Origin of the sequence: Paraeggerthella sp., from assembly GCF_048427265.1 — a bacterium.
Taxonomy (GTDB): domain Bacteria; phylum Actinomycetota; class Coriobacteriia; order Coriobacteriales; family Eggerthellaceae; genus Paraeggerthella; species Paraeggerthella hominis.
Window position 1 is genome coordinate 1 of the sequence record NZ_DBFOSR010000018.1, and the last position, 46,730, is coordinate 46,730.

Sequence of the window (46,730 nt, forward strand, 5' to 3'; positions counted from 1 at the left end):
GAACGCAGAGGGCGAGGGCGCGGTGAGCATGCGTGATTTGGTGACGCTTGCTTTGCGACGCCGTCCCGATCGCATCGTCATCGGCGAATGCCGCGGGGCCGAGGCGTACGACATGCTGCAGGCCATGCAGACGGACCATCCCGGGTCCATGACCACCGTGCATGCGAACGACCCGGCGAACGCTATCAGCCGCTTGCGAACCATGGTCGGGTACGCCGACGGGGATTTGAGCCGCGAGGTCATCGTTCAGCAGATCGCCGAATCTTTGCAAGGCGGCTTGATCGTGCATGTCGAGCGCTTGCGCGACGGCAGGAGGAAGGTGACAAGCATCGTCGCAGTGGATTCTTTGCCCGAGGGAAGCTCGGTGATACCGCGTTCCGAGCTGTTCTCGTTCGAGGTGGAAGGCGTTGATGCGGCGGGCGCGATTGCGGGGGCATGGCGTGCGCGGGGCGTGCAGCCGCAGCGCATCAAGGAGCGTATGCGAACGGCGGGGGCGTGGTACGACCCTGCGTGGTTCTTCTCGGCGTGACAGGGGGCTTTCATGATTGGTCTCGCACTACCGGCGGTTTTGCTATGCGCTTGCTCTGCATTGTCGTTGATCGCGTTCTCTTCGTATCGACGGGAACGCGCCGAGCTGCGATCGCGCAGCTTGGGCGAAACCGAGCTGTACGCAGCCGGGAAGGCTGCTGCGGCTGCACGCGCAAAGGTTTCGCGCAGCCCGCTTGCGACGATGCTGCACGAGGCGGGTATCGAAACCGTTCCCTCGATGTGGGTTGCGCAGGCTCTGTGCGCGGTGTTCCTTGCAGGGTGCTTGGCGGCGGCGCTTTCGGGAAGCTGTCCCGTTGGCTTTTTCGCGGGCGGTGCGGCGGCCGCCGCGGTTTGGCTGCGGGTGGGCGTGCTGCGAGCACGCAGGAGCGCGCTTCTGGACAGGCAATTCTGTCGGGCCTTGCCTCAGATTGCGGGCGGTGTTCGCAGCTCGCTAACGCTTGAGCGCGCGATACGTGCGGTTGCGGCGCATGTGGACGACCCGCTTCGCGAGGAACTTGCCCGCGTGCTTGCCGACGCTGCATACGGGACGTCGTTGAGCGTGTCGCTTGAGGAGATGGCTCGCAGGACGGCCAGCCCTGACGTGCAGGCGTTGGCCGCTGCCGTTCGCGTGCAGCAGCGTTTCGGAGGGGCGATCGCTCCTGTACTCGACATGATCGCTGCGCACGCGAACGTGCGCTTGAAGATGAGCCGCGAACTGCGTACGGAGCTCGCGGGCACGCGGTTGGCGAAGTGGTTCGTTGCGGCGGCCATGCCGGCCATCTTTCTGCTCATGTTCGTCGCTAATCCTGATTTCGCGCGCTTTTACGCAGAGGAGCCGCTCGGGTGGGCGGTGGCGGGGGTGGCTGCGTTGTGCGAGGTCGGCGGCTTGCTGGCGTGCCAGCGCATAACGAGCGTATCGAATAGTGGTCGGTGATGGGTCCGAGGGCGAATTTTGGGATTCTCATTCGTTTGAAAGGGGGCGATCGTGTTGGACGTTGTGGTTATGGGATCGCTGCTTATGTTGGGGGCGTTGCTCGGGCTTGCATCGTACGAGATCTTGGTTCGTTCATGCGCGCCGCAACCGCGCGGCTTCGCCGTGCCGGCGCGACGCGTGCGCGCGGTTGAACCTGCCCGCGCCGAAGGAGCTTTACGTCGCTGCGCGCGCGAGGCGCTGTCCGCTTTGTCCTGCGGCCTTGACCGCTTGGCTCCGGTTGCCCGCACGGATGTCGACGCGCGTCGCGATCGTTTGGCGCGGGCGGGCGTTCGCCTTGAACCGGAAACCTGGCGTAGCCTGCGCGTTGTCTGTGCTGTTGCGGCGGGTCTTTTGGCGACGCTTGCGGCAGCGTTTGCACCCGGTGCGCACGCTGCCGTGCGGATGCTTGCCTTTTGCATAGGGGTTGTTGCGGGATGGATGCTCCCCGCTCTGATCGTTTCAAGCAAGGAAAAAAGTCGGCGTCGTGACATCGAGGCCGCCCTGCCCGAAGCCATGGAGCTTTTGAGCGTGGCGCTTGCCGCCGGATCCCCGGTCGAGCAGTGCTTCAGGGAGGTTGCGGAAAGCCTGAGCGGGCCTATTTCCGAGGAACTTTTCATTGTTGACCAGGAGGTGAACTTTCTGGGTCACTCGCGCGAGGCTGCACTTGAGCATCTTGCAGCGCGTTGCCGCAGCCAAGACGTATCCGCGTTCGCGGCGCACGTGACGCAGGCCATCACCCAAGGGTCGTCCATTGCCGAAGGGCTTGCGTCCCAGGCGGCCGTGGCGCGTGAAACGGCGCAGGCTGACGTGCTCGAGCGCATTCGCACGATGCCGACGAAGCTCGACATCGTGCTGTCGATGTGCTTTCTGCCGCCGACGGTTGCGTTGGTGGTGGTGCCAACCGTGGTCAGCTTGCTGGAGTTCTTGAACGACACGATGGCGTAGGGAGGACGGGTATGCAGTATGGGAAATGCGGGTCGCGTTCGTTTGCGAGCAGGGTTCGACGTGCGATCAAGTCGGCTTCGCGAAGGCCCGTCCCGATTGCCACCGCCGTGCTCGGGGCTGCGGTTGCGGCCTGGGCCGCCTTTGCGCTCGGTGGGTTTGCGGCCGGCTTCGAACGCGAGGGGCAAGCCGAAGCGCCCGCTCCTCTTCGGTGTCTCGAGGCGACGGTTTCCTGCGAAGGATGGTCGATCGGCAACGTTGCTTTAGGGGCTTTCGTCTCGGGGTTCTCGGTCGACGGCGAAAAAATCGACAAGCAGATGCTGTTCGAAGGGCCGGGCACGTGCGTCGTCGACGTTCCCGAAGGATTTTACGAGCTGTCGCTGCAACTGCCCGTGATTATGGTGGAGGACGGGTCGATGCGCGCTGCGGGGGATCCGGTCCCGATCCGATTCGGTGAGTCGGGTTCGCCTGCTCGGGCGGCCGTTGCTTACCGGGATATCGAATCAGCCGCGTTGCCCGATCAAGATCTGTCCGAAATCGCAAGGTCGAGCTTTCGCGATCAAAACGATGCCGAAAAAGCGCTTGCGCAGGCAAGAGCGAAGCGCGACGAAGGAAGGGGGTAGGGTATGCGCAGAGTTTACGCGAAAGCCGTTTCGCTGCTGCTCTCGGTGCTTTTGCTGGCGGTTGGGTTCGCAGCGTGCCTCCCGCGCGAGGCGTTCGGATACGAGTACCTGCATTCCGACACGACCAGCATCTACAATCGTGCTTGGATATCCGCGAGCCCTTCGGGCTATCTTGAGCTGATCGGCTCGGATCCGAACGGCCCCAGACCGGGCATGCCGAACTGGGAGCTTCCGGGCGGGACGAACGCTTACGTGGTGGCCTACCAGTTCGCGATTTGGGGAGACGCCGGCGGGCAGGACGACCTTGTCTGGTACACGGCGGGCAACGGAAGCTGGTCTAGGGGCGGCGCGAACATGGGCACCGGGGATTTGACCGGCAGCAAGAACGGCACGGGGTTCGGCTGCATCGCTACGTACGGGTACGGATGGGGCGGCACCGTCCTTTCGAGCCACGGCGGCCTGGACGAGCTCATGCACAACCATATCTACATTCACAGCACGATTGCCGGGGTGGGCGATACCGAGGGGACGGGCCTGCGCAATTACGGCAGCGTCGACTTCTGGCCGCGCGTCAGCATCCGCTACGATGCGAACGGCGGCTCGGGCGCGCCCGGCTCCCAGTACAAGTACATCGGCAGCGTTGGCGCGGTGTCTTCGAAGCTGCCCGTTCGCGTGGGGTATACGTTCGAGGGATGGTCGACCGAAAGACAGGGCCCTGTGAACGTTCGTCCTGGTCAGAAGATTGGCTATCAGGATTGGAACCTTCAGGTGGAAAGCCTTGTGCCGCACGGATGGAACAACGGGCCCTCTGACTTCTGGCGCGATCCGAGCGCGGGGCGTCCTTCGCCGAGCGGTTCGAACACCATCACGCTGTATGCCCAGTGGAAGCCTGTATCCTACGTTGTCTCGTACGAAGGAAACGGCGCGACCGGGGGATCGACGAGCGATTCCGTGCACGTGTACGACGCTCCCAAAGCCTTGACGATGAACGGGTACGAGCGCTCGTACCGGTTGACGTGCGACGCGCAAGGCGGGTCGATGGGCGTCGCCTCGCTGGCATGCGTTTGGCCGTGGGCGTCGTGGAACGCGCGTCCTGACGGCTCGGGCGAGTCCTACGGCGACGGCTCCCTGGTCAAGAACATGCGATCCACGAAGGGAAAGGCAACGCTGTACGCCCAATGGCGTCCCGGCGCCGTTGTTCTTCCTGATCCCGGGGAAAAGCCCGGGCACGTGTTCGAAGGCTGGTACTCGGCTGCGTCGGGAGGCGACTTCGTGGGCAGTGCCGGCGCGTCGATTTCGATAGCGGCCGATACGACGTGCTACGCGCGTTGGCAAGTGCTCGCCGAGGTGACGTACTATGCGGATGGACAGGTTCTTTCGGGGTTCGGGGACCTGCTGCCCGCGGGAGTGGCGTACCGAACGAGCACAGAGGCTGCCGCAGCGGCCGTCAAGCAGGATTGCGCGGGGTTCGAGGGGTGGTTCGTGGACGCTTCGTGCACGAAGCGCTACGCGGAAGGATCCCCGCTGCCAAGCGAAGGCCTTCGCTTGTACGGCCGCAACAAGGTTTCCGTGAGCTATGCGCAAACCGATCGCAGTACGGCGCTGTTCGCCGACCGCACGCTCTACGCCGATAAAGATGCAGGCTCGCTGCTTGATCGGGACGCGCTTCTGCCGCCGGGCGAAACGCTTTTCTACGGCGATCGGATCACGTTCGACCGCGGGCCTTCCGTGTGGTTCGAAGATCGCGATCGCCTGCGCGAAGCGTCGTGCGAGCCGGGCGCCTACGCTACGGCCGCAGCCGAAGGGCTGCCTGCGCGCACCGTGGTGCTCACGTGCAACACGATTGCGTACCTCAACTGGCGCATTCCCCTCTACGACGGCGTAGCCGTGTCGTAGAGGCCGTGTGGTAGAGGGGCTCCTGCGGGGTTGCTTTTTAGAGGGGGCCGACGGTGCTGCGTCGGCCCCCCGGCGGCTTCCCTTACGCTCGCGCGGCCGCCGCGTTGCCGCCGGCCCTCGAGCTTGACGCTCGCAGCTTTCCGGCAACCAGGCCGGACGCGATCAAAACGGAGGCGAACAGCAGCACGATACCGATATCGCCCAGAATGGGGCTGATCGCATCCCAGGACACGGCGTCAAGGCGAAGCGCTCGGCTCACGGCGTCGTTGAACCAGGACGCAGGCGTGAAGTACGCGGCCACTTGCACTTCGGGGGCGAGCAAATCCAGGCTGACCCATGCACCGCCCAAAAACGCCATGAGCAAGCCCAGCACGTTGCCCGCTGCGTTTGCGATGGGCTCGCTCGTTCCTATCTGTCCGAGCAAGAACCCGATGCCCAACGGAACAAGCGAGAACGCCAGCGAAGCGCCCAGCATCAAGGCTATTCCAGCGGGCGGCACGCTTCCTAGCGACGATCCGAACACCGCGATGCCCAAGCCGATGCTGAACCCTCCTATCATCAAAGTTACGGACAGGCAGCCCAAGGTCATCTGCAGCCCGTACGAAAGCGGGCTAACCGGCGACGAGACGTTGCGCCGGGATACGTCGGTGCGGTTGAACGAGTTCATAAGCAGGCTTACGCATACGATGATGGCCACCGTGAGCGTGTACGTGCTCCATTGCAGGTAGAACGCCAGCTGATCGGTAGGGGCTGCGGCGTCTGCCGAGGTGACGGCGTCCACGCTCGCCGTATGCGCGGCCGCCTCGTTCGCCTGCTTCACCAAGCTGTCTGCTTCGGCTGCTTCGTCAAGAGCGGCAGCGGCGGCCACCAGGGAAAGGTACCGATTGACATCTTGATCGAACAGCGATCCTGACATCGACTGGTAGCTGTAAACCGATTCCACAACAGGTGCGTCTCCGCCCGTCCTGGCTGCGTTCACGTACGCTTCCCCGAAGCCGTCGGGAACAATGAACAAGCATTCGACCAGGCCCGTTGCTACGGCGTCTTGCAAAGCGAGCGTGTTGTCCTCCACTTCGACCAGCGTCGCCCGTTCGGCAAGGTGATCTTCCAGGCCGCGCGACAGGTCCGACCCGTCCCGGTCGATCACGGCGATATTGGCCGTGTAGCTTTCGAATTCGTCTTGACCGGTGTCCGCGGCAACGCCGCTGGTGACGAACACGCCCATGGCACTCAGCCATACGGCGTACACCAGCAGGTACACAGGGTGGCTGAGTGCAACGCGAAGGGCTGCCTTAAAGATGCTCATAGCGTTGCCTCCTAATGAAAAGAGCGGACAGAGCGAACAGGACCGCGCCGAATGCAAGCAGAACGAGCATCTTCTCGAAGAACGGCCCCAGCGCGTCGTAGTAGTACAGGCTGTAGAACAGATCGGTCGTTAGCTTTGCGGGGTTCAACGTGGCGGTTATCGGAAATGCGCGGGCGATGCTGTCGGCAAGCTGCATGCACGGTTCGCCGTACAGGCCCGCGAACAGCGACAGGAAGCAAGTCGCGCCCGTCAGGATGCCCGATTTCGCGGGAAGGCTCATTTTCGGCAGCGCGCCGATAAGGGTGCCGAGCGCCGTGGCCAGCAGCGCGGCGGCCGCCAGTCCCACCATGCACAGCCCTTCTCTTCCTCCGAAGTCCACCCCTACGACGAAGCGAATGTAGGCGAACGCTGCCAAAAGGCATGCAAGGGCCAGCGACCAGCTTGCCGCCAACGTGGCTGCCAGCGCTTTCGTGCGGCTGATCGCGCCTACCGTGCGTCGCGCTCCCAAAATCGAGAGATTGGGTTGCATCTGGCATAGGGCGAACATGGAAACCTGGCTGGTGAACAGGGCCGCCATGCCTAAAAGCGCGTAGTAGAACCGAACGCTTTGGGAAGGCGAGCTGTGCGTGAGCGATACCTGTTCGGTTGCCGCCGGGGTGTCGAGGGCCTGCCGCACGGCGTCGGCGTCGGCCAGCGCAAGCGGGTTGGTGCGGGCGATCTGCGTCAAAAGCTCCGCGTTCTGCGCGTAGGAATCGGCGATGGTCTGCAGGATGGTGGCATTGATGCGGCTCAGGCTGCTGTTAAGGCTTTGCGTTCCCGCTGCCGCGATGAGCACGGGATTGCCCTCGTCGTCGACGGAGAACCCTCCGGCCACCTCGCCGCTTCGGACCAAGTCGCGCGCAGCGTCCTCGCTTGCCACCTGCCGAACGTCCAGCAGTCGGTCGTTGCCGGTGCTCAGCTGGTCGATCATCTGCGCAAACGCAGAGCCTTCATACGCGGCGTCCGCAACCACGACGCTCGGCACGGGACTGATCGACTCCTGTGCGTCAAGCCCTGAGAACATGAACATGAACAGCGTCGAAAGCAAAATGGGGAAGGCGAAGGCCCAGACGAACAACGACGGTGTTCGCGTGAGCATCTTCGCGGTGTATTTGAACGTGGTCCACATGGCCTCTCCTAGGAATCCCGCAGTTCGGTCCCGGTGATCTCCAGGAACACATCGTTGAGGGTGGGCGGTTCCGCCCAAATGCGACCGGGGGCCGCGCCGTGGGATTTCAGCACGTCCAGCACGTCGGCCACGTTGTGCGTGCCGTTGTCGCAAACGGCTTCCAGCGCCTCGCCGTCGAACGATGCGCGCAGTACGTGCGGCAGCTCCCGCACGTCGGCCACAAGCGCTTCGGGAGCTTCGTCCAGCTCGATGCGGATGCGTTCTCCGGTTCTTATCATGGCTTTGAGCTCGTCGTTCGTTCCCGCGGCTATCGTGCGGCCGCGATCCATGATCATGATGCGGCTGCATATATCCTCCACCTCTTCCATGTAGTGGCTCGTGTACACCACGGTGGAGCCTTCGGCGTTCAGGCGCTTGATGCCTTCCAGAATGGAGTTGCGGCTTTGCGGGTCCACGGCTACGGTGGGTTCGTCGAAGAAGATGAGCTCGGGCTTGTGCGCGATGCCGCAGGCGATGTTCAGGCGTCGCAAAAGGCCGCCCGACAGCTTGCGGGGGCGGTGCTTGACGAACTCCTCCAGGCCCACGAACGCGATCGCTTCGTCTACGAGCGCGCGCCGGCGCAGCCGGTCGGACACGTACAGCGAGCAGAAGTAGTCGATGTTCTCGCGCACCGTCATCTCCTCGAACACCGCAACGTTTTGCGGAACCACGCCGATGCGCCGCTTCAGGTCGTAGCGCGTCGGCGCCATGGGCTCTCCGAACAGGTTGATGGTTCCCTTGTCGAAGGTGAGCAGCTGCAAGATGCAGTTGATGGCGGTGGTTTTGCCCGATCCGTTCGGACCGAGCAGCCCGAATATCTCGCCGGGTGCGATATGCAGGCTGAAATGGTCGAGCGCGATGGCGCTGCCGTAGCGTTTGACCAGGTTGTCGACGGCTATGATGTCCATGGGGTTCCTTTCTCGGACGCTTCGCGGCGCGTTTTTCCGCAAGCCCGCAAGCGTTGTCACCATAATCGCCCGTTTGACCGGAGTTCGCCAGTGAGCGCGGTCATCCCCTTGGCCGCAAGGCCATGACATCTGTCACGAAAGCGTCGGCGCGCCCATGCCTTTTCCGCAAAGCTTGCGTTGACCTGCTACCATGGGCGCATGGAGAGAATCGTCGACAAGGTTGCCGTGCTTGCCTGCACGGCGTTGGGCGTCGCCGTTGTCGCGTGGAACGGTGCGTACGTGGCCGCGATGCTGATCGCAGTGCTGTTCTCGGCGCTTGCAGAGGTGCTTCCGCGTCGTTGGGCGCGGTGGCTGCCGTGCTCTTATGCGCTCGCGTGCCTGGTCGATCCGGTGCTCGGCACGTTTCTGCCGCTTGCGGTGTACGATCTGGCGCGCGGCTCCTGCCGGGTTCTTCGGTTTGGATGGCTGCTTCCCGCGTTCGTGTGCGTTCTGCGCATGGAGTCGCTTGCGGCCGTTGTCATGCTGTTCGGATGCGTGCTCGCCTACGCGCTCGCACGTCGCACCGCCGTCAGCTTGCGCGAGAAGGAAGAGGCCCGTCATTTGCGCGATGACCTGCGGGAAGGGACGTTGGCGCTCGAGGAGAAAAACGCCCAGCTGCGCGAGCGGCAAGACCTCGAGGTCCGTTTGGCCACGCTGGCCGAGCGCGGCCGCATCGCTCGCGAGATACACGACAACGTGGGTCATCTTCTGACGCGCGCCATCATGCAAACCGAGGCGCTGCAGGTGGTCCATCGAGACGACGAGCGCGTGCGCTCGGAGCTTGCCCAGGTGGGCGAGACGCTGCACGAGGCCATGGGCACCGTGCGTGCGAGCGTCCATGACCTGCACGACGACGCGTTCGACCTGGAAACGCAGGTGCGCGCTGCGGCCGAGGCGTGCGCGCTGCCGGTTCGCGTTGAGTTTCGGGCGGACCACGTGCCTGCGGAGGTCGGCTACGGCTTCATCGCCATTGTGCGCGAGGCGCTTTCCAACGCGGTGCGTCATAGCAACGCCGGCACGGTAGAGGTTTCGGTGGTGGAGCATCCGGGATTCTATCGGCTTGTCGTGCATGACGACGGCACGCGTCCGCCCGCGATGGGCGAAGACGGGCGCGGCATCGGCCTGACCACGATGGAAGATCGGGCCCGTGCGCTGGGCGGCGTGTTCCGCGTGTCGTTCGAAAAGGGATGCAAGGTGTTCGCGTCCGTGCCGAAAGGCGCGGGGGAGGAGCGGGTATGATCGACGGTTCCAAGGCAAATGGACGGTCCATTCGCGTGGTCGTCGTGGACGACGATGCGTTCGTTGCCGCGTCTCTTGCAACCATTCTGTCGGCCGAGCCCGACGTGGACGTGGTCGCCTGCGGCGAAAACGGGGAAGATGCGGTACGGCTCTACGATGCGCACGAGCCCGACGTGCTGCTCATGGATATCCAGATGCCGGGCATGGACGGCTTGGCCGCGGCCGAGCGCATCTTGACCGCCCGTCCCTCTGCGCGCATCGTGTTTCTGACCACGTTCTCCGATGACGAGTACATCGTTCGCGCACTCCGCCTGGGCGCGCGCGGCTACCTGATCAAGCAGGAGGTTGCCACCATTGCGCCGGCGCTGCGCAGCGTTATGTCCGGCCAGAACGTGCTGGGGGAGGAGGTGGTGGGCCGCGTGGGCAAGCTCATGGGAAGCCACGCTGCTTCGACGGGCCAACGCGGTGCTCAAAGCGACGGCCTGCTCACCGAGCGCGAGCAGGCCGTCGTGTCGCTGGTGGCCGAAGGCCTCGACAACAAGGAAATCGCCGCGCAGCTGTACTTGAGCGACGGAACCGTGCGCAATCACATCAGCACGATCCTGCAGAAGCTGGGATGCAAGAACCGCACCCAGCTTGCCGTTTGGTACTATCGGGGCGCATGAGTCTTCGCGCCCCGGCGCTACACCAAAATGTCGGCGAACGCTTTCTCGGCTTCTTCTTGAAGCTTCTCCTCGATGGACAGGTACGCGTCAAGCAGCTTGTTGCACGAATCGGTCAGGCTGCTGCCGTGCGCCCCGTCGCGATGCAGCAGCTGCATGTCCAGCGCCGACTCGGTGTCTTTGATGATGCGCCAAGCCTTGCTGTACGCCATGCCCATGCTCTTCGCGGCTGCGTTGAGCGATCCCGTTTCTCGTACGCCCAAGCACAGGCTGGCGATGCCCCGCCCGAACAGCGATCCGCTGTCGGAGTCGGGGTTCATGATGGAAAGTCGAATGGTCGGCTTCAGGTTCGCAAGCTCGCTCATGGTCTCGTCCTTTTCTCGTACGGCGCTCGTGGCCGGTTCGTCTATCGTTTGCTCAGGTTGTCGAGGAACCGCAGCGCTGCGGTTTCGATGTCGCCGGTTCCCGCGTCGATCACGTCGGTGAAGCGAATGGGCAGCTCGTCCAGCTCGGCAAGCCCGCGAGGGATGTCGTGCTTGCCCGTTTCGCGCGCGATCAGCTCGTTGAGCGCGCACCCGGTAAGAGCGGCTACGTCGTCCGGCAGCGGCGCGCCCGGTTCGATGTCGTGCAGGGCGCGGTACACGTTGTCGCCGAATTTCGCCCAATGGGCGGTGCTGGCAATGAGCACCGGGTTCTGCCCGCGCAGGTTCTCGGCCACCTGGTAGGCTACGGCCGTATGCGGGTCCAGCAGGTAATCGTGCTCGTCCAGCACGGCCTTGATGGTTTCCAGGCACGCGGCGTTGTCGATGGAGTCGGATGCGAACGTCTCGCGCACGCGGGCGAACGTGCTCTCGTCAATGCGGAAGCGGCCCTGTTCGCGCAGGTCGGCCATCCAGCCGGCGATGGCCTCGGCATTGCGGTCGGTCAGCTCGAACAGCTGGCGCTCCAGGTTCGACGATACCAGAATGTCCATGGACGGCGACGGCGTCAGCACGAAGTCGCGATTGGAAATATCGTACGTGCCCGTGTTGATGAAGTCCGTCAGCACGCGGTTCTCGTTGCTGGCGCACAGGAGCATGCCAAGGGGCACGCCCATGCGCTTGGCGTAGTACGCGGCCAGGATGTTGCCGAAGTTACCGGTGGGAACGCATACGTCCAGCTCGTCGCCGGCGCTCAGCTTGCCATCCGCCACCAGCTGCGCGTAGGCCGATACGTAGTACACCACCTGCGGCAGCAGTCGTCCCCAGTTGATGGAGTTCGCGCTGGAAAGCGCCACACCCTGCTCGTCAAGCAGCTTCTGCGCGAACGCGTCGTCGTTGAACACGTTCTTCGCGCCCGTTTGGCAGTCGTCGAAGTTCCCGCGCACGCCCCATACCTGCACGTTGCGGCCCTGCTGCGTGGCCATCTGCTTGAACTGGATGTCGCTCACGCCTCCGTCGGGGTACATGACGGCAATGGACACGCCGTCCTGGTCGCGGAACCCTTCGAGCGCCGCTTTGCCCGTGTCGCCGGAGGTGGCTACCAGAATGAGGAATTCGTGGTCAAGTTTGCCCTGGTCGCGCAGCTGGCTGGCGCTGGCGGAGAAGAACCGCGGCAGGCACTGCAGCGCCATGTCCTTGAACGCGCTCGTGGGGCCGTGCCACAGCTCCAGCACGTGCGTGTTCGCGTTGAGCGACGAAATAGGGCAGACGGCCTGGCTATCGAAGTTGTCGCCGTAAGCTTGAGCCATAAGCGCGTCTACGGTTTCGGCCGGCAGGTCAACGTCGAAGGCGCGGTAAACGTAGGATGCGCGCTGCGCGTACGGCATCTGGGCCAACGCGGTTATGTCCTCAAGGGAAAGCTGCGGAATGCTCTGGGGGACGTACAGCCCGCCGCCTGCGGCCAGACCGTCGACGACGGCTTCCGTGAACGTAACCGGGCGTTCGGTCCGCCCGCGCGTATCGATATAGAGGTTTTCAGCCATGTTCTGCGCTTTCTGCCCGAAGTCCTGCAGTTCATTATCCATTTTCAGTATACTATGCGGCCCTCGTCGGCAAGCAGGAGAATCGGCAAGGGAATTACGCTCTTCGCCGAAGGCCGCGCCCATCGTTCGCTCCGAAACCGCAATCGGCTTGCGGTCCCGCCTTCGCGTCCGTCTGTAGAAAATGTTAACTATGGCTTCCATTTGCAAAATGTTTGCTATAAGATACTTTGTGTTATACAAAGCTAACTCGATGGGAGTCGACATGGACAACGCAGTGGCTGCCAGCACGCAGGGAGCTATTTCTCAAGCCTCGGTGCCGAGCGCGACGGTTCATCAAATGCCGCTATCGTTTTTGAGAAGCGGGGAGGTGGCCGTGATCGCGAAGGTGCGAGGCAAAGGCGAGCTGCGCCATCATCTGGAAACCCTGGGATTCGTCGAGGGTGTCCAAGTGCAGGTTGTCGCGCATGCGGCTGGCGACTTGATCGTGGAGATCAAGGGTTCCCAAGTTGCGTTGAGCCAGCAGGTGGCGTCGCGCATCATCACTGCAGCTTAAAAAGCGGCTTCTGCGCGGAAGCACGGTTTTTCACCGTGCGCTTTCGTGCGTGCTTCGCCCCACGCCGTGCCGAACGGTTTCGCAATCAGCGACCAAGGTGCCGCGCGCGGGGCGTTTCTGTCGGGCGAGCAAAGCGGAAATAGAGTTAAGGAAGGAGAACGTGCATGACTGAAGGTCAGAACAGAACGCTGCGCGACGTGGCAATTGGGGAGGTGGCTACCGTCCGCCGTCTAACGGGGGAGGGCGCCCTTAAGCGCCACATCATGGACATGGGCATCACGAAGGGCACGGACGTGTTCGTTCGCAAGGTTGCGCCGCTTGGCGATCCGCTCGAGGTCACGGTGCGCGGCTACGAGCTGTCGCTGCGCAAAAGCGAAGCGGAAAGCATCCTCGTCGGCTGACGCTCTCGCGCGTGCGCGAAGCATGCGTCAGATGACGAGGATCGGCGCGAAAGCGCTTCTTTTTTGGGAATGAGTTAGCAGAAGTTAACTTGCTGGAAAGGCAGACAATGACAATTCGAATAGCGCTTGCCGGAAACCCTAACTGCGGCAAGACCACGATGTTCAACGACCTGACCGGTGCAAGCCAATACGTTGGCAACTGGCCGGGCGTGACCGTCGAAAAGAAAGAGGGCAAGTACACCCGCAACAAAGACATCGTCATCACGGACCTTCCGGGCGTGTACTCGTTGTCCCCGTACTCTCCTGAAGAGATCGTGACGCGCGACTACCTGCTGAAGGGCGGGCCGGACGCCGTCATCAACTTGGTTGACGCCACGAACCTCGAGCGCAACCTGTACCTGACCACGCAAATCCTCGATCTGGGCGTGCCGGTGGTCGTTGCGCTCAACATGATGGACCTGGTGAAGAAAAACGGCGACAAGATCGACGTCCCCGGCTTGTCCGCACGGCTGGGCTGCCCGGTCATCGAGACTTCGGCGCTCAAGGGCCATGGCATGGAGCAGCTTTTGGACGCCGCCGTGAAAGCGGCGAAGGAAGGCGCGGCTCCGAAGCCTCGGCTGCCGTTCGATGCGGTCGTCGAAGACGCCGTTGTCAAGATCGAGGGCATTCTGGGCAGGCGCGTTTCTCCCGCTACGGCGCGCTGGTTCGCCATCAAGCTGTTCGAGGGCGAGGACATGACCGTTGCCAGCTTGGACCTTCCCGCAAAAGATCTCAGCGCCATCGACGCCTTGCGCAAAGAGGTCGAAGACGCGCTTGACGACGACGCCGAGAGCATTATCACAACCGAACGCTACGATGCTGTCACGCAGGTGGTTGCCGATACGGTGAAGCGCTCGAGCAAGGGCATGACCTCGACGCAGAAGATCGACCGCGTGGTGACCAACCGCTGGCTGGGCCTGCCCATCTTCGTGGTGATCATGGCGCTTGTGTACTATCTGGCCATTTCCGTGGGAACGGGCGTCGTTACCGACTGGGCGAACGACGGCATTTCCGGCGACGGATGGCTCTACACCGGCAACGAGCAGTACGAAGAAGCCGTCGGCGCCTGGGAAGAGAGCGTGGCCGAGGCCGAGGAGGCCGGGGCCAGCGAAGAGGAAATCGCGTCCCTTAAAGAGGAGGAGCCCGATCCCTCCGAGTTCGGCCTGTGGATTCCCGGTTTGGGCACGGTGCTGGGAGACGCCCTTGAATCGGCCGACGTCGCCCCGTGGCTCCAAAGCCTTATCATGGACGGCATCGTCGCGGGCGTGGGAGCCGTTATCGGGTTCGTTCCGCAGATGATCATCTTGTTCTTGCTGCTCGCGTTCTTGGAGGGCTGCGGGTATTTGGCGCGCGTCGCCTTCATCATGGACCGCATCTTCCGCCGGTTCGGCCTGTCGGGCAAGAGCTTTATCCCCATGCTGGTGGCTTCCGGTTGCGGCGTGCCCGCCGTCATGGCCACGAAGACCATCGAGAACGAGCGGGATCGCCGCATGACCATCATGACGACCACCATGATTCCCTGCGGCGCGAAAATGCCCATCATCGCGCTGGTGTTCGGCGCCATTGCGGGCGGCAATACCGCAGAGACCTGGTGGGTCGCGCCGTTGTTCTACTTCTTGGGCGTCATCGCCATCATCATTTCCGGCATCATGTTGAAAAAGACCCGCATGTTCGCGGGCGAGGTATCCCCGTTCGTCATGGAACTGCCGTCCTATCACCTGCCTACGGTGAAGTCCATCTTGCTGGCTACGTGGGAGCGCATTCGAAGCTACATCGTGAAGGCCGGTACCATCATCTTCCTGTCCACCATCGTCATCTGGTTCCTCATGAACTTCGGCGACACGGGCGCGGGCTTCGGCTTGCTTGATTCCGAGGCCGAAGGCTACATCCAGCAAAGCCTTATGGCTGGCTTGGGAAATGCGATCGGCTGGGTGTTCGCGCCGCTTGGCTTCGGCGACTGGCAGGCTACGGTCACGTCCGTCACCGGATTGGTGGCGAAGGAGAACGTCGTGGCCACTGTTGGCATCATCACCAGCTTGGGCGATGCGGGCGAGGCCGACCCCACCATGTGGGCCGCGTTCGCCGGCATGATGGCGGGTTCCGTTCCGGCGATCTTGGCCTTCTGCGCCTTCAACCTGCTGTGCGCGCCGTGCTTTGCTGCTATCGGCACTATCCGCCGCCAGATGGAAAGCGCGAAGTGGACATGGTTCGCCATCGGGTACATGACCGTGTTCGCATGGTGCGTGGGGCTTATGTTCTACCAGTTCGGCGGCTTGTTGTCCGGCGAGGTGGAGTTCAACGTGTGGACGGTTGTGGCCATCGTGATTCTGGGCGGCATGCTGTTCCAGATGTTTCGCCCCATGCCGTCGTACAAGAAGAAAAACGCTGTCGAGGGCTTGAAGGCCGAAGGCGGCGCTGCGTAGGCTCGTGAAGCTGGATCGCGAACGAGAATCTTGCTGAAGGGGTTGGGCGGCGCGCCAAGACGGGGCGCCGCCCGCCCGCATTTGCAGCGTATTGGAAAGGAGCTGGACATGTTCGGTTTGGAATTCACCCCCGCTACGGTGATCGTGGGGCTGCTGGTTGCGGCGTTGGCGTTTCTGGCCGTGCGCCGCATGTGGCGCAACGGCATGTGCGATTGCCACAAGGGCGACGACGCCCACGGAGGATCGTGCTCGGGAGGTTGCGGAGGCTGCGCCGGCTGCGGAGCCGTCGACCAGATGATGGCCGATATGAAGAAGGCGGCGGACGCCCGTCGCTGAGCGAGCATCGAAGGGGATTGCCCCGGGTTCGCGATATATGGAGGAATTGTATGCCAAAGCAAACTTTCCTCAAAGGTAGTTGACGTGCAGATCAAAGTTAACCTATACTAACAAATGTCAACAGGGACGCGAAAGCAAACCTGAAGGACACCTCCTCTTTTTGCTGACCCGGTGGTGGAGACTCCCTCGTCTGGTCGTCCACCACACAGCAGCCGGCGAGGGATCTTCCCCCTCTTCCCTCGCCGGCACTCTCCTCGTACTGCTTCCATTCTGTTCGGGCTTCCCCTGCTCTTGCGATGCCGTGTGGTACCATAGCACGGTGATCGAAGGAGGATTCAGTGGAAAAGATGTCCATGTCGCACGAAGACTACCTTGAGGCGATCGTCATGCTGGGGGGTACGACGGAAGCGTCCGTGAGGTCGGTTGATATTGCGACGAAGCTTGGCGTTTCCAAGGCTTCGGTGAATAAAGCCGTTTCGCTGCTCAAGGAAAAGGGCCTGGCCGAGCAGCCTTACTACGGGGATATCACGTTGACCGACGAGGGGTACGAATACGGCGTGTCGGTGCTCGATCGGCATCACATGCTGTTTACGTTCTTGACCAAGGCTCTCGGAGTGCCGGACGAGCAAGCCGAGAAGGAGGCGTGCCTCATGGAGCATGCTATCAGCGACGATTCGTACAAAAAATGGAGTTCTTATATTAAGAAACTCGATTTGTAAGGGTGTTCGGGCCGCGTTCGCGCGGCCCTTTTTTCGCGGCTATCAAGGCGTTCAACAAATTGGAGACAGGCCGTTTCGAGCCGTTGCCTTCGGTGGCAGCTCGGGTTGCGGTGTGGTATCCTTGCAGCAGCTCTCGCATTAAACAAACCATTCAACGAAACACGATGCAAAAGGGGCGCAATCCAGGTGTCAAGGCAGGCGAATATTCTCTCGTTCGACGAGGCAAAACGCGACGTGGGCGCATACCGCTCATCGAGGGTCGTGCCATCGATGCCCCCTCGGTTCTCCGATGATCTTTCCACCTTCGAATCGCCGTTTCGGCAGGCTTCCGCCCGCGGCTCTTCGTCGCGCGCTTCGGCGTCGACGGTGCGGGTCGTTGCGTCTTCTCGTTTCGAGCAGCCCCGCGCTTCCGCGCGCAGCGGAAGGGATGCCGTGCGCGTCGAGCCGTCTCGCCCGGCTTCGGTCGGCCGTTATGCCCGCTTGTCCGACGATCCGTTCGGCGCTTCGAGCCGTTCGGCAGCGGCGGATCGTCCGGTTTCGCGCCGCAGCGACGAAGCGGATCGAGACGATGGCGATCGCGCCGAGAACCGCGGCGGCGAACGCGTGTCCCGGATGGCCGCTTTCAAGAAGAAGCGCGCCAAGGACAAGGCGGGTCGGGCGTTCGCCAAGCAGTTCGGGGACGCGCGTCAGGGGGCGGACGGGGAAGCATCGGGCTCTCGCGCTGCCGTGTACAAAGGCGAGATGGGCGCGAAGCATCGGCAGGCTGCGCGCATGCAGAACGAGTCGAGCCCCCGTGCGTCCAAGAAGCGCGGCTTCTCGTTCGGTTCCGTTGCGGCGTTGAAATCGTCTCCGAAGTTCATAGCCACGGCCGCGGTTGCCGCGTGCTTGGCTCTTTCGTGCGTGTTCCTGTATCCGGCCGCCCAGCAGTACTATCACGCGGTTCGTGAAAACGATCGCTTGCAGGCGGAGTATGCTGTCCTCGAAGAGCGCAACGAGGCCCTGCAAAGCGACGTGTCGTCCCTTCAGACCGATTCGGGCGTGGAGGCGCGCGCTCATGAGCAGTTCGGATGGGTGAAAGATGGCGAAGAAACGGCTACCGTGCGCGGTCTTGAAATCGAGAAAGAGGACGCCAGCACGTTTCGCGCCAACATAACCCCCGGCAGCATCGAGGCTCCCGATACCTGGTACTCGCCGTTTTTCGATGCGCTGTTCGGTGTCGAGTAGGAGGCCTTTCGTGGAAAAAGACGTCGACGGCTCGCGCGTGCTGCATGCTGGCCGATACGCGGCAATCGATATCGGAACCGTGACGTGCCGCATGTTGGTTGCGGACGTGGACGAGCAAGGACGGCTGCACGAGCTGGATCGCGAATACCAGATCACGAACCTTGGCGAAGGGGTGGATGCTTCGGGCGTGCTGAAGCCTGAGGCCATGGAGCGCGTGGCGTCTTCCGTGAAGGGTTATCGCGAGGTGTTGGATTCCTTCGTCTCGCCCGATCATCCGCAGGTGCACGTGACCGCTATGGCCACGTCGGCTGCGCGCGACGCGCGCAACGCCGCGGAATTCGCAGGCATGCTGTCCGCGCTGGGCGTTTCCCTGTCGGTTATTCCGGGGCAGAAGGAAGCGTCGCTCTCGTTCAAAGGGGCTTCGTGCGATTTTCCCGGCGAGCAGCTTGTGGTCGTCGACATCGGCGGGGGCTCTACCGAGGTCGTAGCAGGTCCTTCCGGCGGCGATCCCGTGAAATCCCATTCGTTCAACATCGGGTGTCGTCGCGTGACGGAAAAGTTCCTGGCCTCCGATCCTCCAAGCTGCGCCGAGCTGCAGGCCGCTCGTGCGTGGATTTCTTCGGGCATGTCCTTGTTTTTCGAGGAGTTGAGGGCGTCGGGCTTTCGCGCTGATCGGCTGGTCGCGGTGGCGGGAACGGCTACAACGGTGGTTTCCATCCGCGAGCGCATGAGCGTTTACGACACCGCTCGCGTTCACAAGGCGCTGGTCGACCGTCCTGCGCTCGATCAGGTGTACGACCAGCTTCGCAGCGTTGCGCTTGCCGATCGCGAGCAGATCGTGGGGCTGGATCCTGGACGCGCTCCCGTGATCGTGGCGGGGATGATCATCCTGCAAAGCGTGCTTGATTCGGCGGGCATGGATTCTTTCACGGTAAGCGAGTCGGATATCTTGCACGGCATTATTCTGGATGCGGCGACGCGCTAGTTCATCCGGTCATACGGCTCAAAATTTGCTACCATATACCGCGTCGAAAAAAGCCTTGCGCGTTTGGGGTTGATCGACGATGCGCGGCAACGGGGGAGCGTGGCGGAATTGGCATACGCAGCGGACTTAAAATCCGCCGGCTTCGGTCTTGTGGGTTCGAGTCCCACCGCTCCTACCATACTATGCGCGCGTGCGGCAGCCGCGTGAGGGCTGCGACCGTTCGGTCGTTCCGCGTTCCTCGTGCATGGTGCTGCCCCGTTCGGCGAGGTTTCGCGCTTTCGATTATGTTCCATTTCGCATAATCTTTGGCGGATATGCGGAGAAAGCGAAAAAATGAACCGCTGGGGAACCGTCGAGAAACCATATTCAATTCTTGTGATACCATGAGGTTTCCGGAATTTGTCAAAGCTTACAGAGAAAGCGCTATGGACAACATCAACGAGATCATCGCCGCAGTGGAAGAGCCCCCCGAGTCGTTCGAAGAGTATTTGACGGTGTACGCCGACCGCGTCGGCGGCTTAGTCAATGCGTATATTCCGAAGGGCTCGCATGCCGATATGGATCGCTACCTGTACGATCCTCTTATCGAGTACAGCAAAAACGGGGGAAAGCGCCACCGTCCGCTCATTTGCTTCGCCGCATGTCGCGCCGTTGGCGGGGACATGTCGCGCGCTACGAGCGCTGCGGCCGCCATCGAGCATTTCCATACAGCTGCGCTTATTCACGACGACATCGCCGACGAGGCCGAGCTTCGTCGTGGTGAGCCGTGCATGCACCTGACGGAAGGGTACGGCCTTGCCATTAACGCCGGTGACCTGGCTCTTTCCCTGGTGAACGGGACCGTGATCTCCGACCCGAACCTGGATGACTCCATGAAGGTTCGCGTGATCTCCGAGCTTATCGAGATGACGCGCCGAACCATCGAGGGCCAGGCGCTTGACATTGGCTGGGCGCGCGACGGTCGCTACGACATCACGCCCGAGGACTACTTGGTCATGGCCACGCACAAGACCGCGCATTACTCGGGTGCGGTGCCCCTGGCAATCGGCGCCATCATCGGCGGCGGTACCGAGGTTGAAATCGAGGCCCTGCGCAATTACGGTTTGGACACGGGTCTTGCATTCCAGATCCAGGACGACCTTTTGAACCTTGTGGGGTCCGAGGAAAGCACGAAGAAGGATTTCCGCAACGATATTACCGAGGGCAAGCGCACGCTCGTGGTGGTTCACGCGTTGCAGAATTCCCCGAAGCGCGATCGCTTGATCGAGATTCTTTCGTCGAAGGAGAAAGATCCGAAGGTGTTGGCCGAGGCTGTGGCCATCATGGAGGAGTCCGGCAGCATAGATTATGCGCGCAACTACGCCGAAAACCTGACCGACATCGCCAAGAATCGCCTGATCGATTTAGTGAGGCCGTCGACGGCGCTCGACTTGCTGGTCGGTATGGCGGACTGGTTCGTCAACCGCCTGAAATAAAGCAAGGAAACGGAACGGGGCCGGTGCCTCGCTTCGATGAACGAAGCAAGCGGGGCGGCCACACGGCCGCCCTTTTTGGATGGATTGAGGCGAATCTGCTAGCTGCGTAAGCGACCGGCGAAGCGAAGGGCCGACCTTCTTCGCCCTGCAGGGCTCTTGCTCTGTTCCTCTTGTGGAACCTCGCTTGGATCCGAGGCTGGCTCGGCGGGGTACGCTACCATGGCAGGCATGGATACCATTAAGCGACATGACACCGGTCCGGCCGTCGAAGACGTGCAGCAGCGTTTGGCGACGATCGGCTTGCTGGCTCCTGCGGGCGTTGACGGAACGTTCGGCGAGGCGACCGCCGCCGCCGTTCGCGCGTTCTGCGGGCAGCGAAACATTCCCGTGACCGACGAGGTCGATGATCGCGTGTGGGCGGCTTTGGTTGACGCCTCGTTCACGCTGGGCGATCGTACGCTGTATCTGCGCATGCCTCATTTTCACGGGCATGACGTTTTGGAGCTTCAGCGGGCGCTGGGTGCGCTCGGGTTCGCCTGCGGCGCGACCGACGGGATTTTCGGCGCGTTCACGGAGCTGGCCCTTCGCAAGTTCCAGCTGAACATGGGGTTGCCTTCCGATGGAATCGCCGGGGCGTACACGTACGCCGCCATTCGCAACCTCCATCACTCGTGGGAGGGCAAGGAAGCAGTTCATGGCTCCAATCACCTGGGCTTCGCGCGCGCTGCCGACGTGCTGGAGCACAACGCGCTTTGCCTGTTCGGAACGCAGGAGTTCACGCGCAGCGTGGCTTCGCGCATGTCGAACTTGGCGTTGGCGACCAATCCTGCGTCCAAGATCATGAGCGCTGATTCGCTGCTGGTTGCCCCTGATGGCAACATGCTGCTCGTTCATATTGTTTTGCCTGATGAGGCTACCGAGAACGTTCCTCGCGTGAGCTTTGACGACGAAGGCACTTTGTCGCTTCGTTTGGAGACGGCCATCGGGGTTGCCGACTCGTCCGCTCCTTCGCGCATCGCCATTGAGCTGCCCGGCACCATGTGGGAGGATGCCGGCGTTGGCCGTTCCGCCCAGCATTTTGCCATCGCCTTGCTCGACGCGCTGTGCACGGCGCTTTCGTAAACGCGATTGCTTCCTGGGCTTTCCTTGCTTTCGAAAGGCTCTCAAAGACCCTCGGCGGAGGGTCTTTTGCTTGTGTGCGGAGTATGGAGCGCCCGCTCCGTCTGCTTCTTTCAGGCTACACCATCCGATGTATTTGGGTTTCGATTCGTTGACGGTGCTCCTTTGCGGTGCGCGCGCCCTTTATACTGGGGACAGGCGGCATTGACGTGCCGCGCGTTTCGTCCATGCGAGACGCCTGAGAAAGCCGCATCGCATGGACGAAAACGAAGTATACCGATGGAAAGCAGGTTCATTATGAGCGAAGAGAACAAGAACGATCAGGTTGCTCCCGAGGCCCCGCAGGCTTCCGAGCAGCAGGCGGCTCCTCAGCCCCCGGCGACAGCTCCGGTCCCTCCGCAGCAGCCTCCGATGGGCCAGCCCCAGCCTCAGGCTCAGCCCCCTTACGTCCCGCAGCCCGTCTATCCGCCCGCGCCGCTCATGCAGCTGACCGGCGGCATGAAGTTTGGCTGGCTGGTAGTGGGCGCTCTCCTGGGCATTCCGGGCATCATCATCGCCTGGCTGGCGAACGCCGACAAGGTCGCGCAGGTGAAAAGCGATGCGCTCAAGTTCTCGATCATCGGCTTCGTCATCTGGATCGTGCTCGGCCTCCTGTTGAGCTTGATGATCGGCGGCATGGTTACGGCGCTTGTCGCGGGAGCGATGGGTTCTGCTGGCTGCTATGGTTACGACTATCACGGATCTTGGTAGTTGGCCGGTTTTATCTGGAAATCGCTTCACATCGAAGGGCCCTTCGGGGCTCTTCTTTTTTACCGGTAAATCCCAGTGGTACAATGGGCGACGATTTCCTATCTGCTCGCGGCTCGAACGCGAGTCCAGACGAGACCACCGCATACAAAGGAGTGAAACATGGCACGTCCCATGACCATGGCGGAGAAGATTCTTGCCGCCCATGCGGGGCTCGACGAAGTGGAGCCAGGTCAACTGATCGAATGCGATCTCGACCTCGTGCTATCTAACGACGTTACAGCCCCCATCGCTGTCAAGGAATTCCGCAAGATCGGCGTCGAGAAGGTGTTCGATCCTACGAAGATCGCCCTGGTGCCCGACCACTATGTTCCCAACAAGGACATCAAAAGCGCCGAACAGGCCAAGATCGTTCGCGACTTTGCGCGCGAGCAGGGCATTACCCATTACTACGAAGTGGGCTGCATGGGCGTCGAGCATGCGCTGCTGCCCGAGCAGGGCGTTGTGGGCGCGGGCGATCTCATCATCGGCGCGGACAGCCATACCTGCACGTACGGTGCGCTCGGCGCGTTCGCTACGGGCGTAGGCTCAACCGACGCGGGCGTGGGCTACGCCACCGGCAAGGCATGGTTCAAGGTGCCCGAAAGCCTGCTGTTCAGGATCGACGGCGAGCTTGCTCCTGGCGTGACCGGCAAGGACGTCATCCTGCATATCATCGGCATGATCGGCGTAGACGGAGCCTTGTACCAAGCTATGGAGTTCACGGGCAGCGCCATTTCCAACATGGGCATGGACGAGCGCATGTCCATTTCCAACATGGCTATCGAAGCGGGCGGCAAAGCGGGCCTCATCGAGGTTGACGACGTGACGCGCGCCTACATGGACGGCCGCGTGGAGCGTCCTTACACCGAATACCATCCCGACCCGGATGCGCAGTACGCGAAGGTCTACCAGATTGACGCAGCATCCATTCAGCCGACGGTCGCGTTCCCGCATTTGCCGTCGAATACGCGCCCGGTTGCCGAAGCGCGCGACGTGCGCATCGACCAGGCTGTTATTGGAAGCTGCACGAACGGTCGCATCGTGGACATGCGCCAAGCTGCCGACGTGCTGCGCGGTCGGAAGGTTCATCCCAACGTGCGTTGCATCGTGATCCCGGCCACGCAAGCGGTGTACCGTCAGTGCATGGAAGAGGGCCTGATGGACGTGTTCCTCGACGCGAACTGCGCCGTGTCCACTCCTACGTGCGGTCCGTGCCTGGGCGGTTACATGGGCATTCTTGCCGCTGGCGAGCGTGCTATCGCCACCACCAACCGCAACTTCGTCGGCCGCATGGGCGACCCCACCAGCGAGGTGTACCTGTCCTCGCCGGCCGTTGCCGCGGCAAGCGCCGTGCTGGGTCGTATCGGCCTGCCGGAAGACCTGGACTAGGAAAGGGAAGCTGCCATGCATTTCAAGGGAACCGCGCACCGTTACGGGCGCGATATCGATACCGACGTTATCATTCCGGCTCGCCATCTGACCACGTCTGATCCGGCTGAGCTGGCGAAACATTGCCTGGAGGATCTGGACGCCTCGTTCGTCGAGCGCGTGCAGCCGGGCGACATCATCGTGGCCGACGAGAACTTTGGTTGCGGAAGCTCGCGCGAGCATGCGCCCATCGCCATCAAGGCGGCGGGCGTCGACGTGGTCATCGCCAAGAGCTTCGCGCGCATCTTCTACCGCAATTCCATCAACACGGGGCTGGCCATCATGGAGTGCCCCGAAGCGGTGGATGCCATTTCCCAGGGCGACATGGTGAACGTGGACGCCGATGCGGGCATCATCACGAACGAGACGACGGGCGACGTGTTCCAGGCTCAGCCGTTCCCGCCGTTCATTCGCGAGATCATCGAAGCGGGCGGCTTGATCAACCGGACTAAGTCGAAACTGGAAAAGTAAGCCGTTCCGTCGTTTTGCGAACGGCGGAGCAGTTCGGCGCTGCCGCAGAAAGCCTCGTTGACTTTATCGGACCCGCAACGTAAGGAAACCCATGACCAAAACCTACAATATCTGCCTGCTTCCGGGCGACGGCATCGGTCCGGAGATCATCGCCGAGGGCGTCAAGGTGCTCGATGCCGTGGGCGCGAAGTACGGCACGACGTTCTCCTATACCGAAGCGCTTATCGGAGGCTGTGCTATCGATGCGTGCGGCACTGCGCTTCCCGACGAGACGCTGCGTGCGGCCGAAGCTTCCGACGCCGTGTTGCTGGCGGCTGTCGGCGGTCCGAAGTGGGACACGACCGATCCTGAGAAACCGCGCCCCGAACAGGGACTTTTGGGTATTCGCAAGGCGCTTGGCCTGTACACGAACCTGCGTCCCGTACAGATTTTCGACGCGCTTTCCGAGGCGTCCACGCTCAAACCGGAAATCGTAGAGGGCGTGGACATGATGATCGTGCGCGAATTGACGGGCGGTTTGTACTTTGGCAAGCGCGAGCGATTCTACAACGAGGAAGGCTGCGGAGCGCAGGGCGCTCCCGGCCAGCGCGCCTACGATACGCTGGAGTACCGCGAGTACGAAGTGGAGCGCATCGCTCGCCAGGCGTTCGAAGCTGCGCGAAGGCGCCGCAACAAGGTGACGAGCGTCGACAAGGCGAACGTGCTGGAAACGAGCCGCATGTGGCGCGAAATCGTGCATCGCATCGGCGCCGACGAGTACCCGGACGTGGAGCTCGAGGACCTGCTGGTGGACAATACGGCCATGCAGCTGATCAGCCGCCCGGTTGATTTCGACGTAGTGGTGACCGAGAACATGTTCGGCGACATCCTGTCCGACGAGGCGGCGCAGATTACGGGTTCTTTGGGGATGCTTGCCAGTGCAAGCCTTGGCGACGGCACGGCGCTCTACGAGCCCAGCCACGGCAGCGCGCCGGATATCGCAGGTCGGGGTGTTGCGAACCCGCTTGCGCAGATCCTTTCGGTGGAAATGATGCTGCGCTACAGCTTCGGCATGCAGGAAGCAGCCGACGATATCCATCGTGGTGTGACATCCGTTCTTGACGAGGGGTGGCGCACGGGCGATATCAGGCAGCTTGACACGCCTGCCAACAAGGTTGTCGGCACGGGTACGATGGGCGATCTGGTGGTTGCTCGCATGTGAATCGGCCCTTTTGCGCGGCGGTCTTGACGGCTGCATCTGCAATTGCAGCCGCAGCGAGGGCTGCGTGCGTTGCCGGATCCGGGCATGCCGGGGAACAAGAGGTTGCGGGGATGCGCAGACCCCGCAACCTCTTTTGCGTTTTTGAGGTTCGAAGAGCTCCTTTCGCACGTTTCCCTTGGCTTCTCTACGAACTTCCGACGAATGCGCAACAAGTGCCAATCGCTTGACTGAGAGCGGGCGTCGCGCGTGGCTTTGTGCCATGGTGAAGGGGCCGGCCGTTCTCCGAACGGAAAGGAGACCAGTTGTGGTGATGTACGGGTATGCAAGAGTTTCCAGCAAGGATCAGAATTTGGATAGGCAACTTGACGCGTTGGCGGAGTTCTCCGTTCCCATCGCCAACGTGTACACCGATCGCATGAGCGGCAAGAACTTCGATCGGCCTGGTTATCAGGCTTTGACGGGCGTTCTTGCGCCGGGCGATACGCTGGTGATCAAGAGCATCGATCGCCTGGGTCGAAACTATGACGAGATCATCGAGCAATGGCGATTTTTGACCAAGCAGCTGAACGTGGACGTTGTGGTGATGGACATGCCGCTGCTCGATACGCGAACGAGCGAGCGAAACGTCACGGGCACGTTTATCGCGGACATCGTTTTGCAGATCCTTTCGTACGTGGCGCAAGTCGAACGCGAGAATATCAGGCAGCGCCAAGCGGAAGGGATAGCGTCGGCTCGCGCTCGCGGCGTGCGCTTCGGCAGGCCGCCGAAGCAACTGCCCTGCGATTTCGGGTACGTGTACTCAATGTGGAGGGAGGGCGCGATTGGAAGCAAAGAGGCGGCGAGTCGGCTCGGAGTTGCTCGGAGCACGTTTTTCAAATGGACACGCGAGTACGATGCCACGCGGTGAGGGTATATTTAAGTTCAACAGTAGGATTTCGGGTCTGAAAAAGTAGACTTTTTCGAAACGGTCGGCTATTATCGTATTTTATTAAAGATCGAGAAACGCACCCAGGAAGGGCATGCGTATTCGACGGTACGACGCGCCTTGCCACACGGTCTAATAACGTCTGCTATTTCAGCCGGAAGATGGGCAAGGGCAGAGGGAGGAACGCTTGTTGTGATCATGTCCCTGCTCGATTATCTGGTTTTGAATACATCTGCCGCTTACCTGTCTGATCTGCGCTTTAGGCTGGGGGAATGTGCCCATGCCTTGCGGGAGCTCGACAATCCGGAGGCATTCGCCCTTGATGAATGGAACCGGGCGGGCGTCTATCTGGTTTCCGCATACAAGCCCCAATCTTCATGTCGTGCCGCTCAAGATGCGATCGTGCGCTCTTTGGACGCGGTTTCGTCGTAGCCTTTCGTCGTGATCGGGGCTTGTCGCATTGCGAGGCCGGTGCGTCGACGAATCTTCCTGCTTGCTGAAAACCGCCACCGCCGTGAAATCGCGTGCCGTTTCGTTGCGAGCCGAACCCTCGAAAACAGCCGTTCTTGAATTCTCCGTTCCCCAATGAGCGGGCGGGGATCGGGTGAAACGAGCGCATTGTCGCGCTACGTTCCGTTTTGTCGTTCGTAGAAAGACTCCTTTCGACATCTATATGTTGACAGCATGCATGTTGAAGGAGTATATATGTTCATGTCATATAGTACCCTGCATGAAGGAGGCGCTATGCCGCAAGGTGATTGCGAAACGTCGGGCACCCGAAACGGCGCTTCTTGCGGCGAGTCCGGTTTGGGAGCGGGCCGCAAGCCTTGTTGCCGCAGGCGAGGCGGCGGCGGTGGCGCGCTGGTGGAGCCGGCGGCGTTGGCTGCTCTTTTGCATGCGGGCGGATACGGGTACGACATGCGCAAGATCATTCTCGAGAAAACCGACGGTCACGTAGACGTTGACGTGGGCGGCTTGTACCGCAGCTTGCGTCGATTGGAAGAGGCTGGCGCGGTGGTGTCTCGCTGGTGCGACGAGGAGTCGGGCCCGCGAAGGCGGGAGTACGAGCTGACGCGCATCGGCGTGGAGATGGCCGAGCAGTGGCTCGAGGCGCTTCGCGATCGGCAGCGGCTTGACGAGTTGCTGGTCGGGTTGTTGGAGAGCGGTTTGGAAGAAGCCGACCGGAGCGTTTCCGCGTCGGATGATGCGGATCGAAGCAGCATCGCTTCGAAGAAAGAAGGAACAGATGAGTGAAACCATGAAGCTGGCCGTGCCCACGATGGGCCAAGCGGGGCTCGAGTCTCAGCGAGCGGGTCACTTCGGCCATTGCGATTGCTTTACGGTGGTCGAGATCGTCGACGGAGAGATCGCCGGAACGACCGAGATTGCGAATCCGCCGCATGAGGAAGGCGGGTGCTTGCGCCCGGTGGGCCTTCTTGCCGACGCCGGCGTGAACGCGATCGTGGCCGCCGGCATGGGGATGCGCCCGCTCATGGGCTTCAACCAGGCGGGCATCACGGTCTACTTCGACAATCAGCATCCTCTGGTAGGCGATGCCGCCAAGTTGGTTGCAGCTGGCGACGCTCCGGTGATGTCCGCCGATCAGGCTTGCAGCCACCATCACTAGGATTCCTCCCGCCCGGCGGCACCCTTGCCGCCAACGGCGACGCTCTTCTTCTAGAAGCGCCCCCGGAAAGCATGTGCGATCCGGGGGCGCTCGATGTTGTGCGGTGCTTCTGTCGTGCTATGCTGCTCGGATACGACCAGGAAGGAACATCCGTGCAGCAGGTAGCAGGGCAGGACGGTCTGTATCGCATGAATGCGGGCGACAGACTCTTTAACAAGGTGCATGTGCTTGAGGCCGGAATGCCTCCCATTCCGGGTGCGTTGGACGAGCCAGGTTCGTACGGGTTCGTCTCTCGGGGGCTGCCGACGCCCGGCACGGGCGGATCGTACGTTGTTGCGCTTCCCGACAAGCTTACGGTGCGCGTTCTGGCTTACATCGATCCGTACGGACGCGTGTTTTCGACGTCCGAAGCGCTGAGCGCGCCGCCCGCGCGCCAGCCCGATCTCTCGTTCGCTCGCTACTCCGACCAGGCTTCTTCGTCGCGCGAGGAACGTGGTTGCGTGTACGTGCACGAAAAGGATGCCAAGCGCGAGGTCGCGCAGTACCTCAGCGCCCAGGGGAGGTACGCGCTGTTCGATTCCTGGTACGATTTCGGGCCTTATGCCGGAGGGCTTCGCTACGATCATGCGATGGCCCGCGCCTACCTGGCTTTCGTGCATCGGCCGTCTTTGGGCGCGCCGGCGGCACCCGAGCGTGGCCTTGAGAGCGTGTTCGAGCGCTTGCGCGGCGACAAGCCTTTGGCGGCCATGCGCTCTATTGTTCTCGACGCGCGCAAAGCCGAGAGCGATCCTGCGTTCCGTCCTCCCGCGCTTGTGCGGTGCTTGGCGCAGTGGCTGGAGGACGCGGGGCTGGACGACCTCAAAGGCCGCGGTATGGAGGACGAGTCGGTGCGTCTTGTGCGGACTTCTCGCTACGCTGATACGTATTATGTGGCGGTCGATGACGAAAAGGCGCGGATACCTGTGCCTACGATATGGGCGCTTGAAGCTGCTCTCAATAGGTTCTTGCTGGTCAAAGAGGCGTTTGGGGATCGTGCTGCGTTTGCTACCGACGTTGATTGCGCGCGATGGGACGCGTACCTCATCGAGGCGGCCGCCGTGCAGCGCCCGCAGCTTGACCGGGCGGTTGACGCGCCCGAAGGCAACGAGGGCGGCGAATGGGATGCTCGCTGCAGGATTGCCGCTGCGATCGAGCGCCTGCGCTTGCCGTTTCGGATCGACGCGTCCTTTCGATTGGACGTTGCAGCAGGCGCGGTTGCCTTTGACGTGACGGTTCCTGACGCCTTGCTTATGCCGACGTGGGTTTGGAGCGAGGGCGTCGATCAGGATGCGTCGGGAAGCTGGCTCGCGGCTGATTGGGAGTTTCGCGATGCGCAGGCGCGCCGGTACGCTTTGCACCTTGGCTTGGTCTTGGTTTCGATCGCGTTCGAGGCGGTGGCGTCGGCGAGCAGGGTGGATGTGGCGGTGCGTCCTCTTTCCCGGAAGCAGGGCGACCAGGCGTCGGAAGGGGGAGAGTTTCCGCAGGAAGATCGGGCTCCCGCGTATGTTCAGGCTGCGTTCGACCGTGCGACGTACGAGCGCTTCGACGGTTTCGAGCAGGCTCGTGCGTTCGATCCCCTGCCTGCGTATCAGGCGTGTGCCGCCTGCTTCGATGGCGACGATGCTCAGGCGTTCGCGTACCTTGAAGGACTCGCCTCCAGTTCCGTGCGCGCCGATCTTCCTGAAACGTGCGACAAAGAGCTTTCCGACAGCGTCCGTTCCGTGTTGGGGGCGGATAGCAGCCGCGACATGCGCATCAGCTACGATGCGGCGTACCGTCGGTTGGCGGAAGGGCTGGCCGATCGCATCGTGCAGGCCGAAAGCGCTTCCGATGCCATTCGCATCGTTCGCGTTGCGCAGGAGGAGGCGGCCGCGGCTTCTGACGATCGGGCCGTTTCTTCGTGCACGCGTTTGATGGCGGCGCTTGCCGCCGGCAGCTTGGACGCACGCGACCAAAACGTCGTGGTTGGCCGGTACTTGGGGGAAGATCGCTGCCTGGTTGCGCTTGGCCGTGCGAAAGCGCTTGCCGAGCATGATCTGGGCCAGGCGGTCGACGTGCTGATCGATGCGGTGGCCGAGGCCGCTGCGCTTGACGGGTTCGTCGACGGATCGTCAACGGCGTACCGAGCGTTCGACTCGTACGTTGCCCGCGTTCTGTACAACCGAGCGCGATATGCGGGCGCGGGCTATCCGTCGCGCGCCGTACGCGATGCGGGCAAACGCGTACGGCTTGCCACGGATACGTTCTACCTCTGCCATCTGGAAATCGTGCGTCTGCTGGAGCATTCGTTCGAGCGCGCCGACGAGGCGCAGCGATACGGGCGTCGCGCCGTTGAGATAGCGCCCGCGACGGCTGCGGGCTATCGTCAGCTGGGTCGCGCGTACATGCTGGTAGGGGATATGGAGAACGCTTCCGCAACCCTTCTGGAGGGCCTGCGCATAGCTTTTCAGCCAAGCGATATAGCTATGGCTTACTATCAGTTGGCGTACGTGCTGTGGAAGATGGGGCGGGCGCGCGATGGCGCGGCTTGCTATTTGAAATCGCTCGCAACGTCGTCTATGGTGGCTGTTCAGGCTACGGCCGAGCTGCAGGAGCTTGTCGGGGAAGCGGGCATCGATCTTCCCGCGCGCGACCAGGTGGATCTTGAATTGACGCGTGCGGGGATTCCCGTGGCGCCAACGTCGGACGTGCTGGACGCCTTGGACGAGGCGGCGGTTGCGGCCACCGACGAGGGGATGTTTCGCGTGGCTCGCAGCCTGATGGCCGCGCGGTCGCGTTACCGGCCGGACGATGCGCTCGTGAACGTGCTTCGTTCTTTGGAAAGCTCGTAGGTCTTTTACGTTACAATAGCAAGATTCCGAACAATAGAAACGAAGGGTCGACCCATGGCAATTCAATCTCCCGAGGGAACGCGCGATCTTCTGCCGGACGAGGCGAAGTTCTGGACGCATTTCAAGGCGACGGCGGCGGAGATTTTCGGTCGCTACGGTTACCTGCCGATCGAAACGCCCATCTTCGAGCAGACGGAGCTGTTCGTGCGCGGCATTGGCGAGGCTACCGACGTGGTGTCCAAGGAGATGTTCACCGCGATATCCGGCGAGAACCTGAAAAAGCTTCTGGAGGGCGGCAGCGTGAAGGCGAAGAGCCGCTTGTCCATGCGCCCTGAAGGAACCGCCGGCACGGTGCGAGCCGTGGTGCAGCACGACTTGGTCCCCCAGGGAGCCGCTCCTGCAAAGCTCATGTACGCCGGTCCGATGTTTCGCGCCGAGCGTCCTCAGAAGGGACGTCAGCGCCAGTTCAACCAGGTGGGCATCGAGTGCTTGGGCGCCGAGGATCCCAGCGTTGACGCCGAGGGCATCATCATGCTCATGCGGTTCTACGCCGCGATCGGCATTCCCGTGCGGGCTACTCGCCTGCTGGTGAACTCCATGGGGTGCGAGACGTGTCGTCCGGCGTACCGCGAAGCCGTGAAGACGTACATGGACGCGCATGCCGACGAGCTGTGCGACGAATGCAAGCGCCGTGCGGAAATCAACCCGCTGCGTGCTTTCGATTGCAAAAACCCTGGCTGCGCCGCCGTTATGGAGGGTGCTCCGAAGATAACCGAGCATTTGTGCGACGATTGCCGCGAGCACTACCTGTCGGTGAAGACGTACCTCGACGGCGCGGGCTTGTCGTACGTCGAGGACCCGACACTTGTGCGCGGCTTGGACTACTACACGCGCACGGTGTTCGAGGTTCAGGTGACCGAGGGAATGGGAAGCCAGAACGCCATCGGCGGAGGCGGCCGTTACGACAAGCTGACCGAGGAAGTCGGCGGCCGTCCGACGCCGGGATTCGGCTGGGCTCTGGGTTACGAGCGGTGCGTGCTGGCGCTCGAGGCGGCCGGGCATACGTTCCCCAAGGCGCAGCGCTGCGATTTCTTCGTTGCGTGCGTTGATGCGAGCGTACGAGCCGAGGCGTTCTCTTTGGTGCAGGCGTGCCGCGATGCGGGGCTTGTGGGCGAGATGGACCACCAGCGTCGCAGCCTGAAAAGCCAGTTCAAGCTTGCCGACAAGCTGGGGGCTTCCATGGTTGCCGTGTTGGGACCCGACGAACTGGCCCGGGGCGAAGTGACGGTTCGCAACATGCAGACGCATCGCGAGCGCGCGATAGAACTGTCCAAGATCAAGGCTCTGCTGGCTCATTTCGGCGGCGAGCCGTTCGATGGGCGCGCGCCTTCGGTCGATGAGGTGTTCGGCGGTTTGGACGACGCGGAATAGACGCGCTTGCGCGTTCGGGACGTTCGGGCGCGCTGTCTGAGGAGGCTTGGAATGGCTGCTGGCAAATGGAGCGGTGTTGCGAAGGGCGCGGGCGCTGCGGCGAAGTTCGTGGCGACCCATCGAAGCGAGATCAAGGCGGCAGCTGAAGTTGCCGCAGGGGTAGCTGCCGAGGTGGCGCCCAAGGTTGCTCCGGTTGCCAAGTCGGCTGCGGACAAGGCGGCCGCAGCAGCCAGGCAGGCCCGGGCAAGCGTCGAGCAGGCTGCGCAGGGAGTTTCCGATGCGCGGACGGAGGCCAAAGGGCAGAAGGAAGAGCAGCGGGTTCGACGCTCGGCAGTGAAAGACGTGCTCCAGGCGGCTGCGGTAAAGCTGTCATCGCGAGAGTTTTTGGAATCTTGGGACAAGATGGCGGGCTTCGATCCGGAAGGCGTGGCCCATTACCTGGAGATTCCGGGGTGCTACGTGATCCTTCGTTGCAAGCACGCCGTGAGGGACGACGACTACTCCTCGTACCACGGCGTGTACGTAGGGAGCTCGGTCAACCTGGGAGCGAGCATTCGCGAGCACTTGATCGGGTTGGGCAATCCGGACGTGTACGCAGACGTAAAGTATCGTCAGCCTGTTTACATTTTGGCGTTTACCCAGGCCGAAGGGATCGAGGAGAACCGAAAAGGCCTGGTCGACTTGCTGGGCGCGGACGAGTCGTACAACAAGCCGAAAGTGTGACGACGTGGTAGCGTCCCGCATGCGCCGCGAGTGCCTTGCGCTCGCGGCTGGCCCCTTGCGCTCGCGATGTTGCGTCCCGCGCATGGCTGGCCCTGCACAGGACGGGCTCTTGCGCGCGGTTGGCCCCTTGCGCTCGCGATTCCGGCGTTCTTGGCAGGTTTTGACGGTTTGAGGTCGTCCGAGACGCCCCTTCCCGAACACGCGAAAAATCGAGCTACGTTTCCCCAGGTGAAATGCCATCTCCGATGAGAACAACATGCAAAGCGACATCAAGAGCCCGTCGCTACGACATCAAACCGCAAGAAACTGCCACGCAGGGCGGTTTTTCGCGCGCAACCCCTTGTCGGCAGGGGCGCGAGCAGGGTGTCGGGCCTGTGGGCGCGTGGCGCCGATGCGACGATCGTCAGCGATGCGCGGAAGGCGGCCGGAGCGTGATGGCCCTCGTCGATGGCGCAGCGTCGTTGACGCGGTTCGTCCGATAGAGGGCTGCCGGGTTGAAGCTTTCGGCGAGGCTGCTCGCTTGGCTGCCTTCCTTGCACGGCCTGATTCGTCTTGCGTTCGCGCGATGCAGTGCGGTCGCGACGTTCGCGTTCGACCGCAAGTTGCAGCAGCCGCGCCTGGACAGCGGGATGAACCGCATGTTGGCGGATGCGGCGTCCTGGCGGGTTGTTCGCGCGCATTTTGCATGAAAAGACGCGATCAGGGGTTTGTTTTCCCTCGTTTGCCAGTACAATGACTAGGTTTGAGTAACGTCTGCTGTAACTACGAACGGCAGATGCAGATAGCAGTGCCAAGGAGCAAGGAACCATCATCATGACGGACTTCAGGAACGAATACTGCATGCACACCGCCACGTGCGGCGAGCTGCGCAAGAGCGACGTGGGGCGCGAGGTCGAGCTGTGCGGTTGGGCGTGGCACAATCGCGACCACGGCGGTCTTATCTTCATCGATCTGCGAGATCGTACGGGCTATACGCAGGTGGTCGTCGACCCCGATTGCGTGAGCGTTGACGACTTCGCGAAGGCCGAGCATTTGGGTCGCGAGTACGTGCTCAAGATTTCCGGCACGGTGCGCGAGCGCGGCGCCGAAGCCGCAAACCCCAATATGGCTACGGGCGAGATCGAGGTTCTGGCGAAGGCCGTCGAGGTCTTGAACACGTCCGTCACGCCTCCGTTCTCGATCGAAGACGGCATCGAGACCGACGAGACCACCCGCATGAAGTGGCGCTACCTGGACATTCGCCGTCCTGAGATGTTCGAGGCCCTGCACTTGCGTCACAAGGTCGCCCAGGCCATGCGAGGCGCTCTCAACGATCGCGGCTTCCTGGAAGTGGAAACCCCCATTCTGGCGAACTCCACGCCGGAGGGCGCGCGCGACTACATCGTGCCCAGCCGTCCGAACCCGGGCCGTTTCTACGCGCTTCCGCAAAGCCCCCAGCAGTTCAAGCAGATGCTCATGGTGGCCGGCGTCGAACGCTACTACCAGATTGCCCGCTGCTTCCGCGACGAGGATCTGCGCGCCGATCGTCAGCCCGAGTTCACGCAGGTGGACATCGAGATGAGCTTCGTGCGCGGCGACGACGTCATCGACATGATGGAAGACGTCATGGCCGAGACGCTGAAGGCGGTGGGCGTGGACCACGAGTTCCCGCTGCAGCGCATGCAGTACGCCGAGTCCATGGAGCGTTTCGGCAACGATCGTCCCGATACGCGCTTCGGCATGGAGCTCAAGGACATCACCGACATCGTGAAGGACACGGGCTTCAAGGTGTTCTCGAGCGTGGCCCAGTCCGGCGGCGTGGTGAAGGCCATCAACGCGAAGGGCGCAGGCGACTGGAGCCGCGGCGAGGTCGAGAAGCTGGCCGACATCGCCGCCGAGAACGGCGCGAAGGGCATGGCTTGGATCGCGTTCACGACGGACGGCAACGAGAAGAGCCCCATCATTAAGTTCTTCAGCGACGAGGAGTTCGCTGCCCTCAAGCAGGCTATGGACGTGGAGCCGGGCGACCTGCTGCTGTTCGCGGCCGACAAGCCCGCGGTGGCGAACGCCGTGCTGAGCGCGCTTCGCTTGCACATGGCCGACGCACTCAACGTTCCGCGCGAGGGGCATCAGCTCCTGTGGATCGTGAACTTCCCCATGTTCAAGTACGACGAGGACGAGAAGAAGTACGCCGCCGAGCATCATCCGTTCACGCATGTGCTGGACGAGGACGTGGACAAGATCGAGTCCGCTCCGCTCGAATGCGGCAGCTATTCCTATGACCTGGTCATGGACGGCTTCGAAGTGGGCGGCGGCACCATCCGTATCCACAATGCCGAAGAGCAGCGTCGCGTGCTGCGCGTGTGCGGCTTGACCGACGAGGAAATCGACGAGAAGTTCGGGCACCTGATCCACGCGCTCGAGCTGGGCGCTCCGCCGCATGGCGGCATCGCCCTGGGTCTTGACCGTCTGGTCATGCTGCTGGGCGGCAAGTCGTCCATTCGCGACGTTATCGCGTTCCCGAAGACGAGCTCCGCGAGCGACCCGATGACGGGCGCCCCGAGCGCTGTGACGGGCCGTCAGCTCAAAGAGGTCAACCTGCGCACGCTGTAAGGGCGCGTAATCTCTCATCTTGTCGGGAGCTCGCTGCGCAAAGGCGAGCTTTCGATTGGCGGGAGCAAGGCGGGGGAGCGGGGTCATCGACTCTGCTCCCCCGCTTCATTTAAGCTTGCAACGGGTCTGTGTACTTTTGGTTGCTTCAAATAAGTCGGTTGGCTTGGATTTTGCGAGATCGTATATACTAATGCCTCGCATGCGCGAGCATGTTCGAGAATATCTCGGATGGGCCGGGGCGGCGCCATGTTCCGAACCTGGTCAGGTCCGGGAGGAAGCAGCCATAAGGGACCGCTGACGAGCGCCCCTGCCTATCCGGGATATTCTTTTATCTTGACGGCTTGCGGCCGACGGGTTGGCCTGCCTTTCCAGCCGACCGGGCGCGACTGCAGTTTCGAGTGCGCTTCGAGGAAACCCCATGGAAATCATCCAGTTCTTCATTGACTTGCTGCAAGACCCTCGCGGCTTCATTGCCGAATGGATTGCGGCGTTCGGCATGGGCGCGTACATCCCCATCTTCTTGATCATCTTCATCGAGACCGGCGTGGTTATCATGCCGTTTCTGCCCGGTGATTCGCTCCTGTTCACGGCGGGTTTGTTCGCGGCCGACGGCGGCGGCTTGAACTTGGCGCTGCTGCTTCCGGTGGTGTGGGTGGCGGCGATCTTGGGCGATTCGTGCAACTATTGGATCGGTCGCGAATTCGGCAAGCACATCATCGATTCCGGGCGCGTCAAGTCGATGACGCCCGAGCGCATCGAGAAAACCGAAGGCCTTATTAACAAGTACGGCCCGCTGGCGATCTTCCTGGGTCGTTTCTTCCCGTTCATCCGCACGTTCGTGCCGTTCTTTGCAGGTTTCGGGCACATGCACTACCGCAAATTCTTGCTGTTCAACATCATCGGCGGTATTACGTGGTCCACCGTCTTCGTGCTGCTGGGCTACTTCTTCGGCGGCATCCCGGTGGTGCAGGAGCATTTCGAGCTGGTGATCGTTGGAATTGTGGCCATTTCCCTTATACCGGCCGTAGCGGGCGCGATCAAGGCGAAACTGAGCTCCTCCAAGGCGAAGGCTGGGAAATAACCCGATCGTAGCATTGTGACGCTGCCCCTGCTGATGCTGTGGTGGCGCGCTGCGGCGGCTGCGCGGAAAGCGCGCTTCTTCTATAATGGGCAAGAACGCAGAAAACGCGGGCGCATGCCAGTGCAGGGCGCCCGCGTTCGCATAACCACGGATGCATACGGGAAAGCGGGAGCCGCGCGCTATGGCAGAGGCATTGTACAGAAAATACCGGCCGCAGATATTCGAAGACGTCGTTGGCCAGGAGCATATCGAACGCACTATCAAAAACGCGATCGAGCAGGATAAGGTAAGTCACGCGTACCTGTTCACCGGCCCGCGCGGCACCGGCAAAACCACTACGGCGCGCTTGCTTGCCAAGGCGCTTCTGTGCGAGCACGGCCCTACGTCCGAGCCTGACGGAACGTGCGATGATTGCACGATGATTGCCAACGGCGAGCATCCCGACGTGTACGAATTGGACGCCGCAAGTCGCACGGGCGTGGAGAATGTGCGCGAGGAGATCATCGGTCGCGTTCAGTTCGCTCCTACGCGCGGTCGGTACAAGATCTACATCATCGACGAGGTTCACATGCTGTCGACGGCGGCGTTCAACGCGCTGCTCAAGACGCTTGAAGAGCCGCCGAGCCACGTGGTATTCGTGCTGGCTACTACCGATCCCCAGAAGGTTCCCGAAACCATCCACTCGCGCTGCCAGCGTTTCGATTTCCGCCGCATTTCGGCTGAGTCCATCGTGTCGCGACTGGGCGCCATCTGCGTGTCCGAGGACGTGGAGTTCGAGGGCGAGGCGCTTGACCTGATCGCCCATCGCGCTGAAGGCGGCATGCGCAACGCGCTGACCTCGCTTGAGCAGCTTATCGCGTTCGGCGAGGGCAAGGTTACGCTTGAGGTGGCCGAGCGCATGCTGGGCGGGGTGGATACGAACGATCTGGCCGAGATCATGCAGGCCATTGGCAAGCGCGATGTGGCCACGTGCTTTCGCTGGACGGCGGAGTTCGTGGAAACGGGAGCCGATCTGGCTCAGTTCACGCGCGATTTGGCCGAGCACGTCCGCAATCTGTACGTCATGTCGCTGACCGATGCCGACGTTGTCTTGGAAGTGGGCGATACCGAGCGGCGCGAACTGGTGAGCGAACTGCCGCTGTTCGGGGCGGATCGTCTGTCGCGTCTGCTCGGCGTGCTGGGCGACTTGTCTGCCGAATTGAAAACGTCGACGAATCCGCGCTTGTCGTTCGAGATTGCGCTCACGCGCATGGTTCGTCCCGATTCGGATTTGACGCTCGAGGCGCTTGCCGAGCGCATCGAAGCGCTGGAAAGCGGGCATTCGGCCGTTGCCCACGTGACGTCGGCGGCGGCTCCGGCGGCCGTTCCTGCGGCGGCCCCGGCATCTGCGCCTGTCGCCCAGCCTGCCCAGCCCGTTCAGCCTGTTCAGGTTTCGCAACCTGCCCAGCCCGTTGCGGCTGTTCACGCTGCGCCCCAGCCTGCACCCGCTGCCCAGCCTGCGCCTGTGTCGCAGAGCCCGGCGCCCGCGGCCGCTCCGTCCGCGACCGCCTCTCCGGCTTCTGCTGCTCCTGCGGCTTCCGCTTCCGCCGCGGTTGTCCAGGCGGATCCTGGCGCACTGGCGGCGGCTTCGGGCCAAGTTGCCGACAGTCTGCAAAACCCTGCGGCTCTCCAGCGCGTTTGGCAGGCTGTTCTTGCTACGCTCAAGAAGAACAAGGCCGCTTACGGCGTTTTGTTCCTTAACACGAAGGCCGTGTACGATGCGGGCAAGCGCATCCTCTTGATCGAATTCCCTGCGGAAAACGCCTTCGCGTTCAAGGCCGTGCAGAAGCAAGATGTCCAAGATGCCGTGTCCGCCGCATTGACTCAGGCGTGCGGTTCCGCGGTGCCGTTCGCGTATTCGCAGGCCGGTGCAAGCGCCCCCGCGTCTCCGGCTGCTGCTTCCGCTGCTCGACCCGCTTCGGCGGTCTCCGCATCTCCTGCGGCCTCTGCCGCGCCTCGTGCGCAGGCGGCCGCATCCCACGCGCAGGCTCCGGTCGCTTCGACGTCTCGTCCGCAGCCCCAGCCCCAGCCCCAGCCGCAGCCGTCTGCGGCGATGCCGGCCTACGATGTTCCTCCGTACGAGGACGAGCAGGTGCCCTACGACGACTTCGACGTTCCTGCGCCTGCGCCTGCGATGCCCGATGCTTCGCCGGTGCCTGCCGCGCAGCCGGCTCGGATGCCGCAGCCTCAGAGCGCGCCCGCTTCCATCCCGGCTTCGGCACCTGCTTCAACCCCTGCGACCGTGCAGAGCTCTCCCGCCGACCCCAGCGACCTGCAAGCCATTCTTGCCGCCGGTTTTGGAGCTGGCGTGGTTGTGGAAGAAGTGAAAGAATAGGAATCCGCGCCGTTCGAGGTTCGGTTGATGTGCCGGACCGGTCGATCGCGTGCTAACGAACCTGAAAGGAAACCGTACTATGGATATGAAGAAGATGATGAAGCAGGCTCAGAAAATGCAGATGGAGCTTGCTCGCGCGCAGGAAGAAATCAAGGACATGACGTTCGAGGCTACGGCTGGCGGCGGCATGGTCAAGGTTGTTGCGACGGGCGACATGGCCATCAGCAGCATCACGATCGATCCCGAGGCCGTTGACCCCGAGGACGTGGAAATGCTTCAGGATATGGTGACGGCTGCTGTCAACGAGGCGCTTCGCGGCGTGTCCGACATGAGCGCCACGCGCCTGAACGCCGCGACGGGCGGCATGAGCATCCCGGGCCTCATGTAGATCAGGCGAAGGGGAATTTGTCATGCACGCAGCGCCGTCTATCCAGAAACTGCTCGATGAGCTGGAGCGCTTGCCTGGAGTTGGTCCGAAGTCCGCCCAGCGCATAGCGTACTGGATACTGAATGCCGACAAGGCGACGGCGCTGCGTCTTTCCGAAGCTATTGCCGAGGTGAAAGACCAGGTTTGCTTCTGCAAACGCTGTTTCAACTACGCCGAGGACGATCTGTGCGAGATATGCCGCTCGTCCAAGCGCGATGCGAGCACGATCTGCGTGGTAAGCGAGCCGCGCGATATTCCTCCCATCGAGCGAACGACCGTCTATTCCGGGGTCTACCACGTGCTGGGGGGCGCGCTTTCTCCTATGGAGGGCATCGGGCCGGACAATCTGCGCATCGCCGAGCTTATGAAGCGCTTGGCAAGCGACGAGGTCCAAGAGGTTGTGTTGGCGACGAATCCCAACGTGGAAGGCGAGACCACGGCTGCGTACCTTGCGCGCCTTATCAAGCCGCTGGGAATTCGCGTTACGCGCCCTGCAAGCGGCTTGCCCGTAGGCGGCGATTTGGAGTTTGCCGACGAAGTCACGCTTGGTCGCGCTATCGAGGCTCGCAGGCCGTTGTAGCAGGCGCGGCGAGCGTCCGTGCGTGACGGCCGATGCCCGCGGGAGCGTTTTCGGGCATAAAAAAGGGGACGTCTCCGTCCCAAAGATAAGAAGAAGGGTTCTGCCCCCTCCAAAAAACAGAACCCTTTTCTTTATCGAAGCATCAAGCTTCTGTAAAGCAGGTTGTAGTATACCACCGATCTCCACGAAATCACAACATGTTTTTTCGGCGAATAGCAAAGGGCTATGTTGACCTGGTGAAATATTTGCTCGGAAAAGCTTAATATTCCAAAGCGTTTCCTTCTTGAAGCGGTCTCTGGAGCGTTTTCGCGGCCTTCGCGCGTTACGTTGCAAAGCGGTTTTTAGGCGCGATCCTTTGTGAGCTTCAGTATGTCTTCGCGAGACGATACCTCCAACTTACGGTAAATATTATGAATGTGCGTTCGGGCGGTGTTGGGAGAGATGAACAGCACGTCTGCGATATAAGCCCCGCTGTGTCCTTCGGCAAGATACGAAAGGATCTCTTGCTCGCGGGCTGTCAGATTGTACGTTTCGGCCAGTTGGGCGCAGCGCACGGATGCGGGAGTGGGGCCGGCGTTCGATTGTCCTGTAGGTTCGACGCGGTCGTTTTCGTCGCTTGAGGTCCATTGCGTTTCGCGCTGGTATCGAATATGCGACGAGAAGACCATCGCGAATGCGTACAGCGTAGTAATTATCGTCACTACGATAGGGGTTACGTGGTCGCCCATCACGGTGGCAAACGCTTGGCCCGTGAACGACGCGGCTGCAAAGAGGAAAACCGCAAGCGAAAAGACCGCGTCAGATGGGAATTCGCCCGCATTGGCTATGGCGCACAGTGTTGCAAGGGTGAGTATGGCCGCTAATGCGTAGAGGGCATACGTGAGGTACGTTGCCAGCTGTTCTCCCTGGCCTACGGTAGCCGTGATGCTGGTGACGGCTAAGAGCAGCATGGCCATAAGCGGAAGGAACGTTTGATGCATACCGCCGCGCAGCGATAGCCGCCTTTTTCTTAGCAATGCATACGCCAGAAGAATTGCTGCATCGAGTGCAAGCATGGCTAGGTAGGCGTCCTGGCTTTGGTTGAACGACGTGCGCATTACCGCCATAACGAAAGCGAATACGATCAGACCAAGGCCTGGAGCTGCAAGGACATCAACAAGGGATGCGGCGATTGCGCGCGGTTCGCCAGTTGACCGGCGTTTCGCCTTTTTGCAAGAGGGGACGGTTGCGCCAAGCGCCAACGGTACGATGACTGCTGTTATTGAAGCCAGTACGAACAGCGCGGTTACGCCAGCCAACGGTAGAATGCTGTAAAGATGGCATAAGAGCGCCGAGAGGATGCTAGCGAGAGAAACTATTTCGAGGGCGCGTTTGATCTTGAATCGAGTACACACGCGGCCCCAGGCAAGCACTAAGCACGTGTCTGCTAGTGCCGTGGTGAAAGCGAGTGCCACCACCGAGGTTGTTCCGAAGCTGCCGGACCAGGCGAAAAGAGCATACGTAAGCGAGCAGCAGAGGTAGATTGCCCCTCCGAACGAACTGAGCATCACGTAGGGAACGCGTTTTCCGGCAAGGGTGAGCCCAAGGAACAGGGCCCCTAAAACGGTCGCGCACAGAAGCGTGGTCTCGGCGAAGGTTCCTATGAAGGACTCGGCGTGCTCGAACCTTAAAAACGATATGACGGCACCTGAGTAGATTAGAAGCGTTGAAAACAAGCAGCCTAATCCTACGACCAAGGCGATTGCGGTCATTGGCGACTCGTTGGAAGTTCTTGGTTTCTGGTTGTCGCATGCCTTGGCCATGCGGTTCCTCCTGGCTGCTTGGGGCAGGCTGCATTATAGCATTGCTACGTCTCTTCGTTAATCAAAATGCTTGTTTGATCTGCTGAAACGCATGAGATTGAGAACATCTACGTAAAAACGTTGAGCGCCTTTGCCTTCGCTGAAGGCGAAATCAACGGTTCATCGGATAGCGCCAAACCGGTCTTCTGGTCAGGATAGAGCATGTTGAAGCCAACGCAGTGCACGTTGGGAGTTGGAGTGCGAAGGAGAGGGAGAGCGATGGAGCTTTCACGAAGGAATTTCCTGGCAGGAGCGGCGAGTGCTGGCGTCCTGGGCGTCATGGGGCTAGCCGGCTGCGCTCCGCAGCCGGCTAAGGAGCCGGTCAAGGGAAGCGCGGCTGCGGGCGAGGCCGCTTCGGCCCGCCCGGCATACTATATGTGCGACGAGAATTGGCTGGGATCCGCGCCCGAGATTGCCGATGGCGACATTGCGGAGACGAAGTCTTTCGACGTCGTGGTAGTGGGCGGCGGTCATGCTGGCACGCAAGCGGCGTTGGCTGCTGCGCAAGAGGGCGCGAGCGTGGCCGTGATCGAGAAGCACAACGACGGCGAAATCGTGTATCGGGGCGACGACATCTGCTCGTACAATTCGAAGCTGCTGGAAAGCTGGGGCTTTGGTCCGTACGACCTGAACGAAATCGTGAACGAGTACGTGCGTCGCGCTAATGGACGGTGCAGCACCGATGTCATTCGTTCGTTCGTGTACAACTCGGGCGAAATGATGGACAATCTGGCCTCGCTCGTCCCCGACACGTCGAACGTGTTCGATTACAAGGGTGGCGAGTGCATCGTTCAGATCGCTTACGACAAGCCGAACGGAAGCGATTATCCGGTGGAGGTGTCCGGTTACAAGATGTGGGCATCCACCGTGCAGACCGTTGGTACGAAAAACGCTAATCCGGTGGGCAAGAATGGCTTGACGGACGTTTCCCGCTTGGCCGAGCTCGAGACGTATTGCCGCGATGCCGCCGAGGATTTGGGCGCGAAATGGTTTTGCGGCCATGCGGCGGTGCGTTGCGTGCAGAGTGACGAGGGCGCAGTCCTTGGCGTTATCGCTCAAGATGCCGACGGATCCTATGTGCGCTTCGACGCATCCAAGGGCGTTATCCTGGCCACGGGCGACTTCGGTGCCAATACCGACATGGTGTGGGAGCTTTGCTCGGAATGCGCTGAAAACGCCGAGCGACATGGCGTGGATCGGGAGACGTTGACGGGTATGACCGACTGCGATGGCTCCGGTCATAAAATGGGCTGCTGGGCGGGCGGTGCCATCGAGAGCCATCCGCGCCCCGTGGCCGGCGACGCGCCTTCCATTTCGTTCGGTCCCTGGGGTTCGGCTCCAAGCTTGTGGATGAACTGCAAGGGCGAGCGCTTCATGAACGAGTCGTATGCGGGGTTGGTGCTGGCTCAGTCGTGCCGTCAGCCTATTGATCTCGAAGCGGCCATGGTGGGCAACTTCGCCATCATGGATAAAAAGCACATGCAGTATATTCAGGCGGGCGGCCTTGATCACGGTGCTCCTAACTGGGGATTTCCTGAGGGCATCGAAGAATATCGGGCGCAGATGGACGGCGCAGACCCCTCTGCTGGCACCATTGAGGTTCGCGGTCTGGAAATTGCGAACCGCACGAGGCCGTTTGTGAACGAGGTGTTCGTCGGGGCTACCGTGGAGGAAGCGCTGAAAAATGCCGGGCTTTCCGGGGAGGCTCTCGAAACCGCAAAGGCCACGGTCGAGCGTTACAACGAACTGTGCGCTGCTGGAGTGGATGCAGATTACGGCAAGCCGGAGAATCTGCTCATTCCGATCGACGAGGCCCCGTTCTATATTGCCAAGCAGGGCACCGAGCGCTTGTACGGTCCTGGCCTGAACACGCTTGCGGGCTTGTGCGTCAACGGAAGCTACCAGGTGCTTACGGCTTCGAAAAACGATGTCGTCAAGGGCCTGTATGCGGTGGGCAACACGATGGGCGAGCGCTACGGAAACGCTTACAACTGTCCCTCTGCGGGCAACAACATGGGCAACGCCATGACGAGCGGCCGCGTGGCTGGCAAGCATGCTGCTCGAGGCTAAACGACTCGCGACGATGCTGGGAACGGCGAGCGAGCGGTGATGCAGCGCACCGTCCGTCCGCGCATGTCGGCATCGTCTTTTCCTCCCTCCTGCGAAGGCCGCGCTCGAGCGCGGCCTTCGTGCGTTCGGGCGCGGCCGGCATGATCGGTTGCTGGAGGTGGACTCCGATGCGCCGGTGCCGCCCGCGTTCGCGTTTGCGCTCGCTTCCTGTCAAGCTCCCTTCCGTGCGTCGTGCTATACTGAGCGCCGAATGAACAGGGGGAAGCGCATGGTGAACATTCCTAGTCCGGCGGTGTCCATAGTTGGACGCCATAATTCGGGCAAGACCACGCTGATCGAAAAGCTTATCACTGAACTGGTGGCTCGAGGCCTCGACGTGGGTAGCGTGAAGCACCACAGCCACGTGGGCTTCGATATCGATATTCCCGGAAAGGACTCGTATCGCCATCGCGCCGCCGGTGCAAGCGAGACGGTGATTGCGGCTCCGGGCCAGATGGCGCGCGTGAAAACCGTCAAAGGCGAAATCGAGTGCGCTGAAATCGTGCGCAGCATGCCCGGTCATGACATCGTGGTGGTGGAAGGCTATCGCAAAAGTGGGCTTCCCACCATCGAAATCATGCGTTCGGGCAACGAAGCCGACGCACGCGTAGCCGACGTGTTCGCCGAAGGCGCGCGTTGCGGTTGGCCGCTCGGCACCGACTTCACGCAGTTCACGCGCGGTACGGTTCCTCCTGCTGACGACCCGGCCGCTCACGAGATGCTCGAACGTTCCCAGCAAGCGCCTGCTTCGGCAACGGGCAGTCACTTCGCCGTGCAGCATCCCGATCATGCCGATATCTCCAACAAGCTTCCCACGGCGCAGACTGTTGCCGTGGTGACCGATATCGCCGATGCGCATCGCGCTGCCGAGACGTACGGCATCCCCTCGTTCGATTTGAACGACGTTTCCGGATTGGCGGATTTCGTCGCGCAGCGCTACGCTCGGCCGCGTGTGACCGTGGTGATCCAGGCAGGCGGGGAGAGCCGTCGCATGGGTCAGAGCAAGGCGACGGTTCCGTTCGCGGGCCGCCCCCTTATCGCCCGCATGGTCGAGCGACTTGCTCCCGCTTCGGATGACTTGATCATCACGACGAACGAGCCGGAAAACCTGACGTTTCTGTACGACATGTTCCCGCAGTACCGCATCCAGTTCGTGCGGGATGCGTGCGAATGCCGCGGTGCGCTGCCGGGGTTGTACACGGCTCTGCAGGCGGCCGGCAACCCGTACGTTGCCGTAGTGGCGTGCGACATGGTGTTCGCATCGCCGTCGCTTGTTGTTGCCGAAGCCCTGGCCATGAACGAGTCGGGCGCCGACGTGGTGGTTCCCATCAACAAGCACGGCTACGAGCCGTTCCATGCAATGTATCGTCGCTCGGGCTGCCTGCCTGCCGTGACCGCGGCGCTCGACCGGGGAGAAAAGCGCGCCCAGGCGTTCTTCGCCGACGTGAACGTGCTCGAATTCCCGCAAGCGCGCGTCTTGGAGGCCGAGCCCATGGGCGGCTGCTTTATTAATGCGAACACGCCCGAAGAGCTTCGCTCGTTGGAAGAATCTTTCTTGGAGGGGTAGCATGCCCAACCTTATCGACATAGTCGAAGTGGCGGAAGCGCTTGAGAGCAAGGCCGTTTACTTGGCCTCCGATCGCTGCACGGTGGTGCGAAACCGCCATTCCTCGTGCACGAAGTGCTCGGACGCGTGCCCGACCGGCGCAGTTGAGGCGGTCGACAACGTGCTGTCGCTTAACAGCGATGCCTGCGTGGCATGCGGGGCCTGCACGACGGTCTGCCCCACCGAAGCGCTCATTCCGTTGCAGCCGCTTGACGAGGACCTTGCTTCAAGCGTGGCGGAAGGCGTGGTGAATACCGAAGGGATGGCCGTATTCGCGTGCGCTCGCATAGCGTCGAAGCGCGTGGGCGATCCCCGACGTTACGCGGAGGTTCCGTGCTTGGCTCGCATGGAAGAAAGCGTGCTTCTGGGGCTTGCCGCGCGCGGCGTGGAGGACATCGTGCTGGTTGACGGCACGTGCTCGACGTGCAAATTCAGAGCGAATGTGCCGGGGATCGACGCCACCGTTCGTTCAGCGAACGATCTGATTGCTGCGCAAAGTTCCGAGATCCGCGTGAGGCGGGCGTCGGCGTTTCCCGAGGAAGTGTTGCTGCAGGACAAGCGCAGCTTGCTGGGTGAATCGCGCCGGGGATTTTTCACCAGCGCTCGTTCGCGCGCGGTGGATGCGGCCGGGAAAACCGCCGAAGTGATGGTGTTCAAAAACGATGGCACCGCTGGTCCGTCGCTACGCGATCGCCTGCGCATGTCCGACGCGGGAACGCTTCCGCAGTTCAACCCCGAGCGCCGTATGCGCGTGCTCGACGCCATGGATGGGCTGGGCGCTTCGACGGTGCCTGAAATCGATACGCGGCTGTTCGGGTCGGTGTCGATCGACGAAGAAGCATGCAGCTCATGCGGCATGTGCACGGTGTTCTGTCCTACGGGAGCGCTCAAGAAGAGCGAGATGAAGCCCGCGGACGGCGAAGGCAGCTTCCTTGAATTCTCCGCGGCCGATTGCGTGCAGTGCCGCCTGTGCTCCGATGCATGCTTGAAGAGTTGCTTGACCGTAAGCTCTACGGTGAGCACCGATGAGCTGTTCGACTTCGAGCCGCGCCTCATCCATCTGCCGAACCCTCCGAAGCGCACCGGTATTCTGGG

41 protein-coding genes, 1 tRNA gene and 1 other RNA gene are annotated in these 46,730 nt (G+C 61.9%); 37 read left to right on the forward strand and 6 right to left on the reverse strand.

Annotation, left to right across the window (positions count from 1 at the left end; genetic code table 11):
• From ACMNI9_RS01595 to ACMNI9_RS01615, 5 genes are all read left to right on the forward strand, one after another.
• Window positions 1-529: ATPase, T2SS/T4P/T4SS family (locus ACMNI9_RS01595; protein WP_418830559.1), on the forward strand; the 529-nt coding region annotated here is incomplete at its 5' end.
• A 12-nt stretch (window positions 530-541) separates the two neighbouring features.
• On the forward strand, window positions 542-1,462 hold the full coding sequence (locus ACMNI9_RS01600; protein WP_418830561.1) for a type II secretion system F family protein: 921 nt from the start codon (window positions 542-544) through the stop codon (window positions 1,460-1,462).
• 51 nt (window positions 1,463-1,513) lie between these two features.
• The gene (locus ACMNI9_RS01605) at window positions 1,514-2,446 is read left to right on the forward strand and encodes a type II secretion system F family protein (protein WP_418830563.1); all 933 of its coding nucleotides are present in this window, start codon (window positions 1,514-1,516) and stop codon (window positions 2,444-2,446) included.
• Between the two features lie 11 nt (window positions 2,447-2,457).
• Complete coding sequence (locus ACMNI9_RS01610) at window positions 2,458-3,066, forward strand: hypothetical protein (protein ID WP_216528771.1); 609 nt, start codon at window positions 2,458-2,460, stop codon at window positions 3,064-3,066.
• Window positions 3,067-3,069: 3 nt separating this feature from the next.
• Entirely contained in the window at window positions 3,070-4,962 is a 1,893-nt protein-coding gene (locus ACMNI9_RS01615) for an InlB B-repeat-containing protein (protein ID WP_216528772.1), read from the forward strand.
• A gap of 82 nt (window positions 4,963-5,044) precedes the next feature.
• Here the strand turns inward: ACMNI9_RS01615 and ACMNI9_RS01620 are convergent, their stop codons facing one another.
• Genes ACMNI9_RS01620 through ACMNI9_RS01630 form a run of 3 tightly spaced genes read right to left on the reverse strand, consistent with a single transcriptional unit; the run spans window position 5,045 to window position 8,383 of the window.
• The gene (locus tag ACMNI9_RS01620) at window positions 5,045-6,268 is read right to left on the reverse strand and encodes an ABC transporter permease (RefSeq protein WP_418830565.1); all 1,224 of its coding nucleotides are present in this window, start codon (window positions 6,266-6,268) and stop codon (window positions 5,045-5,047) included.
• Complete coding sequence (locus tag ACMNI9_RS01625; protein WP_216528774.1) at window positions 6,255-7,436, reverse strand: ABC transporter permease; 1,182 nt, start codon at window positions 7,434-7,436, stop codon at window positions 6,255-6,257. Before ACMNI9_RS01625 ends, ACMNI9_RS01620 begins: the two co-directional genes overlap by 14 nt.
• Window positions 7,437-7,444: 8 nt before the next feature.
• Window positions 7,445-8,383, reverse strand: a complete 939-nt coding sequence (locus ACMNI9_RS01630) for an ABC transporter ATP-binding protein (RefSeq protein ID WP_114566246.1) — start codon at window positions 8,381-8,383, stop codon at window positions 7,445-7,447.
• Between the two features lie 198 nt (window positions 8,384-8,581).
• On the opposite strand from ACMNI9_RS01630, the gene ACMNI9_RS01635 reads away from it, so the two are divergent.
• The gene (locus ACMNI9_RS01635) at window positions 8,582-9,661 is read left to right on the forward strand and encodes a sensor histidine kinase (protein ID WP_418830567.1); all 1,080 of its coding nucleotides are present in this window, start codon (window positions 8,582-8,584) and stop codon (window positions 9,659-9,661) included.
• Entirely contained in the window at window positions 9,658-10,326 is a 669-nt protein-coding gene (locus ACMNI9_RS01640) for a response regulator (RefSeq protein ID WP_114566248.1), read from the forward strand. Before ACMNI9_RS01635 ends, ACMNI9_RS01640 begins: the two co-directional genes overlap by 4 nt.
• Before the next feature lie 17 nt (window positions 10,327-10,343).
• On the opposite strand, the gene ACMNI9_RS01645 is transcribed toward ACMNI9_RS01640, so the two are convergent.
• Window positions 10,344-10,688 (reverse strand): winged helix-turn-helix domain-containing protein, encoded by a 345-nt coding sequence (locus ACMNI9_RS01645; RefSeq protein ID WP_114566249.1) that lies wholly within the window; start codon window positions 10,686-10,688, stop codon window positions 10,344-10,346.
• A 41-nt stretch (window positions 10,689-10,729) separates the two neighbouring features.
• Window positions 10,730-12,286, reverse strand: a complete 1,557-nt coding sequence (gene thrC, locus ACMNI9_RS01650; RefSeq protein WP_418830570.1) for a threonine synthase — start codon at window positions 12,284-12,286, stop codon at window positions 10,730-10,732.
• A gap of 262 nt (window positions 12,287-12,548) precedes the next feature.
• Here thrC and ACMNI9_RS01655 point away from each other — a divergent pair, with 262 nt between their 5' ends.
• The 27 genes from ACMNI9_RS01655 to recR all read left to right on the forward strand — a co-directional run bounded on the left by ACMNI9_RS01655 (window position 12,549) and on the right by recR (window position 40,079).
• On the forward strand, window positions 12,549-12,839 hold the full coding sequence (locus tag ACMNI9_RS01655; protein WP_225749863.1) for a FeoA family protein: 291 nt from the start codon (window positions 12,549-12,551) through the stop codon (window positions 12,837-12,839).
• Between the two features lie 164 nt (window positions 12,840-13,003).
• Window positions 13,004-13,240, forward strand: a complete 237-nt coding sequence (locus ACMNI9_RS01660) for a FeoA family protein (RefSeq protein ID WP_114566251.1) — start codon at window positions 13,004-13,006, stop codon at window positions 13,238-13,240.
• Window positions 13,241-13,347: 107 nt separating this feature from the next.
• A complete protein-coding gene (gene feoB, locus ACMNI9_RS01665) occupies window positions 13,348-15,702 on the forward strand; it encodes a ferrous iron transporter B (RefSeq protein WP_114566252.1) in 2,355 nt (784 codons plus the stop codon).
• Between the two features lie 108 nt (window positions 15,703-15,810).
• Window positions 15,811-16,038 (forward strand): hypothetical protein, encoded by a 228-nt coding sequence (locus ACMNI9_RS01670; RefSeq protein WP_114566253.1) that lies wholly within the window; start codon window positions 15,811-15,813, stop codon window positions 16,036-16,038.
• A 338-nt stretch (window positions 16,039-16,376) separates the two neighbouring features.
• Window positions 16,377-16,757, forward strand: coding sequence for a metal-dependent transcriptional regulator (locus ACMNI9_RS01675; protein ID WP_114566254.1), 381 nt, complete (start codon window positions 16,377-16,379; stop codon window positions 16,755-16,757).
• Window positions 16,758-17,027: 270 nt separating this feature from the next.
• On the forward strand, window positions 17,028-17,981 hold the full coding sequence (locus ACMNI9_RS01680; protein ID WP_418830573.1) for an FtsB family cell division protein: 954 nt from the start codon (window positions 17,028-17,030) through the stop codon (window positions 17,979-17,981).
• Window positions 17,982-17,991: 10 nt separating this feature from the next.
• Window positions 17,992-18,966, forward strand: a complete 975-nt coding sequence (locus tag ACMNI9_RS01685) for a Ppx/GppA phosphatase family protein (RefSeq protein ID WP_231088223.1) — start codon at window positions 17,992-17,994, stop codon at window positions 18,964-18,966.
• Window positions 18,967-19,059: 93 nt separating this feature from the next.
• Window positions 19,060-19,144, forward strand: a tRNA-Leu gene (locus ACMNI9_RS01690).
• A 247-nt stretch (window positions 19,145-19,391) separates the two neighbouring features.
• Window positions 19,392-20,441, forward strand: a complete 1,050-nt coding sequence (locus tag ACMNI9_RS01695; RefSeq protein WP_216528778.1) for a polyprenyl synthetase family protein — start codon at window positions 19,392-19,394, stop codon at window positions 20,439-20,441.
• A gap of 219 nt (window positions 20,442-20,660) precedes the next feature.
• Entirely contained in the window at window positions 20,661-21,563 is a 903-nt protein-coding gene (locus ACMNI9_RS01700) for a peptidoglycan-binding domain-containing protein (protein ID WP_114566257.1), read from the forward strand.
• A gap of 294 nt (window positions 21,564-21,857) precedes the next feature.
• Window positions 21,858-22,310, forward strand: coding sequence for a spore coat protein SP96 (locus ACMNI9_RS01705; RefSeq protein ID WP_418830577.1), 453 nt, complete (start codon window positions 21,858-21,860; stop codon window positions 22,308-22,310).
• A gap of 159 nt (window positions 22,311-22,469) precedes the next feature.
• Window positions 22,470-23,738, forward strand: a complete 1,269-nt coding sequence (gene leuC / locus ACMNI9_RS01710) for a 3-isopropylmalate dehydratase large subunit (protein WP_216528780.1) — start codon at window positions 22,470-22,472, stop codon at window positions 23,736-23,738.
• A 15-nt stretch (window positions 23,739-23,753) separates the two neighbouring features.
• Window positions 23,754-24,248: a 3-isopropylmalate dehydratase small subunit gene (locus ACMNI9_RS01715; protein ID WP_216528781.1), complete on the forward strand. Its 495-nt coding sequence runs from the start codon at window positions 23,754-23,756 to the stop codon at window positions 24,246-24,248.
• Between the two features lie 91 nt (window positions 24,249-24,339).
• A complete protein-coding gene (gene leuB, locus ACMNI9_RS01720) occupies window positions 24,340-25,449 on the forward strand; it encodes a 3-isopropylmalate dehydrogenase (protein ID WP_231088222.1) in 1,110 nt (369 codons plus the stop codon).
• A gap of 307 nt (window positions 25,450-25,756) precedes the next feature.
• Window positions 25,757-26,356 (forward strand): recombinase family protein, encoded by a 600-nt coding sequence (locus ACMNI9_RS01725; RefSeq protein ID WP_370632912.1) that lies wholly within the window; start codon window positions 25,757-25,759, stop codon window positions 26,354-26,356.
• Between the two features lie 210 nt (window positions 26,357-26,566).
• Complete coding sequence (locus tag ACMNI9_RS01730) at window positions 26,567-26,806, forward strand: hypothetical protein (RefSeq protein WP_114566261.1); 240 nt, start codon at window positions 26,567-26,569, stop codon at window positions 26,804-26,806.
• 312 nt (window positions 26,807-27,118) lie between these two features.
• Window positions 27,119-27,628, forward strand: a complete 510-nt coding sequence (locus ACMNI9_RS01735) for a PadR family transcriptional regulator (RefSeq protein ID WP_216528783.1) — start codon at window positions 27,119-27,121, stop codon at window positions 27,626-27,628.
• Entirely contained in the window at window positions 27,621-28,001 is a 381-nt protein-coding gene (locus ACMNI9_RS01740; RefSeq protein ID WP_216528784.1) for a NifB/NifX family molybdenum-iron cluster-binding protein, read from the forward strand. Before ACMNI9_RS01735 ends, ACMNI9_RS01740 begins: the two co-directional genes overlap by 8 nt.
• A 152-nt stretch (window positions 28,002-28,153) precedes the next feature.
• A complete protein-coding gene (locus ACMNI9_RS01745) occupies window positions 28,154-30,871 on the forward strand; it encodes a hypothetical protein (protein WP_418830581.1) in 2,718 nt (905 codons plus the stop codon).
• 54 nt (window positions 30,872-30,925) lie between these two features.
• Window positions 30,926-32,302 (forward strand): histidine--tRNA ligase, encoded by a 1,377-nt coding sequence (gene hisS / locus ACMNI9_RS01750; RefSeq protein WP_225749870.1) that lies wholly within the window; start codon window positions 30,926-30,928, stop codon window positions 32,300-32,302.
• Between the two features lie 51 nt (window positions 32,303-32,353).
• Window positions 32,354-33,025 carry a hypothetical protein gene (locus tag ACMNI9_RS01755; RefSeq protein WP_225749871.1) on the forward strand — a complete coding sequence of 224 codons (672 nt, stop codon included), beginning with the start codon at window positions 32,354-32,356 and terminating at the stop codon, window positions 33,023-33,025.
• Window positions 33,026-33,838: 813 nt separating this feature from the next.
• On the forward strand, window positions 33,839-35,617 hold the full coding sequence (gene aspS, locus ACMNI9_RS01760; RefSeq protein ID WP_114566266.1) for an aspartate--tRNA ligase: 1,779 nt from the start codon (window positions 33,839-33,841) through the stop codon (window positions 35,615-35,617).
• A gap of 226 nt (window positions 35,618-35,843) precedes the next feature.
• An RNA gene (gene ffs, locus ACMNI9_RS01765) (signal recognition particle sRNA small type) lies at window positions 35,844-35,937 on the forward strand.
• 98 nt (window positions 35,938-36,035) lie between these two features.
• Window positions 36,036-36,698: a VTT domain-containing protein gene (locus tag ACMNI9_RS01770; protein WP_114566267.1), complete on the forward strand. Its 663-nt coding sequence runs from the start codon at window positions 36,036-36,038 to the stop codon at window positions 36,696-36,698.
• A 181-nt stretch (window positions 36,699-36,879) separates the two neighbouring features.
• Window positions 36,880-39,072, forward strand: a complete 2,193-nt coding sequence (gene dnaX, locus ACMNI9_RS01775) for a DNA polymerase III subunit gamma/tau (RefSeq protein WP_418830585.1) — start codon at window positions 36,880-36,882, stop codon at window positions 39,070-39,072.
• Window positions 39,073-39,151: 79 nt separating this feature from the next.
• Window positions 39,152-39,460: a YbaB/EbfC family nucleoid-associated protein gene (locus ACMNI9_RS01780; protein WP_114566269.1), complete on the forward strand. Its 309-nt coding sequence runs from the start codon at window positions 39,152-39,154 to the stop codon at window positions 39,458-39,460.
• Window positions 39,461-39,482: 22 nt separating this feature from the next.
• On the forward strand, window positions 39,483-40,079 hold the full coding sequence (gene recR, locus ACMNI9_RS01785) for a recombination mediator RecR (RefSeq protein ID WP_114566270.1): 597 nt from the start codon (window positions 39,483-39,485) through the stop codon (window positions 40,077-40,079).
• Window positions 40,080-40,420: 341 nt separating this feature from the next.
• Here the strand turns inward: recR and ACMNI9_RS01790 are convergent, their stop codons facing one another.
• Complete coding sequence (locus ACMNI9_RS01790; protein ID WP_418830588.1) at window positions 40,421-41,830, reverse strand: LuxR C-terminal-related transcriptional regulator; 1,410 nt, start codon at window positions 41,828-41,830, stop codon at window positions 40,421-40,423.
• A gap of 309 nt (window positions 41,831-42,139) precedes the next feature.
• Between ACMNI9_RS01790 and ACMNI9_RS01795 the strand changes: the two genes are divergently transcribed.
• The 3 genes from ACMNI9_RS01795 to ACMNI9_RS01805 all read left to right on the forward strand — a co-directional run.
• A complete protein-coding gene (locus tag ACMNI9_RS01795) occupies window positions 42,140-43,990 on the forward strand; it encodes an FAD-binding protein (protein ID WP_418830591.1) in 1,851 nt (616 codons plus the stop codon).
• A 250-nt stretch (window positions 43,991-44,240) separates the two neighbouring features.
• Complete coding sequence (mobB, locus tag ACMNI9_RS01800; protein ID WP_418830594.1) at window positions 44,241-45,596, forward strand: molybdopterin-guanine dinucleotide biosynthesis protein B; 1,356 nt, start codon at window positions 44,241-44,243, stop codon at window positions 45,594-45,596.
• A gap of 1 nt (window position 45,597) precedes the next feature.
• Window positions 45,598-46,730: 4Fe-4S binding protein (locus tag ACMNI9_RS01805; RefSeq protein ID WP_418830597.1), on the forward strand; the 1,133-nt coding region annotated here is incomplete at its 3' end.

Coding starts and splice junctions, on each gene's coding strand:
- ACMNI9_RS01770 (WP_114566267.1), top strand. CDS start 36,036: ATGGAAATCATCCAGTTCTTCATTGACTTGCTGCAAGACCCTCGCGGC.
- dnaX (WP_418830585.1), top strand. CDS start 36,880: ATGGCAGAGGCATTGTACAGAAAATACCGGCCGCAGATATTCGAAGAC.
- ACMNI9_RS01615 (WP_216528772.1), top strand. CDS start 3,070: ATGCGCAGAGTTTACGCGAAAGCCGTTTCGCTGCTGCTCTCGGTGCTT.
- ACMNI9_RS01700 (WP_114566257.1), top strand. CDS start 20,661: ATGGCAGGCATGGATACCATTAAGCGACATGACACCGGTCCGGCCGTC.
- ACMNI9_RS01680 (WP_418830573.1), top strand. CDS start 17,028: ATGCCCCCTCGGTTCTCCGATGATCTTTCCACCTTCGAATCGCCGTTT.
- leuC (WP_216528780.1), top strand. CDS start 22,470: ATGGCACGTCCCATGACCATGGCGGAGAAGATTCTTGCCGCCCATGCG.
- ACMNI9_RS01735 (WP_216528783.1), top strand. CDS start 27,119: ATGCCGCAAGGTGATTGCGAAACGTCGGGCACCCGAAACGGCGCTTCT.
- ACMNI9_RS01635 (WP_418830567.1), top strand. CDS start 8,582: ATGGAGAGAATCGTCGACAAGGTTGCCGTGCTTGCCTGCACGGCGTTG.
- ACMNI9_RS01660 (WP_114566251.1), top strand. CDS start 13,004: ATGACTGAAGGTCAGAACAGAACGCTGCGCGACGTGGCAATTGGGGAG.
- ACMNI9_RS01755 (WP_225749871.1), top strand. CDS start 32,354: ATGGCTGCTGGCAAATGGAGCGGTGTTGCGAAGGGCGCGGGCGCTGCG.
- ACMNI9_RS01740 (WP_216528784.1), top strand. CDS start 27,621: ATGAGTGAAACCATGAAGCTGGCCGTGCCCACGATGGGCCAAGCGGGG.
- ACMNI9_RS01640 (WP_114566248.1), top strand. CDS start 9,658: ATGATCGACGGTTCCAAGGCAAATGGACGGTCCATTCGCGTGGTCGTC.
- ACMNI9_RS01620 (WP_418830565.1), bottom strand. CDS start 6,268: ATGAGCATCTTTAAGGCAGCCCTTCGCGTTGCACTCAGCCACCCTGTG.
- ACMNI9_RS01645 (WP_114566249.1), bottom strand. CDS start 10,688: ATGAGCGAGCTTGCGAACCTGAAGCCGACCATTCGACTTTCCATCATG.
- ACMNI9_RS01695 (WP_216528778.1), top strand. CDS start 19,392: ATGGACAACATCAACGAGATCATCGCCGCAGTGGAAGAGCCCCCCGAG.
- ACMNI9_RS01670 (WP_114566253.1), top strand. CDS start 15,811: ATGTTCGGTTTGGAATTCACCCCCGCTACGGTGATCGTGGGGCTGCTG.
- ACMNI9_RS01630 (WP_114566246.1), bottom strand. CDS start 8,383: ATGGACATCATAGCCGTCGACAACCTGGTCAAACGCTACGGCAGCGCC.
- leuB (WP_231088222.1), top strand. CDS start 24,340: ATGACCAAAACCTACAATATCTGCCTGCTTCCGGGCGACGGCATCGGT.
- hisS (WP_225749870.1), top strand. CDS start 30,926: ATGGCAATTCAATCTCCCGAGGGAACGCGCGATCTTCTGCCGGACGAG.
- recR (WP_114566270.1), top strand. CDS start 39,483: ATGCACGCAGCGCCGTCTATCCAGAAACTGCTCGATGAGCTGGAGCGC.
- ACMNI9_RS01610 (WP_216528771.1), top strand. CDS start 2,458: ATGCAGTATGGGAAATGCGGGTCGCGTTCGTTTGCGAGCAGGGTTCGA.
- aspS (WP_114566266.1), top strand. CDS start 33,839: ATGACGGACTTCAGGAACGAATACTGCATGCACACCGCCACGTGCGGC.
- feoB (WP_114566252.1), top strand. CDS start 13,348: ATGACAATTCGAATAGCGCTTGCCGGAAACCCTAACTGCGGCAAGACC.
- ACMNI9_RS01600 (WP_418830561.1), top strand. CDS start 542: ATGATTGGTCTCGCACTACCGGCGGTTTTGCTATGCGCTTGCTCTGCA.
- ACMNI9_RS01795 (WP_418830591.1), top strand. CDS start 42,140: ATGGAGCTTTCACGAAGGAATTTCCTGGCAGGAGCGGCGAGTGCTGGC.
- ACMNI9_RS01715 (WP_216528781.1), top strand. CDS start 23,754: ATGCATTTCAAGGGAACCGCGCACCGTTACGGGCGCGATATCGATACC.
- ACMNI9_RS01705 (WP_418830577.1), top strand. CDS start 21,858: ATGAGCGAAGAGAACAAGAACGATCAGGTTGCTCCCGAGGCCCCGCAG.
- ACMNI9_RS01655 (WP_225749863.1), top strand. CDS start 12,549: ATGGACAACGCAGTGGCTGCCAGCACGCAGGGAGCTATTTCTCAAGCC.
- mobB (WP_418830594.1), top strand. CDS start 44,241: ATGAACAGGGGGAAGCGCATGGTGAACATTCCTAGTCCGGCGGTGTCC.
- thrC (WP_418830570.1), bottom strand. CDS start 12,286: ATGGCTGAAAACCTCTATATCGATACGCGCGGGCGGACCGAACGCCCG.
- ACMNI9_RS01780 (WP_114566269.1), top strand. CDS start 39,152: ATGGATATGAAGAAGATGATGAAGCAGGCTCAGAAAATGCAGATGGAG.
- ACMNI9_RS01790 (WP_418830588.1), bottom strand. CDS start 41,830: ATGACCGCAATCGCCTTGGTCGTAGGATTAGGCTGCTTGTTTTCAACG.
- ACMNI9_RS01625 (WP_216528774.1), bottom strand. CDS start 7,436: ATGTGGACCACGTTCAAATACACCGCGAAGATGCTCACGCGAACACCG.